The 46,299-nt window shown below is 41.7% G+C and carries 37 protein-coding genes and 4 tRNA genes (1 of these 41 cut by a window edge); 17 read left to right on the top strand and 24 right to left on the bottom strand.

Annotation, left to right across the window (positions count from 1 at the left end; genetic code table 11):
- The 5 genes from AC07YT_RS07855 to AC07YT_RS07835 all read right to left on the bottom strand — a co-directional run.
- A partial coding sequence (locus tag AC07YT_RS07855) for a hypothetical protein (RefSeq protein ID WP_494945258.1) occupies window positions 1-301 on the bottom strand: 301 nt, incomplete at its 3' end.
- Between the two features lie 1,222 nt (window positions 302-1,523).
- Window positions 1,524-2,930: a TolC family protein gene (locus AC07YT_RS07850; RefSeq protein WP_086545529.1), complete on the bottom strand. Its 1,407-nt coding sequence runs from the start codon at window positions 2,928-2,930 to the stop codon at window positions 1,524-1,526.
- Window positions 2,917-6,117, bottom strand: a complete 3,201-nt coding sequence (locus AC07YT_RS07845; protein WP_086545528.1) for an efflux RND transporter permease subunit — start codon at window positions 6,115-6,117, stop codon at window positions 2,917-2,919. Before AC07YT_RS07845 ends, AC07YT_RS07850 begins: the two co-directional genes overlap by 14 nt.
- Window positions 6,118-6,141: 24 nt before the next feature.
- Window positions 6,142-7,344, bottom strand: coding sequence for an efflux RND transporter periplasmic adaptor subunit (locus tag AC07YT_RS07840; protein ID WP_086545527.1), 1,203 nt, complete (start codon window positions 7,342-7,344; stop codon window positions 6,142-6,144).
- Between the two features lie 70 nt (window positions 7,345-7,414).
- The gene (locus AC07YT_RS07835) at window positions 7,415-8,020 is read right to left on the bottom strand and encodes a TetR/AcrR family transcriptional regulator (RefSeq protein WP_086545526.1); all 606 of its coding nucleotides are present in this window, start codon (window positions 8,018-8,020) and stop codon (window positions 7,415-7,417) included.
- 571 nt (window positions 8,021-8,591) lie between these two features.
- Between AC07YT_RS07835 and AC07YT_RS07830 the strand changes: the two genes are divergently transcribed.
- Window positions 8,592-9,035, top strand: coding sequence for a GNAT family N-acetyltransferase (locus AC07YT_RS07830; protein WP_086545525.1), 444 nt, complete (start codon window positions 8,592-8,594; stop codon window positions 9,033-9,035).
- A gap of 386 nt (window positions 9,036-9,421) precedes the next feature.
- Here AC07YT_RS07830 and trpA read toward each other — a convergent pair whose 3' ends face one another.
- The 4 genes from trpA to trpD form a co-directional block, all read right to left on the bottom strand.
- On the bottom strand, window positions 9,422-10,189 hold the full coding sequence (trpA, locus tag AC07YT_RS07825) for a tryptophan synthase subunit alpha (protein ID WP_086545524.1): 768 nt from the start codon (window positions 10,187-10,189) through the stop codon (window positions 9,422-9,424).
- Between the two features lie 106 nt (window positions 10,190-10,295).
- Window positions 10,296-11,477, bottom strand: coding sequence for a tryptophan synthase subunit beta (trpB, locus tag AC07YT_RS07820; RefSeq protein ID WP_086545523.1), 1,182 nt, complete (start codon window positions 11,475-11,477; stop codon window positions 10,296-10,298).
- Window positions 11,478-11,528: 51 nt separating this feature from the next.
- Complete coding sequence (locus AC07YT_RS07815; protein WP_494945257.1) at window positions 11,529-12,158, bottom strand: phosphoribosylanthranilate isomerase; 630 nt, start codon at window positions 12,156-12,158, stop codon at window positions 11,529-11,531.
- A complete protein-coding gene (gene trpD / locus AC07YT_RS07810; RefSeq protein ID WP_086549270.1) occupies window positions 12,152-13,141 on the bottom strand; it encodes an anthranilate phosphoribosyltransferase in 990 nt (329 codons plus the stop codon). Before trpD ends, AC07YT_RS07815 begins: the two co-directional genes overlap by 7 nt.
- A gap of 286 nt (window positions 13,142-13,427) precedes the next feature.
- Here trpD and AC07YT_RS07805 point away from each other — a divergent pair, with 286 nt between their 5' ends.
- Window positions 13,428-14,369, top strand: a complete 942-nt coding sequence (locus tag AC07YT_RS07805; RefSeq protein ID WP_086545521.1) for an ion channel — start codon at window positions 13,428-13,430, stop codon at window positions 14,367-14,369.
- 149 nt (window positions 14,370-14,518) lie between these two features.
- On the opposite strand, the gene AC07YT_RS07800 is transcribed toward AC07YT_RS07805, so the two are convergent.
- From AC07YT_RS07800 to recR, 4 genes are all read right to left on the bottom strand, one after another.
- Window positions 14,519-15,358 (bottom strand): alpha/beta hydrolase, encoded by an 840-nt coding sequence (locus tag AC07YT_RS07800; protein WP_086545520.1) that lies wholly within the window; start codon window positions 15,356-15,358, stop codon window positions 14,519-14,521.
- A 657-nt stretch (window positions 15,359-16,015) separates the two neighbouring features.
- Window positions 16,016-16,834 carry an SDR family oxidoreductase gene (locus tag AC07YT_RS07795; protein WP_086545518.1) on the bottom strand — a complete coding sequence of 273 codons (819 nt, stop codon included), beginning with the start codon at window positions 16,832-16,834 and terminating at the stop codon, window positions 16,016-16,018.
- A gap of 40 nt (window positions 16,835-16,874) precedes the next feature.
- Window positions 16,875-17,612: a PI-PLC domain-containing protein gene (locus AC07YT_RS07790; RefSeq protein WP_086545517.1), complete on the bottom strand. Its 738-nt coding sequence runs from the start codon at window positions 17,610-17,612 to the stop codon at window positions 16,875-16,877.
- Window positions 17,612-18,229 (bottom strand): recombination mediator RecR, encoded by a 618-nt coding sequence (gene recR / locus AC07YT_RS07785; RefSeq protein ID WP_086545516.1) that lies wholly within the window; start codon window positions 18,227-18,229, stop codon window positions 17,612-17,614. The genes AC07YT_RS07790 and recR overlap by 1 nt, the downstream gene beginning before the upstream one ends.
- A 458-nt stretch (window positions 18,230-18,687) precedes the next feature.
- Here recR and AC07YT_RS07780 point away from each other — a divergent pair, with 458 nt between their 5' ends.
- From AC07YT_RS07780 to AC07YT_RS07765, 4 genes are all read left to right on the top strand, one after another.
- Window positions 18,688-20,196 carry a sodium:solute symporter gene (locus AC07YT_RS07780; protein ID WP_086545515.1) on the top strand — a complete coding sequence of 503 codons (1,509 nt, stop codon included), beginning with the start codon at window positions 18,688-18,690 and terminating at the stop codon, window positions 20,194-20,196.
- 17 nt (window positions 20,197-20,213) lie between these two features.
- Window positions 20,214-20,921 (top strand): LOG family protein, encoded by a 708-nt coding sequence (locus AC07YT_RS07775; RefSeq protein WP_086545514.1) that lies wholly within the window; start codon window positions 20,214-20,216, stop codon window positions 20,919-20,921.
- Window positions 20,922-21,236: 315 nt separating this feature from the next.
- Window positions 21,237-21,737 carry a hypothetical protein gene (locus tag AC07YT_RS07770; RefSeq protein WP_086545513.1) on the top strand — a complete coding sequence of 167 codons (501 nt, stop codon included), beginning with the start codon at window positions 21,237-21,239 and terminating at the stop codon, window positions 21,735-21,737.
- Window positions 21,738-21,761: 24 nt separating this feature from the next.
- Window positions 21,762-22,256 carry a hypothetical protein gene (locus AC07YT_RS07765; protein ID WP_086545512.1) on the top strand — a complete coding sequence of 165 codons (495 nt, stop codon included), beginning with the start codon at window positions 21,762-21,764 and terminating at the stop codon, window positions 22,254-22,256.
- A 229-nt stretch (window positions 22,257-22,485) separates the two neighbouring features.
- Here AC07YT_RS07765 and arsC read toward each other — a convergent pair whose 3' ends face one another.
- The 3 genes from arsC to AC07YT_RS07750 all read right to left on the bottom strand — a co-directional run bounded on the left by arsC (window position 22,486) and on the right by AC07YT_RS07750 (window position 26,015).
- Entirely contained in the window at window positions 22,486-22,830 is a 345-nt protein-coding gene (gene arsC, locus AC07YT_RS07760; RefSeq protein WP_086545511.1) for an arsenate reductase (glutaredoxin), read from the bottom strand.
- A 10-nt stretch (window positions 22,831-22,840) separates the two neighbouring features.
- Window positions 22,841-23,431, bottom strand: coding sequence for a DUF502 domain-containing protein (locus tag AC07YT_RS07755; RefSeq protein WP_086545510.1), 591 nt, complete (start codon window positions 23,429-23,431; stop codon window positions 22,841-22,843).
- Window positions 23,432-23,555: 124 nt separating this feature from the next.
- On the bottom strand, window positions 23,556-26,015 hold the full coding sequence (locus AC07YT_RS07750) for a bifunctional UDP-N-acetylmuramoyl-tripeptide:D-alanyl-D-alanine ligase/alanine racemase (protein WP_086545509.1): 2,460 nt from the start codon (window positions 26,013-26,015) through the stop codon (window positions 23,556-23,558).
- Window positions 26,016-26,076: 61 nt separating this feature from the next.
- Between AC07YT_RS07750 and AC07YT_RS07745 the strand changes: the two genes are divergently transcribed.
- The 7 genes from AC07YT_RS07745 to AC07YT_RS07715 all read left to right on the top strand — a co-directional run bounded on the left by AC07YT_RS07745 (window position 26,077) and on the right by AC07YT_RS07715 (window position 33,829).
- On the top strand, window positions 26,077-26,565 hold the full coding sequence (locus AC07YT_RS07745; RefSeq protein ID WP_086545508.1) for a regulatory protein RecX: 489 nt from the start codon (window positions 26,077-26,079) through the stop codon (window positions 26,563-26,565).
- A 94-nt stretch (window positions 26,566-26,659) separates the two neighbouring features.
- Window positions 26,660-26,735: transfer RNA gene (locus AC07YT_RS07740), tRNA-Gly, on the top strand.
- 69 nt (window positions 26,736-26,804) lie between these two features.
- Window positions 26,805-26,888 (top strand) — tRNA-Leu (locus AC07YT_RS07735).
- 558 nt (window positions 26,889-27,446) lie between these two features.
- Window positions 27,447-28,262, top strand: a complete 816-nt coding sequence (locus AC07YT_RS07730; protein ID WP_086545507.1) for a hypothetical protein — start codon at window positions 27,447-27,449, stop codon at window positions 28,260-28,262.
- 44 nt (window positions 28,263-28,306) lie between these two features.
- On the top strand, window positions 28,307-29,734 hold the full coding sequence (locus AC07YT_RS07725) for a hypothetical protein (protein ID WP_086545506.1): 1,428 nt from the start codon (window positions 28,307-28,309) through the stop codon (window positions 29,732-29,734).
- Window positions 29,735-29,744: 10 nt separating this feature from the next.
- Entirely contained in the window at window positions 29,745-32,135 is a 2,391-nt protein-coding gene (locus tag AC07YT_RS07720) for a hypothetical protein (RefSeq protein WP_086545505.1), read from the top strand.
- Window positions 32,136-32,137: 2 nt separating this feature from the next.
- Window positions 32,138-33,829, top strand: coding sequence for a patatin-like phospholipase family protein (locus AC07YT_RS07715; protein ID WP_086545504.1), 1,692 nt, complete (start codon window positions 32,138-32,140; stop codon window positions 33,827-33,829).
- Window positions 33,830-33,851: 22 nt separating this feature from the next.
- Here the strand turns inward: AC07YT_RS07715 and AC07YT_RS07710 are convergent, their stop codons facing one another.
- The 4 genes from AC07YT_RS07710 to rhuM all read right to left on the bottom strand — a co-directional run bounded on the left by AC07YT_RS07710 (window position 33,852) and on the right by rhuM (window position 37,671).
- Window positions 33,852-34,916 carry a ComEC/Rec2 family competence protein gene (locus AC07YT_RS07710; RefSeq protein WP_086545503.1) on the bottom strand — a complete coding sequence of 355 codons (1,065 nt, stop codon included), beginning with the start codon at window positions 34,914-34,916 and terminating at the stop codon, window positions 33,852-33,854.
- 11 nt (window positions 34,917-34,927) lie between these two features.
- Window positions 34,928-36,193, bottom strand: a complete 1,266-nt coding sequence (locus tag AC07YT_RS07705) for a hypothetical protein (RefSeq protein WP_086545502.1) — start codon at window positions 36,191-36,193, stop codon at window positions 34,928-34,930.
- Window positions 36,193-37,293 carry a caspase family protein gene (locus AC07YT_RS07700; protein WP_086545501.1) on the bottom strand — a complete coding sequence of 367 codons (1,101 nt, stop codon included), beginning with the start codon at window positions 37,291-37,293 and terminating at the stop codon, window positions 36,193-36,195. The genes AC07YT_RS07705 and AC07YT_RS07700 overlap by 1 nt, the downstream gene beginning before the upstream one ends.
- A gap of 237 nt (window positions 37,294-37,530) precedes the next feature.
- Complete coding sequence (gene rhuM / locus AC07YT_RS07695) at window positions 37,531-37,671, bottom strand: RhuM family protein (RefSeq protein WP_494945260.1); 141 nt, start codon at window positions 37,669-37,671, stop codon at window positions 37,531-37,533.
- Window positions 37,672-38,044: 373 nt separating this feature from the next.
- Between rhuM and AC07YT_RS07690 the strand changes: the two genes are divergently transcribed.
- Both AC07YT_RS07690 and AC07YT_RS07685 read left to right on the top strand, forming a co-directional pair.
- Window positions 38,045-38,117, top strand: a tRNA-Gly gene (locus AC07YT_RS07690).
- 70 nt (window positions 38,118-38,187) lie between these two features.
- Window positions 38,188-38,271, top strand: a tRNA-Leu gene (locus AC07YT_RS07685).
- 1,484 nt (window positions 38,272-39,755) lie between these two features.
- On the opposite strand, the gene AC07YT_RS07680 is transcribed toward AC07YT_RS07685, so the two are convergent.
- Window positions 39,756-40,628 carry a LysR family transcriptional regulator gene (locus AC07YT_RS07680; RefSeq protein ID WP_086545500.1) on the bottom strand — a complete coding sequence of 291 codons (873 nt, stop codon included), beginning with the start codon at window positions 40,626-40,628 and terminating at the stop codon, window positions 39,756-39,758.
- Window positions 40,629-40,715: 87 nt separating this feature from the next.
- On the opposite strand from AC07YT_RS07680, the gene AC07YT_RS07675 reads away from it, so the two are divergent.
- On the top strand, window positions 40,716-41,681 hold the full coding sequence (locus tag AC07YT_RS07675) for an alpha/beta fold hydrolase (protein ID WP_086545499.1): 966 nt from the start codon (window positions 40,716-40,718) through the stop codon (window positions 41,679-41,681).
- Window positions 41,682-41,742: 61 nt separating this feature from the next.
- The gene (locus AC07YT_RS07670) at window positions 41,743-42,153 is read left to right on the top strand and encodes a nuclear transport factor 2 family protein (protein ID WP_086545498.1); all 411 of its coding nucleotides are present in this window, start codon (window positions 41,743-41,745) and stop codon (window positions 42,151-42,153) included.
- A gap of 57 nt (window positions 42,154-42,210) precedes the next feature.
- On the opposite strand, the gene AC07YT_RS07665 is transcribed toward AC07YT_RS07670, so the two are convergent.
- The 3 genes in view from AC07YT_RS07665 to AC07YT_RS07655 are tightly spaced (at most 6 nt apart) and all read right to left on the bottom strand, a layout consistent with a single transcriptional unit that may run on beyond the window.
- Window positions 42,211-43,392, bottom strand: coding sequence for an AGE family epimerase/isomerase (locus AC07YT_RS07665; protein WP_086545497.1), 1,182 nt, complete (start codon window positions 43,390-43,392; stop codon window positions 42,211-42,213).
- A gap of 6 nt (window positions 43,393-43,398) precedes the next feature.
- The gene (locus tag AC07YT_RS07660) at window positions 43,399-45,471 is read right to left on the bottom strand and encodes a GDSL-type esterase/lipase family protein (RefSeq protein WP_086545496.1); all 2,073 of its coding nucleotides are present in this window, start codon (window positions 45,469-45,471) and stop codon (window positions 43,399-43,401) included.
- 5 nt (window positions 45,472-45,476) lie between these two features.
- A protein-coding gene (locus tag AC07YT_RS07655; RefSeq protein WP_494945256.1) for an exo-alpha-sialidase crosses the window boundary here: on the bottom strand, window positions 45,477-46,299 show its 3' portion. It continues 731 nt past the right edge of the window; 823 of the gene's 1,554 nt are visible here — the last part of the coding sequence; the start codon falls outside the window, past its right edge — the gene reads right to left on this strand; it ends in the stop codon at window positions 45,477-45,479.

Genomic DNA, 46,299 nt, shown 5'->3' with positions numbered 1-46,299 from the left:
CTTTAAAAATCCTTACTGCGACTTTAAAACTCCTTACTGCGACTTTAAAACTCCTTACTGCAACTTTAAAACTGCCTACTGCGACTTCAAAACTACCTACTGCAACTTTAAAACTACCTACTGCGACTTTAAAACTTTCTACTGCAACTTCAAAACTCCTTACTGCAACTTCAAAACTCCTTACTGCAACTTCAAAACTCCTTACTGCGATTTCAAAACTTTTTTCTTTTTTTAACCACCAAGAACGCAAAGGAAAAAGCCGCAGAAGGCACAGCGCTGGGCGTAACATTCCATCATCCATTTTACATCTTCCATCATTTAACCCCTAATCCGCGCCTTTCCCTTAAATGGGATCGGACTTGAAAACAATTACCGCACCCTGCTATCCGGCCTCGGATATGATGGAAGGAGAAAACGTTAAAGCTTTTGTACCCCCTTTCAACCTACCACTGCCCCGAGGCAGCACGCCCTTTCCGACCTTTCGTCGGAACTTGTGCTGGCGACCAATAAAGCTTTGACGAATTTATCCGACATCAGATCCAAGCCTTTCAGTTATGCTTTTGTGTTAGTTGTTTTTAATGGCAAGCATGCTTTCGCTGCGCTCAGGTTTGTTTCTTTTGGGCCAAGCCAAAAGTAAGAGCCCCTTCGGCGGCGGTGAGCCGAGGCAAGACTGAGCGAAGGACAAACCACCCCCAGCCCCTCCTTGAAAATAAGGAGGGGAGCTCCCACCCATAGCTTTAAGATTCCCGCCTGCGCGGGAATGACGATCGTATTATAGCGAGCGTTTTAGCCCCCTATCCGCCTTCGGCACCTTTCCCCTGAAAGGGAAAGGACTAAAAGACAATTACAGCACCCTGCGATATGCTCCATGCGATCTGCGTCCTGCCATCCGGCCTTGGATATGATGGAAGGAGAAAACGTTAAAGCTTTTGCACCACCTTTCAACCGACCACTGCCCCGAGGCAGCACGCCCTTTCCGACCCTTCGTCGGAACTTGTGCTGGCGACCAATAAAGCTTTGACGAATTTATCCGACATCAGATCCAAGCCTTGATTTTTGGTTACCTTTTTATCAAGAAAAAGGTAAGAGCCTTCTCGGAGGCGGTGAGCCGAGGCAAGCTCGAGCCTGGGGCAAAGAATAGCACACGCATAAGATTAGCTTCACTGAGCACCTCGTGGTTCTCTCCTGCGCAAAATGACGACCGTGTTGTAGCTTATAACTACCCCCAGCCCCTCCTTGAAAATAAGGAGGGGAGCTCCCACCCATAGCTTTAAGGTTCTCACCTGCGCGGGAATGACGAACGATGTTTAGAATCCGGATAACGGAATAATTTTGATACAAATCGCAGATAACCCATAGTAGTAAGATTGCTTCGTCGTTCCTCCTCGCAATGACGGAATTGATGTTGCAATGACAGCTTTAAACAAAAAAGCACCAAGAACATCGCGCTCTTAGTGCCTAAATTTATACACAAGCCTATAAAATCTTAAAGATGTTATAGGCTCATATATAGGATTTACAAATTAATTCCAGCCACCCCCTAACGAACGATACAACCCAACAACAGCATTTAACTGCTCCGTTTTAATCGTCGTTAACTCCAGTTCGCTTTGTAATAAATTGCCTTGTGCGGTAATCACCTCTAAATAATTAGCCATACCACTTTTGAATAACAAACTTGCATTTTTCGAGGCCTGTTGTAAAGTCTGTGCCCTTTTCTCGGCGATACTATATTGAGTTTTTAACTTCTCTACTTTCGTTAACTCATCCGACACTTCACCAACCGCGTTCAATACCGACTGACGGAACTGGATCACTGATTTCTCACGGTCGATTTTAGCCAGTTCCAAAGAAGTTTTCAACTGACCTCTTTGAAAAATCGGTTGCGTAATCCCTGCCCCAACCAAACCGAATAAGGATGCCGGTACATTAAACCAGTTGCTCGCTTTAAAAGAGTTGATGCCTCCGCTAGCGGTAATCACCAGCGATGGGTATAAACTCGCTTTCGCCACCCCAACCTTTGCATTGGCAATGGTTAAAGCCAGTTCAGCACTTTTAATATCCGGTCTGCGGCTTAACATGGCAGAAGGAAAACCTGCGTTTAATTCCTGTGGAATACTCATTTTATCCAGACGGCTATCGCGGTTAATCGCTTTAGGCAAGGTACCAATCAATACACTTAGAGCATTCTCCTGTAAAGTTACATTCTGCTCCAAACGAGGGATCAGCTGTGCCGCCACCAATTGCTGTGCCTGTGCCTGCTGAATGGCCAGCGAAGTAACCTGACCAGCATCGAACTGTAAATTGATAATCCTTAATGTGCTGTCGTTAAGCTTTAAGTTCTTTTTGGCGATTTCCAGTTGTGCATCAAGCATTAACAGGTTGTAATAACCTTGTGCCACATTGGCAACCAAACGCGTTTGAACGGCTTTACGTGCCTCTTCTGTCTGCAAAAAACTGGCTAAAGCGCCAGCTTTTTGATTACGGATTTTACCCCAGATATCGGCTTCCCAAACCACACCCAGATTCGCATTGTAATCTTCGATGTGGCTCGAACCGGTAAACTGGTTCAGGCTTAAACCATTTAAACTGTTATCAGACGGACGGCTCGAACTCGCTGCCACCTGTAATTTCAATTCAGGCAAATAACCCAATTTCGATTGTTTAAACAATACTTCAGCGGCATCGATATTTTTCAATGCAATTTGCATATCGTAATTTTTAACCAATGCTGTATCAATTAAATTTTGAACAGTAAGGTCGTTGATAAAACTCTTCAAAGGCATACCGCCAACACTTGAAGAATCTTTAGGTAATGCGTTTCTGAACAAGCCTGGTGCCACATTGGGCAAGGCTGTATCTTTCGAAACCGAACATCCGCTCCAGATTAAAGCCAGGAGCAGGATGGTAAAAATATTAAACCGTTTCATAAACTACATGATTATTATTGACAGGTTCTCCATGATGGTGAACAACCTCATTTCTTGATTTTTTTGATATTTTTTCCTGTAAAGCCTGGAAGATGACAAAGAGTACCGGAATGATGAACAAACCTAAAATTACACCTGATACCATACCGCCTGCAGCACCAATACTGATGGAGTGGTTACCCTGTGCCGATGGCCCCGTGGCAATACTCATCGGGAATAAACCAAACACAAAGGCCAGTGAGGTCATAATGATCGGTCTGATCCTTAATCGCGCTGCTTCTATGGCCGCATTAACCAAACTCAGTCCAGCCTTTCGTCGCTGTACCGCAAACTCCACAATCAGGATGGCATTTTTAGCGAGCAATCCGATCAGCATGATCAGCGCTACCTGTACATAAATGTTATTTTCGATACCGGTTAAACCCAATACCACAAACACACCGAATACACCTGTAGGGATAGATAAGATTACCGCTAATGGCAGGATATAACTCTCATACTGTGCCGATAATAAGAAGTAAACAAACACCAAACATAACAGGAAGATCACCGTCGACTGTCCGCCTGAAGAAATTTCCTCACGGGTTTGTCCGGAGAATTCGTAAGCATAACCCGTTGGCAATTGTTCTCTGGCGGTTTCTTCAATCGCCTTGATCGCATCACCAGAACTGAAACCTGGTTTAGGGATCGCATTGACTTCGATCGAGTTAAACAGGTTATAACGTGAAGCCGTTTCCGAACCATATACACGGGTTAATTTAACCAGCGTACTGATGGGCACACTTTCTCCAGATTTGTTTTTCACAAACACACGGTCGATACTGGCCGGATCGGTCCTGTCGGCAACATCCGCCTGAACCACTACACGGTAGTATTTACCAAAGCGGTTAAAATCTGATGCCTGTGCCGTACCGAAATAAGTCTGCATCGTTTGTAAAATATCTTTTTTACTTACGCCCAGCTGATCGGCTTTTTCGTCGTTAACATCCAGTTGTAACTGCGGATAATCTGCTTTATAAGAAGTAAAAGCATAAGCAATAGCCGGTTTCGCCATTAACTTGGCGATAAAGTTATTCGCTACACCACTAAATTTATCCAGTCTGCCATTCGTTTTATCCTGTAACATCACGTTCATGGCTTCCACATTACTAAAGCCCGGAACCGTAGGAAAACTGAATACAAAGAAAGTACCGGCAGAGATAGCCGCCATTTTAGCCCTTACGATATTCTGGATCTCATCGATATTTTTAACCGCTCCCCTTTCGTCGTTTGGTTTTAACAATAAGAAAATCTGACCAGCTGATGGACTGTTGGAAGCCGTTAAAAAGTTATAACCGGCCAGCGACATTACAAATCGTGCTGATGGCATCGCCCTCAACTCAGCTTCAGCCTGTTTTAATATTTTATTCGTATTAGCCAGTGATGTTCCCGATGGACTGGCCACCGCGATCGCCACAAAACCCTGATCCTCTGTCGGAATAAAGCCTGTTTTGGTTCTGCCTACCAGAAAAATGGTAACCAAAACGATTAAAGCAAGCCCGCCCATACTGATCCATTTATTGCGGATCAACACCCTTAAGCCGCCAATATAACGGTTGGTCATATAATTGAAGCCACCGTTAAAACCTGCATAAAACTTTTCTACAAAACCTTTTTTAGGTGCGTGATGACCGCCTTCGGCATGTTTGTTCTTTAAGAATAAGGCTGCCAAAGCAGGACTTAAAGTTAAGGCGTTAACAGCCGATATAATGATGGCAATGGCCATGGTTAAGGCAAACTGTTTGTAAAAGATACCTGTTGAGCCGGTCATAAAACCAACCGGTAAAAATACGGCTGCCATCACCAGGGTAATCGATATAATGGCCCCGGTAATTTCGTTCATCGCTTCGGTAGTTGCCGCCCTCGGACTAAGCGAAGGATTTTCTTCCATTTTGGCATGCACCGCTTCGACGACCACAATCGCATCATCCACCACAATACCAATGGCGAGTACCAATGCAAACAGCGTTAAAAGGTTAACCGAGAAGCCGAACAGCTGCATGAAAAAGAAAGTACCGATAATCGCCACCGGAACGGCAATTGCTGGAATTAAAGTTGACCTGAAATCCTGAAGGAAGATAAATACAACGATAAATACCAGTAAAAAGGCTTCGATCAAAGTGTGTTCCACCTGATTGATGGATTCGTCAAGATCGGTTTTGGTACGGTAAAACTGATTGTGTTTAATACCTGCCGGGAAATCTTTTGAAAGTTTCGCTAACAGTTTATCAATGGCAATCTGGATTTCGTTGGCATTCGAGCCTGATAACTGGATTACACCAATGGTAATCCCATCATGTCCGTTTAAACGGTTTACACTACCATAACTGTATGCACCCAATTCAACACGGGCCACATCTTTTAAACGTAATATAGAACCATCTGCATTAGAGCGGATCGCGATATTCTGATATTCCTCTGGTTTGGTCAGCTTACCTTTATATTTAATGATGTATTCAAAAGCCTCACTACTTCTTTCTCCAAACCTGCCCGGAGCCGCTTCCAGGTTTTTGTCCTGAATGGCGGTGATCACTTCATTAGGTGTAATTTTATAAGTAGCCAATTGACTTGGGTTTAACCAAATCCGCATCGAATAATCTTTAATACCACCAAATACACTGGCCGAACCTACACCCGGGATACGTTTAAGTTCGGGAATGATATTGATTTGTGCATAGTTATTAACAAAAACCGCATCGTATTTTTTTGGATCTTCCGAGTAAACCCCGATTGCGCCAATAAAACTGTTTTGCTGTTTTGTGGTGGTGATACCATATTGTACTACCTCAGCAGGCAGTTGACTGGTGGCCTGTGAAACCCGGTTTTGCACATTAACTGCGGCCTGATCGGGGTTGGTACCTTGCTGAAAGTATACCGTGATCGCCAGGGTACCATCATTACTGGCGCTGGAGGTCATGTAGGTCATGTTCTCCACACCATTAATGGCTTCCTCCAATGATGGAGTTACCGAACGTAAAATCGTTTCGGCATTGGCCCCAGGGTATACCGCTGTTACCAATACCGACGGAGGTGCGATATTTGGAAAGCGCTCTAAGGGCAACTTGGTTAAGCCCAGTATACCAACTATTACCAATAAGATGGAAATAACAGTCGAAAGTACAGGCCTGTCTATAAATTTCTGAAACATGATTGCTTAAACTTTAGTGGTTTATTATTTTTTTGTTTTGGCAACAGCTACTTTATCTGCTGCTTTTTGAGGCTGGATCACCATACCCTCCTGTAATTTATCAACGCCGCTTAACACGATCTGGTCGCCAGCTTTTACCCCGTCTTTAACCAGGTAATTTTCGCCGGCTTTACCCACAATGGTAATGGCTTGTTTTTTCACCTTACTGCTGTCGCCTACGGTAAACACAAATACCTTATCCTGCATTTCTACCGTCGAAGACTGCGGTACCAGAATGGCATCATCGTGTTGTAAACCTAAACGGATTTTACCCGTATTACCTGAGCGAAGGATTCCGCTGGCATTAGGGAAACTGGCCCTTAACGTAATGGCACCGGTGTTTTTATCAAACTGACCGTCAATCATATCAATCTTACCTTTAATCGGATAAGCTGAGTTATCGGCCAATAAAAGTTCAACCGCTGGTAAATGTTTAATCCGGTCGGCAGGACTTTTACCCGGGTAGTTGGCATTGAAGTTATTGAAGTCGTTTTCAGCCAGAGCGAAATAAACATGCACTTCGTGGATATCTGATAATTGTGTTAACGCTACCTGATCAGTTGGAGAAACTAAACTTCCCTGTTTCTTCGGGATACGGCCGATGTAACCGCTCACTGTAGCCTTAACATTGGTATAACCTAAGTTAATCTGTGCCGAAGCCACACTGGCTTTAGCTTGTTCGGCATTTGCCTGAGCGATTTTATAAGCTGTTTTAGCCGTCTTCAACTGAAAATCAGAAACTACTTTATTCTGAACAAGAGGGGTTAACTTATCCACTTCCAACTGAGCGTTTAAGATGGCCGCTTCTGCTGCATGTAAACTTGCTTTAGCATTGTTTAACGCCTCGCGATAAGGGTTTTCATTGATTTTGAACAGGGTTTGTCCTGCCGTTACATAAGCACCTTCGTTAACCAGTACACTTTGTAAATAACCACTCACCTGCGGGCGAACGTCGATATCAACAGCACCCTGAATAGAGGCCGGATATTCGATATAGGTGGTTTCTGTACTCGAGTTAATCGCGCTTACAGGCAGTGCAGGTGGCGGTGGTGCAGCTGCTGATTGCTCCGGAGATGACTTACAGCTCACCAAAATTATAGATAGAAGAGAAATTGTTAACAATAACTTAATACTATTAAACTGTTTAACAGTGTTAAGTAAAGGGTACAAGCGATGTAGAGATTTCATATGATTAAATTTAATTGGAATTATAGTGTATAAATAATCTAACAGTGTTAAATTACTGTGTAAAAAAAAATTAACTGTTAATAGATAACGTAATGCCCTTGATGGCATCTTTTAAAATTTGCTGGTTTAACTCGTCGGTTGTTCTTCCGTTGGGGCGAACTAAATTGATGGAAATCAAGCCATGAATGATCGACCAATAGGTGTAATACTTCATGCAGATATCATTGTCTGAAACTGGTTTCTTCTCAAATAACGATTCGATTACATCGCCCAACATACTGCCTACGTTTTCGGCTTCAGGCATCGAATTTTTAACAGTACAACAAACCATATCTACACCGTACATCAACTGATAAAATTCTTTGTGGGCAAAGGCGAAGTTCCAGTAGGCAATCCACATGGCTTCCATTTTATCTTCCGGAGATTCGTGTTTATCCCTGGCTTCGCGGATATCTTTGGCCAACATTAAATACCCTCTTCTGGTGAGTTCCAGTAAGATGCCATCTTTGTTAGAAAAGTATTCGTAAATAATCGGTGCAGTATATTCAATCTGGTCGGCAATTTTACGCATACTTAATGCCTGCCAGCCCTCTGTTTGAACAATGTTCAAGGCAGCATCCAGAATTTTTGTTCTGGTTTCATCTTTTAAACGTAGAATTCTTTCTTTACTTCCCATGACTGGAATATTAGGTGTAAATAATCTAACACCGTTAAGCAAATGTAGAACCAATTCCAGAATTCACAATCATTCATTTGTCATATCGCGTTTTTCAGAAATAAATAGCGGTCTATTTGCGTTTAAACAAGCTTTTTTAATCATGATCATATATTGAAAGAATAGGATGACATTTTTTTCTCAACTGACAGGGCTGACATTTTTTTTATTTTGAAAAGCAACTGCCGCAGCCTTTTTGGCAGTGCAGGCAGTTAAAGAGAGCGAAGTCATATTTTTTTTGAAAAGCGGGTTCCGGTGTTTATCGGACCCGAAAGCCCCGCCATTCGCTGTAGCCCTCATGATCCCTATATAAAAATCATGAAGGGGCTGTCGCTGCTGTCAGGTTTATTAAACGTTAGTCCACGCCTGTTGGCAATAAACTTTGTGCCTGGCCCCGATTGAATGGATGCCACCGATATTTCATCGGGGGCAGAAAGGAAAGCGGGAACGCTGAAACTGATTAGAACTGCAATTGCGCTCCATTCTCTCACAGCATGATAAATAAATTCCAACCAATCATTATCTTAGTACAATGATATTCCGTGAAGCACGCCTAACTGACATACCAGCGATACAAATTGTCAGGCATGCGGTAAAAGAGAACACTTTGTCTGATCCGGCGCTGGTGACTGACAAAGATTGCGAAGAATTTATGACGCAGCGCGGCAAAGGATGGGTTTGCGAAGTGGATGGAGAACTGGTCGGTTTTTCCATTGTTGACCTGAAAGAACATAACATCTGGGCTTTATTTCTTCGTCCCGAATTTGAAGGTAAAGGCATTGGTAAAGAGCTGCACCGATTGATGATGGACTGGTATTTTAATCAAACTCAGGAAACGGTTTGGTTGGGTACCTCGCCCAATACCCGCGCGGAAGAATTTTATACCCGGCAAGGCTGGAAAAACGTTGGATTGGTCAACAAAGGTGAAGTGAAATTTGAAATGACTTATGCGGATTGGGTGAAACGAAGCGCTTAATAGTGAGTTTTATTGCCACGGAGGCACAGATTAACACGGAGATGTTTTATTAGTTTATTAATTACCAGATACAAAGTTATCTGCCTAAATAATAGCCGTCAAAAGACTAAACCATATAAGGTATATAAGTCGCATATAAGTGCTATACCTAATATGTTCTTACATTTCTTATGTGGTGAAAAACTATAATAAAAGTTTTAACCACTAAGACCTTGAGCGAAGCGGAAAGCTACACAGTAAAATAAGTTCAAGGCGACGACCCGATAGATTGACCGTCATCTCGACCGGAACGCAGTGAAGCGGAGAGATCTATCTAGTTAGATTTCTCCGCTACGGTCGAAATGACGAACCGACTGAATGTGCCTTTTTGTCTTTGTGGTAAAACACTAATCCTTAAACTTTTTCATGAAATTGCTCACACTTTCTGCTAAATTCCCATCAGCGATGGCTTTAACGAAAGCTGTACCGATAATAGCGCCATTCGCATACGAGCAGGCCTTATCAAAAGTTTGTTTATCGCTGATCCCGAAACCAATCATGGTTGGATTCTTCAGGTTCAGGTTTTTAATCCTGCTGAAATAGGCTTCAGTGGTATTGCCTACTTCGAGGTTTTTACCCGTAGTAGCCGATGATGATAACAAATAGATAAATCCATTGGTTAAGCCGTCAATTTTATGGATCCGTTCTTCAGCTGTTTGAGGGGTGATTAAAAACACATTGCTCAGGTTATGTTTTTCGAAGCAATCTTTATAAAACTCCTCGTATTCTACCATCGGCAGATCGGGAACAATACAACCATCTACGCCTACTTCGGCACAGGCTTCACAGAACTTTTCTACGCCAAACTGCAAAACAGGGTTCACATAACCCATTAACAAAACAGGAATAGTAACCTTTTTGCGTAAGTCTTTCAACTGTTCGAAAAGCAGCTGAAGCGTCATTCCCTGATCTAATGACTGTTTGCTACTCGCCTGAATTACCGGTCCATCGGCAACTGGATCTGAGTAAGGGAACCCTATCTCGAGCATATCGGCACCCGATTGCTCCAATGCCTCTGCAATTTGCAGCGTATCGCCAGTATTTGGATAACCAGCGGTATAATAAATTGATAATATATTTTTCTTCTCCTGGAAGAGTTGTTTAATTCGGTTCATGTTTTTAGCCTTGAAATGTGAGACGTGAGATGGGAGATGTGAGATGGGAGATTAAGTGCTTATCAGAAAGTCCATCGTCTCATGTCTCACATCTATTATCTCATATCTATAAGTTAAAATATTTAATATAAGTATCCAGATCCTTGTCGCCACGACCTGAAAGGCAAACCACTACGTTTTCGCCACCTTTAAATTCCATTTTTTCTAAGTAAGCCAGGGCGTGTGCACTTTCAATCGCCGGGATAATCCCTTCCAATTGGGTGCAAAGCAAACCTGCATCTAAACTTTCTTCATCGGTGATGGAAACATATTGTCCGCGACCGGTTTTAAACAAATGTGCATGCTGTGGACCAATCCCCGGGTAATCCAATCCGGCAGAAACCGAATGCGGTTCCACCACCTGCCCGTCTTCCGTTTGCATTAAAATACTTCTGCTGCCATGGAGCACACCTTCTTTACCCAGATAAGTAGTTGCTGCAGAAAACCCACTCGATACCCCTTTTCCCGCAGCTTCAACCGCAATGAGTTTCACATTTTCATCATCCATAAAATGGTAAAACATACCCATGGCGTTACTGCCACCACCTACGCAAGCCAAAACATAATCAGGCTGATCGCTTCCGGTTTGCTCCAATAGTTGTTTTTTGGTTTCTTCCGAGATAATCGATTGGAAAATCGCTACCATATCAGGGTAAGGATGCGGGCCAACCACCGAACCGATAATGTAATGCGTATCTACCGGATTGTTGATCCAATCGCGCATCGCCTCATTAGTGGCATCTTTTAAGGTTTTACTCCCTGAACTTGCGGGAACCACCTTGGCGCCCAGCATTTTCATACGGGCCACGTTCGGTGCCTGGCGCTCGATATCGACTTCACCCATGTAAATCACACACTCCAGGTTACGCAGCGCACATACCGTTGCCGTGGCTACACCATGCTGACCAGCGCCTGTTTCGGCGATAATTCTTTTTTTGCCCAGCTTCTCTGCCAGTAAAATCTGGCCGATGGTATTGTTGATCTTATGTGCACCGGTATGGTTTAAATCTTCTCTTTTTAAGAAAATATTGGCACCATATCTTTCCGAATACCTTTTGGCCAGATATAAAGGCGAAGGACGGCCAACATAATCTTTCAATAATTGATGAAATTCCTTTTGAAAATCGGCATCATCAATAATCTTTAAATAGTTTTGACGCAATTCTTCTACGTTTGGATAAAGCATTTCGGGGATGTACGCGCCACCAAAATCTCCATAATATCCTTTTTCGTTTACTTTGTATTTCATGTTTTTTTCTTTTCCTTCCCTTGGTTGAAACCAGGGGTTATGAATAACAACTTATTTATTCATTTCTTTTATAAATTCTTTAATCTTCTCTGCATCTTTTAAGCCTGGTTCAATTTCAAATCTGCTATTGATATCCAACGCATATAAACGTTCGTCGTTTATGTTTTTTATGGCCGGGGCATGTTCTAAATCAATTCCGCCACTTAAAAAGTAAGGTTTGGTATAAGTATATCGGTCTAAAACAGACCAATCGAATGTTTTTCCCGATCCACCATGTGCTTTGGTTTTGGTATCAAACAGGAAATAATCCACCACACCTAAATAAGTTTCCAGCTCAGAAAAATCGAAATCCTCATCTATTCCAAAGGCTTTGATTACTTGTAACGAGCCAAAGGCGGTTTTTAATGCTGCACAGTATTCAGGCGATTCGCTGCCATGTAACTGAACAGCTTTTAGCTTCAATGTGTTTACTTTATCCTTTACTTTTTCTAAGTCTTCATTTACAAAAACACCTACGGTTTTAATCTCAGATGGAATGTATTTGATTAATTCAGCAGAAACATCACTGATCAGTCTGGGCGATTTTTCATAAAAGATAAAACCCAGGTAATCTGGCTGCAATTCTGCAACCGCCGCAATATTGGCGGCTAAACGCATTCCACAAACTTTTAACTTTAACATGCCAATAGTTGTTTGAAACTGTTAAGTGCTTTTTTGCTCATTAACGATTCTTCCGCTTCATAAAAACAATCGGCAAAAGATTGTTGTGGTTTTATGGTTTTAATGGCCAATGCTGAATTACACAACACCACATTGTTCTGTACATCTGTAGCTTTACCATTTAAAACATCCATAAATATTTTGGCTGATGACTCTACGGTATCGCCACCTTTAATCGCATTCACCTCCACCTTATCAAAGCCCATATCCTGAAGAGTTAAAATCTGCTCCCCCTTATTCGAAAAGGTTTTCACATCGCAGGTTAGCGAAACTTCATCGTAACCCTCCAGAGCATGTACAATGGTATAACTTTTATCCGTATCCTGATATAAATAGGCGTATAAGCGTGCTAGTTCCAAGCTGAATACACCTACCATCTGGTATTTTGGCTGTCCGGGGTTAACCATTGGCCCTAGCATATTGAAAAATGTTTTTACGCCCAGTTCCTTACGAATTGGTGCCACAATTTTCATCGCCGGATTAAACAGTGGTGCATGTAAAAAACAGATCCCTGCAGCATCTAAATTACGCTTTAATGTATCCTCATTATTGGTGAACGTATAACCTAAATATTCCATTACGTTAGAAGAGCCACAGCCCGAAGAAACGCCATAATTACCGTGTTTGGCTACATGATGACCAGCACCTGCCACCACAAATGAAGACAGGGTGGAAATATTGAAAGTGTCTTTACCATCACCTCCGGTACCACAAAGATCAATCAAATCGTAACCCGATAAGTTTACCTTAACGCACATATCAAGCATCGCATCCCGAAAACCCTGTAACTCCTGTACCGTAATATTACGCATGGCATAAGCCGTAATAAAAGCAGCAATTTGTGAAGAATTAAATGCCCCTTCAGAAATGGAGATTAAAATGTTCTTTGCTTCTTCCCTGCTAAAACTTTTGTTCTCGAATAAATGGTTTAATATTTTTTTCATGTTTTGTATACTCATTTCCGTCATTCTGAACTTGATTCAGAATCTTTTAAATAGATGCTAAACTAAATCAGCATGACGACTTCAAAAAAATTGCATAAAAAAAGGATTGCTTTTTGGGCAATCCTCTTCGTTGTGTTTAAAATATTTTAAAATATATAACAATAGAATTTGCCTAACGAATTTCGTTATGCCACCACCAATTGTTATTTAAGTTTTTAATTATCATGTTTGTATAAAGCAAATATTGACATAGTTTTTTAATATTCCAAAATCTTTCTAAAAATATATGGCTTTCTTTAAAAGAAAAGTACAGTTTAATGATGATTTCGGTTTCGGATCCAATCCCGTTACCAAAAACCAGCGCATGCTTAACCCCGATGGTTCTGCAAATATCGAGCGTACCGGCCTGCCCTGGTTTAAGTTCGATGATACCTACACCCGACTGGTTACCATGAGCTGGCCGCGTTTTTTCTTTGTTATTCTTGTCGCCTACCTCATTGTGAATACCATATTCGCAGTATTATATAATGTGGTTGGAATCGAAAACCTGGAAGGTGCTAAAGGTTTAACACTCCGCGATCAGTTTTTTGATGCATTTTTCTTTTCTGCCCAAACCATTTCTACGGTAGGTTATGGTCACATTTCGCCACAGGGTTTTATCACGAGTATTTTGGCGGCATTCGAAAGTATGCTGGGCCTGCTGGCTTTTGCTTTAGCAACAGGTTTATTGTACGGCCGTTTCAGCCGACCTACATCTAAGGTAAGTTTTAGTAAAAAAATGGTGATTGCGCCTTATGAGAAAGGTCACGGCCTGATGTGCCGTTTGGTTAATTTAAGACGGAATCAGCTCATCGAGGTAGAGGTACAGATGGTAATGTCGTACAACGAAACGGTTGATGGCAAACAGGTGAGAAGATTTTATCCTTTGGCACTGGAGCGTGATAAAATCGGCATCCTGTCTTTAAACTGGACATTGGTACATCCCATTACAGAAGACAGTCCGTTTTACGAAAAATCGTTAACGGAGTTGCAACATGCAGAGGTAGAAATTTTTGTAATGCTTAAGGCTTTTGATGATACTTTTTCGCAACACATTCATACCAGAACCAGTTATCAGGATGAGGAAATCGAAATGGACGCTAAGTTTGAGAAAATGTATTACCATAACGAGGCGGGTAAAATGGTCATGGATTACAGTAAGCTGGATAAGGTTACGCGGACGGTGTAAAGATTTTTATTATTTGCCTCGCGATACCGTCATTTCGAGCGGAGTGCAACGCAGTCGAGAAATCTATTTAGATGGATCTCTCTCCCGAAAATTCGGGACTGTGCTCCAGTCGAGATGACGATACTTTTATTGAAAAAAGTTGACAACTTTTAGGATGATGTCTTTTGGATAAAATCCAAAATATCCTCATACAACTGATTTCCACCAAAAATCATCTGGCTAATCATCGGCACATGGCTTTTACCTTTAATCTCCTTTATTTCGACAGGAACATGGTTAGCTTTAAGCTTTTCGTATAACCTTGGTGTCTGCAATTTAATGGCACCATAAGTTTTGCTTCCATAAAAAAGTAAATGCGGGTTTTTAATATTCTTCACATAATCTAATGGCGAAGCTACTTTCCACACCGCAGGCTGATCGGTAAAGGTTCTGATGAAATCGAAATAAAAATGGTCTTTTTCGGCGGTGGTTAAATATTCGTTCATATCGAGCCCAAAAGGATCGTTCAGGATTACACCTTTAATCGGATTTTTAATTCCAGCTTTGTTAAAATATCTAGGATCAGCATTGATTAACTCGGCCAGATGTGCCCCCGCCGAATGCCCCATTATAAAAATTTTGTCTGCATTTGCTGTATAATCCGCAATATGCGTTTTAACCCATTTTACAGCCAAAGCGCAGTCATCGCCCATTTTTTCATATTGAACATTTGGCGCCAATGGGTAATTGATAATGACGGTAACTACACCTTTCCGCGCGAAATTCCTCCCCAACCACCAATAAGTCTCTTTCTTCCCACTACTCCATGAGCCGCCATGAATAAAAACCAGAACAGGTTTATTTTTGATGCTATCGTTTTTATAAAAAATATTCAGCGTATTGGCCTCATCAGCATTGCCCGCATAATTGATATTTTTTACTTTTTTAACCTGCGCAACAGAAAGTATCGTTTGAAACAAGAGCATCAATAGAACAAGGGGTTTATACATAAAAAAGGTTTATCATTTCAACAGTGAATAAACGAAATTGTTGTAGATGTGGATTTTCATAAGCTGCATCAGTTTTTTAGTACAAATTCCTAAAACGATCGTCATGCTGCCCGAAGATTCGGTACAAATTTTGATTTTCCCGCTCTATGCCGCGGGGGCATGGTACTTTGGGGCGCCAAAGTACCCAAAGCGCTTTGTCAATCCAGCAATGTGGCACCTCACCACCCACACTCATCAAAAAAACAGCGGCACTTTGTTTTGCTCGTTTCTGCTAAGTGAAAGTTTGAAGATTATTTTCACAAAACCACTACGTTTTAGGTTTGGCAGTGCCATTTGTGCTCTTCTGCAACTGTTTTTTCGATTCTTCGGCCACTTGGGATTGACAGCGTCCTTCTGTAAAATGTGTGCTTTATTAAAGTTGCTTAGCAAAATGCCTAGATTATTCTTAAATATATTTGTCCACACGGTTGGATTTCACATCTGGATTAGGGGCTATCTAGTTGAATGATGGTTGTTAAGGGTCTTCGACTCCGCTCCGACTGACAATTAGCCAGTTTGAATCTCCTATTTAACCTTCCACCCTAAACCCTAACCGCTACACGCTAACCCCATTTACCCCTACACCCTAAACCTTCCGCCTTTATACCCCTCAACCTCCTACCCTTTTATCAACGGATTTTTCTCTTTCGCAAACAGATCAAAAACCTTTTTATCTACAAAGGCTGGAAACAGTTTATTCATCCATACCGCCAATTTTCCTTGTCCGGTCATGATTAAGGTACGTTTACGTTTTTCAATACCATCGGCAATAATGCTGGCCACTTCTTCCGATGTCATCATTTTACCTTCATCCATGCTGGTTTCGCCATGTGCAGCACCATCTTTTGATAAGGCCGTTACACGGATATTCGAAGCCGTAAAACCCGGACAGGCCAAAAGTACATTTACACCTGTTTTAAGTAATTCAGTCCGCAAAGATTCCATAAAACCATTCATTGCAAATTTAGAGGCCGAATAACCCGTTCTGCCCGGCAAACCACGGAAACCTGCAATTGATGATACACCAACTACAGTACCTTTGGTTTTCAAAATCTCAGGCAAAGCATATTTGGTGCAGTAAACCGTTCCCCAAAAGTTCACATCCATCAGGTTTTTAAGCACTGATAAATCTAAATCGTTAAACAGTGCACGCATCGATAATCCAGCATTATTAACCAGCACATCAATCTTTTGAAACGAAACCAAAGCCTGTTTGATAATGAGTTCGCAATCGGTTTCTTTGCTTACATCAGCCTGGACAGCCACAGCCCTGATATTATATTTTTTCTCCAGATCGGCGGTAATTTCGCAAAGCGTTACATATTGGCGGGCAGCCAAAACCAAATTAGCGCCACGTTTTGCAAATTCTTCGGCACAAGCTTTTCCGATTCCGCTCGATGCGCCAGTAATGATGATTACTTTTTCTTTTAAATTCATTATAGTATCCTATAGCGAGCATCAAGATTGATCCCGCTTATTAGTTCGTTTTAAAATAGTTTGTTGCTTCGGTAACTTTGTCCGTATTGATGATATCTGCACCTAATTCATGTAATAACTTCCAGCAAGCCTGATTGTCTGGAGCGCCCCAGAAACGAAAGGGTTTACCCAATTGATGCGCATTGTTAATCAGTGCTGCCAATTTAGTTCTATCGGCTTCTGAAATCTCACCAACACCTTTCCATTTAGAATAAGTCGCAAAATTATCGCTGATCATCGCTATTTTCTTCAGGTCTTCCAGGCCGTAGCTAACATGTGGCAAGCCATCAAAAAATAAGTGGGAATATTTGTGAAATGTATTTGTAGCAGGTCGATTGCCACTAATCACCACAATGGTATTTCGCCCTTGTCGGCCAAAGTATTTCTGGTATTTTTTCAGATTTTTCCGTAACAAACGATATGTCGAATCCCAGTCACCTTTTACATCGATCATCAATTGGAAAGTATAATATTCCTTTTCAGCTGATAAGGATTTAATATGCTTTAAATATAATTGTTCTAATGTATGGCCAGCTTTAATTTCTTTTTTACTATGCGCCACCATTAACGAATCGCCAACGACAAAAACATCGGCCTCTATGGAAAAAGCCTTGTTTTGAATCGCTTCGTAAAAAGGTTTTTTGTGGGTATAATCGTTATGGGAATGAATCCTGACAGGTGTTTGATCAAACCAAGCCGCAAAAATAATTACAGATAATAATAAAAAGTGTTTTACCATTATTTCATCATTGCAGTTTCATAAGGCACACGGGTTACAATCGAACGGCCGAGCGTAATTTCATCGGTATATTCCAACTCGCCACCAAAAGCAATACCCCGTGCAATAGTCGTTACCGGAACATTAAATTCTTTTAATCTTTTGTACAGGTAAAACAATGTGGTATCGCCTTCCATATTCGGACTAAGGGCTAAAATCACTTCTTTAATCCCTCCTGCTGTCATTCTGCTTACTAATCCATCAATAAACAGATCGGAAGGCCCAACACCATCCATTGGAGAAATTAAGCCCCCCAAAACATGGTAAACGCCGAAATATTGACCGGTATTTTCAATCGCCATTACATCTCGCGTATCTTCTACTACACAAATGGTTTCTTTATCACGTTTTGGTGAAGTACAGATTTCACATACCACATAATCGGAAATGTTATGACAGGTGCTGCAATGTTTAATCTGCTGCTTAAGTTTTATAAAAGTATTGCCAAACTGGTTTACCTCCTCCTGCTCTTTGTTTAAAAGATGTAATACCAAACGTAAAGCTGTTTTCTGCCCTACACCAGGAAGTTTTGAGAATTCGTTTACCGCATCTTCGAGCAGCTTGGATGAAAAATTCATATTACAAAAATAGGTAAAATGGTTCATTGGTTCAATAGTTATTGGTTCATTAGTTCATTCGTTATTAGTTCATTGGTAACTGACAATTGCCAACTGGATACTCCTTCATTCGTTCATTAGTTCATTCGTCATAGTTCATTGGTAACTGACAATTGCCAACTGTATACTTATTCAGTAGTTCATTGGTTCAATTGTCATTAGTTCATTGGTAACTGACAATTGCAAACTGAATACTCCTTCATTAGTTCATTAGTTCAATTGCCATTGGTTCATTGGTAACTGAAAATTGCCAACTGGATACTTGTTCAGTCGTTCATTGGTAACTGACAATTGCCAACTGAAAACCGGATACTGGTTCATTGGTCATTTTACTCCGGACTCCGGACTTCCGACTTCGGACTCAAGAATATTGCTTGATTTGATAGTTTTCTTTACATTTATCACCTTAACACAAAACTATGTCTCCAACCATCCTCTTATGTTTCCTGATCGGTTATTTTTTACTGCTGATTATTATTTCATTCGTAACCTCAAAAAAATCTTCCGATAATTCCACTTTTTTTGTCGCTAACCGAAATTCTAAATGGTATTTAGTGGCCTTTGGCATGATCGGAACGGCACTTTCGGGTGTGACTTTTATTTCGGTACCCGGAGAGGTTGGCGCACCAAGCGGAAACCAGTTTCAATATTTTCAGTTTGTTCTGGGCAATGCTGTTGGTTTTATCATCATTGCCACAGTTTTGCTTCCATTGTACTACCGGATGAACCTAACATCCATTTATAGCTATATCGAAAAGAGATTAGGCCATTATAGCTACAAAACAGCAGCATCCATATTTTTATTGAGCCGCACCCTGGGATCGGCAACAAGATTATACCTCGTTGTGATTGTTTTACAGCGTTTTATATTCGATAATTATGGCGTTCCGTTTTGGTTAACCGTTTTAATTTCGCTGGCCCTGATCTGGTCGTACACCTTTAAAGGCGGATTAAAAACCATTATCATTACCGATACCCTGCAGACTTTTTTCCTGGTGCTTTCGGTTTTCCTGACCATTTATTTTATTTGCAGCAGCCTTGATTTCAATATTCCTCAGGCATTCGAAACGATAAAAAGCAGCAGTTATTCGAAAATATTCTTTTTAAACGATTTCCTGACGAATAAGTTCTATTTCAGTAAACAGTTTATCGGTGGTATTTTCGTTACCATTGCCATGACAGGTTTAGATCAGGATTTGATGCAGAAAAACCTGAGTATGGGCACCATTAAAGAGGCACAGAAAAACATGTTCACTTTTACAGGCGTATTCGTGATTTTGAATGTTTTCTTTTTAAGCGTGGGTGCCTTGTTATACATTTTCGCCGCGAAAAATGGCATCGATATTCCATTAGATCATATTAGCGGAAAACCGAGAACAGATTTATTATTCCCCGAAATCGCCTTAAATAACCTGGGCGCGGTACCTGCAATTATCTTTATGCTGGGCTTAACTGCAGCAACATTTGCCACCACCGACTCTGCCCTTACCGCTTTAACCACATCGTTCTGTGTCGACTTTTTAGGCATGGCCAAAGCAGAAAATGTAAATGCTAAAGATGCTGTAAAAAAACGCCATACCGTTCACGTGGCCTTTTCTATTTTGATGTTCCTAGTGATCATCGTGATCAATGCATTAAACAGTTCATCGGTAGTCAGCTTGATTTTTACCATCGCCTCTTACACCTACGGGCCGCTTTTAGGTTTATACAGTTTTGGATTATTTGTCAAAAAACGTGGTCTTCACGATAAATTAGTCCCAATAGTTTGCTTATTATCACCTTTTTTATGTTACTTGCTTGCCACGTACTCGACCACTTTACTTGGCGGTTACGTTTTTAGTGTTGAACTGATTTTGATTAACGGTTTAATCACATTTATAGGCTTGTTGGTCATTAGCAAAAAGACTGATGCGCAAACCAAATTTTAATATTTAGCATTACTTATATGACGAGTGAAGAAAAAATTAGAAGTGCTTTCGAAAACAAAGACTGGCAGGAAATTAAAGTAACAGATTCCTGGCAAATTTTTAAAATCATGGCCGAATTTGTAGACGGCTTTGAAAAACTAGCTAAAATTGGTCCATGTGTTACCATTTACGGTTCGGCGCGTACAGCCCAAACACACCGGTATTATCAGTTAGCAGAGCAGTGTGGCAAATTATTAACCGACAGAGGTTATGGTGTAATTACAGGCGGTGGTCCGGGTATTATGGAGGCGGGTAATAAGGGTGCACACACCAATGGCGGCAAATCGGTAGGTTTAAACATTGAGTTACCATTTGAGCAGTTCCACAATAAATATATCGATCATAATAAATTACTGGAGTTTGATTATTTCTTTGTGCGCAAGGTAATGTTCATGAAATATAGTCAGGGTTTTGTGGTTTTACCAGGTGGATTTGGTACCATGGATGAGCTATTTGAAGCCTTAACCCTGATCCAAACAGGTAAAATCGCCCGTTTCCCGATTGTATTGGTTGGTATCGATTATTGGGGCGGATTAATTGACTGGATTAAAGGTACTATGCTTCAAAAAGAACATAACATCCACGAAGAAGATTTGAATCTTTTCAGATTGGTAGATACCGCTGAAGAAGCCGCAGAACATATTTTCCGTTTCTATGATAAATATGTACTTAAACCGAATTTTTAGACTGGTTCATTAGTTCATTGGTTCATTAGTCATTGGTTTATTAGTAGGGTTAACTGCTTAATTGTTTAAATCGGTTAACTGAAAACTGCAAATTGTAAACTGCTTAATCGGTTAACTGAAGATTGCAAATTGTAAACTGCTTAATCGGTTAACTGAAAACTGCAAATTGTAAACTGTTTAATCGGTTACTGAAAATTGCAAATTGTAAACTGCAAATTGTAAACTGCCAACTAAAAAAGTGCTTATCAACAATAAGCACTTTTTTTATTTGTAACAACTCACGAAAACTGCCATCTAAAGTAAAACGTATCTAAGATGTCGAAATTTATCAGCTGGAAAAACAATTGGCTTAGTGGAAACTTTCAACTCTTTGCAGATGGTGTACAGAAAGGCGTAATCACTTTTGCAACATGGAAAAGCGATGCAGAAAGCATGTTCGAAGATAAAAACTACTTCTTTTCGAACGAGGGCTTTTGGCAATCGCGCACGCAGGTAATCGACAGAAAAACAAATGAAACGGTAGCCATGATTACTTACGACACCTGGAAATCAAAAGCGGTAATCAGCTTAAAGTCAGGTGAGCAGTACGAATGGAAATCGACAAATTTATGGCGTTCGAAGTGGACGGTAAGCAATTACAAAGATGAGCACATTATGTATAGCGCCAGCAGCAGCAGCGGTGCATTATCATCTGATACCGACAATGAATTATTAATGATAGCAGGCTTATTTATTAAGCAGATTTATAACAAACAGGCAATTGTCCTTATTGCATGCTTCATGCCGATCATTACGATATCAACACTTCGTGATTAGTAACTTATTAAATCCTTTTGTGAGATGGAACAGGTATTAAATTGGAGAAAAGGTTTATTTGATAGCAATTATCAGGTATATAACAATGCACAATTAAAATTTGCGTTAAATTTTAGTTCGTGGAAAAATTCGGCAATAGCCACTACTCAAACCGGTATTTACTTATTAAAAAGTGAAGGGTTCTCTAAACCTGAAACTAAATTACTGAACAACCAGAATGAGGTTTTAGCTATAATTACCTACGATTGGCTTCGTTTTAAAGCAAAAATTTTATTTGCCTCCGGCGATACTTTTGACTGGAGCTTTCAAAACAGTTGGTTAAGTCGCTGGTCGTTAAATAACCATCAGGATAAACAGATCCTGTTTAATGCTTCAACCGGAAATGGTTTGGTACATACCAATGTAGATGATGATATGCTTATTTTATGCGGGCTTTTTATCAGGGAATATTATTCGAGGCTTTTGGTTGGTTTTATTATTTTTATGTTCATTCTGTTTAGCTTTAAGAATATTTTTTAGACTAATCTAGTCTTAGCGTCTAATTTAGTCTTAGCGTCTCGCTAAGACATTAGAAAACACTAAACAACATTACAGCATTATTTTATGTCGTAGCGAGACGCAAGGACTAGTGTCATTTTTCGTCCATTTCCAAACGCAATCGTCATGCTGAATTTATTTCAGCATCTACCTTGCAATATAGACCCTGAAATAAATTCAGGGTGACGTACCTCGAGAGCGACTTCTTAGGTTAATCCAAAATCTCTTTTATCTTTTCCGTTGGTCTGGCGATAACCGCCTGCTCTCCTGAGATAATAATTGGTCGTTCAATTAAAATAGGATGCGCGACCATAACATCAATCCATTCTTCATCGGTTAAAGTTTTTCCTTTATAATTTTCAGTAAAAACCTTTTCCCCTTTACGGATCAGTTCCAGTGGTTTTATGCCCAGTTTACGAATAATTTCTTCCAGTTCACTTTTACCGGGTGGGGTTTCCAAATAATAAATCACCTCAAAAGCCTTTCCACTGTTTTCTAATTCGGCCAAAGCACAACGGCTTTTGGTGCATCGGTTATTATGGTATATCGTGATCATTTAGAAATGTTTAAAGTCCGCTTACGCCGCCACTTACCACCAGTTTCATGGCATCTGCTGCTGTCATATGCAAATCGGTTACCTTATCTCTTCTTACAATGCAAAGCTGACCTGCAAAAGAATAAGAAAGTGGAAAATATACGGCAACTTCATCCGGCAGATTGAGTTTATGGAGATCGTTTTGCGTTAAAAATCCGATTTTTTTTAAGCCTCCCTCCACTTCTACCAGCACCGGGTGGTTAAATTTCTTCTCATCGCCAACAAAAGCCTCTGTTAAATCTTTTATAGATGAATAGATAAAATTAAGTAAGGGTAGCCGCTGCATAATCCGCTGAAACCAATTGTACATGGGTTCGGTTACCAAATTGGTTACAAAGATACCAGCAAGTAAAATGATCGTTAAAACCGTCAATAAACCTAAACCAGGGATATTCCGGCTTTCGCCTGTATTTGGATTTACGCCTAAAATATTGTTTACATTTAACCAGCTATCAACAGTTGTAACCGCCCAAACCACAATAAAAATACTCACGGCAATGGGTACAACAATTAATAAACCTTTAATCAAATAGTTTAAAATAGCTTTCCCGACTTTATTCATGGTGCAAACTTAGGAAAAATATGGCTAAATGGTTAGGATTGTTATATTGTTTAATGGCTAGATTATTACCAATCTTTTAGCTTTGAGCCCAACAATATATCAATTAAACAATTTAGCACTTTTCTTACTCATAGAAATAAACCCTTTTAACCCTTTGCGAGATATTGGTTAAAATTTCATATGGAATGGTACCGATATCTCTCGCCAGCTGCATAATGGTGTGCGCTTTATTGAAAACAATAGCTTCATCACCAGGTTTAACATCAATACCTGTAATATCCAACATGGTCATATCCATGCAGATCGAGCCAATGGTGGGCACCAGATGGCCATTGATAAGCATTTTACCCACTCCGTTGCCAAAATATCGGGTGTATCCGTCTGCATAGCCTATTTTTACCGTCGCTATTTTCCCTCCATTTGGCATTACACCCTTCCTGCTATAACCCACAGTTTCGCCCGGAGCCAGCGTCTTCACCTGGGTAACCGTAGTCTTAAGTGTCATTACGGTCTGTAAACCCCGGTTATTAGCCAAAGCAGAATCAAAACCATACAAACCTATCCCCAGGCGTACCATATCCATTTGCCCTTCGGGCCAACGCGAAATGCCTGAAGTATTGGAGATATGAAGCAGCGGTTTATAACTTAAAGCTTCAAGCAGCTGATCCGCGATGATTTTAAACCTTTCAATCTGTTGTTGTGTAAATCCATCATGTTCTGCAGCATCACTTGCCACCAGGTGAGAAAAAACACTTTGAACTTTGACCTTCGCTGAATCTTTAAGCAGATTAGACAAGGTATCAATTTCAGGCTGATCAAAGCCCAAACGATGCATTCCACTATCTATTTTAATGTGGATCGGATAATCGAAATCATAATCAGACAGTGCATTTAAAAAACTATTCAGGATTTCGATACTATAAATTTCGGGCTCGAGTTTATGTTTAATGATGGCTTCGAAAGCAGATTCCTCAGGACTCATCACCATAATGGGCAACGTAATGCCCGCTTTACGCAAGGCAATACCTTCATCGGCATAAGCTACTGCCAGATAATCTACCTTATGAAACTGCAATAAATTGGCAATTTCGAAACTTCCGCTACCATACGAAAAGGCCTTAACCATGGCCATCATTTTAACGCCTGGTTTGATTTTAGAACGGTAAAATTGCAGATTACTCACCATGGCATTCAGATCGATTTCTAAAACCGTATCGTGTATTTTCTGGGTAAGGAGTTTACTGATCCGGCCAAACTCGTAGCGCCTGGCCCCTTTTACCAATATGGTTTCGTGGTTAAACTGTAAACCAGGGAAAGCATCAATAAAAGCATTCGTATCGTCGAAAAACTGCGTCTCAAATTTAAAAAGATCAGCATACTTCGAAATATGAGTCCCAATTCCAATCAGTCGGTTTACTTTCTTCTGCAAAAGCAATTCGGCTATTTCTGTATATAAATCCAGGTCATCTCTCCCCGTTTCAAATAGTTCGGAAAGGATAACGGTTTTCTTTGCATGCTGATTCTGCTGATTTAAAAAATCGAGGGCAATGGCTAAGGAAGAAATATCGGCGCTGTAAGAATCGTCAATAATAGAACATTGATTGATACCATTTTTCAGTTCCAAACGCATGCTCACATGGCTCAGTTTTTCCAAACGTAAATCGGCTTGCTCCGGCGTATAATCCAATGCCAGTAAGGTTGCCCAGCAGATCATTCCATTTTCTATCGAAGCTTTATCTTTAAAAGGCAAAATGCATTCAATTTCTCTGTCTTGATAAATGGCCCGTAAATAACAGTTTCCTTCAATGGGTTCAACCGCAATAATCTGAAGATCTGCCGCTTGTTTACTGCTCCAGCTGAATTGTTTTTTACCAGGAAGTTCTTTTGCACTGATTTCGGTTACATATTCGGGCGAATAAATAAACAGTTCAGATGCTGCAAAAAGTTTCAGCTTCTCGGTTAGTTTTTCCTTTTTGGAGCTGAATCCTTCGGCATGTGCTTCACCAATATTGGTTAGTATTCCGATTTCAGGGTGGATAATTTCAGCTAAACGTTGCATTTCGTTAACCGCAGAAATACCAGCTTCAAAAATGCCTAGGGTATGATCGGACTCGATCTGCCATACTGAAAGCGGAACGCCTATCTGTGAATTATAACTTTTCGGACTTTTAACGATATTAAAGTCGGTTGCTAAAAGTTGATATAACCATTCTTTAACAATCGTTTTTCCATTACTCCCCGTGATACCAATTGTTTTTAGGTCAAATTGATTCCGGTGTTCAATTGCAAGCTTTTGAAGCGCCGCCAAAGCATCGTCTACCAGTAAAAAATTGCAGTCGGGATATTCGTTAATGTATTTCGCTTCGGTAATGACAAAATTTCTGATTTCCTTTGTGTAGGCATCTTTAATAAATTCATGTCCGTCACGGTGCTGAGAAAGGGCAAAAAACACAGAATTTTCAGACACCAAAACCGAACGGCTATCGATCACCAGATATTGAATAATCACCTGTTCATCAACTAATTTGGCATCGGCATTTAAAATTTCGGCTATTTTGGCAATGGTGTATATTGGATTTTGCATGCTTTATATTTCAGAAAAATACGGTAATCGCTATTATTTTTACGAATTTCAGTAAATAATTATGAAAAGCGGTAAACAAGAGGCAGTATTATTAGATAAAAAACAAGCGCTGGTAAAAGCGGAGCATTTTTGTGTTTACCAGGAGCGTTCGCAAAAGGAAGTACGGTATAAACTGGTAGAATGGGGAATGCGTGGAGATGAATTGGAAGAGATTTTAAGCGAACTGATTTTGAATAATTTTTTGAATGAAGAAAGGTTTGCTAAAAGTTATGCTTCGGGCAAATTTAACATCAAACATTGGGGGCGTGTAAAAATTAAACAGGGTTTGAAATTAAAGGGTGTGCCCGATAAAATTTTGCAAAAGGCAATTTACAGCATCGATGATGATGATTATTTACAGACCATCGAAAAATTAGCTTCAAAAAAAGCAGCAAGTTTGAATGAAAATGATCCGTTTAAAAGAAAAAACAAGCTGATGAGCTACCTTCAGGCAAAAGGTTTTGAAACTGATTTAATTTTACTTGTACTGAAAGCCAGCAATTTAAATTAAATATTAAATTTTTAACAAGAAATCTCTTGACAGAAATATAAATCTGCCTATATTTGCATCACCAAAACGAAACAACAACATCAGTTTTGTTCATGCGAAAGTAGCTCAGTTGGTAGAGCACGACCTTGCCAAGGTCGGGGTCGCGAGTTCGAATCTCGTCTTTCGCTCCAAAATGCCTTCCTACCAGAAGGCATTTATTTTAAAGTTAACCAAGCCGATGGAGATCGGTAGCGGCTAATGCTCGGGTGGTGGAACTGGTAGACACGCAGGACTTAAAATCCTGTGCTTTCAAAGGCGTGCGGGTTCGATTCCCGCCCCGAGTACACAAAAAAAATCGAACGAAAACCTTTTAGAAATGAAAGGTTTTTTTGTTTATAGGATTATTTAGGATCAATACCAGAAGTTGTGGAGGAAGGTAAAAACAAATAGCTTTTGGCCTTGATCCATTTATTGCCGAAGTTGCCATTCAGGATTTTCCTATCCTTGAACAAAAGTTCCATCCAAGTCCAGCTTGATTATACCGATAAATAAGTATTGTAACCGGGTGATTCCGTCCTGCAGGCAATCCTGATTTTATAGGGCGCTGAAATTGGATTTATCTGCCGTTTGAAAGCCCTTCATCAGCCCTGTTGTTTCAATTCCAATCTGTGCCCGGAACAATACCCAAACAAAAACCAACGAAAATGTCAGCAGGCAAATACAAACCGGACCAAAAGGCGAATACACAAACCCGAATCAACTGAACATCCTACTAAGAATCAGCGATATAACATCAAAATACCCAATAGTAAGTATTGGTATGTCTGCTAAATTTCTATAGATTTAGTTAACCAAACCAACATTCGGAACATTTCGAAAAACTAAACTATTCATCCACCATTATGAACAATGCACTCAAAAAAGAGCGCGTTTTCTTTCCATGCAGTTGGAGGGAAACGATCTTTTGGAACTCCTGTGCGCAGCAAAACGCAGGGACCCGAAATAAAAAAAGAACAACCTATGTTCTGATTATCCTGCTGTTGATAAACAGCGGTGCCATTGCACAATCATCAAGCCCCCTATTCTCCGCATTCAAGCAGGGCATTGTAAAAACCCAGGAAAAAAAAGCTGGAAATTGCGCCTCGGTAGCAATTATCAAAGCTGCCATCGGCACCTATGGTACCGGAAAAGTTTTTCAGCAGCATCTGAGGGAGAACGGGATAGCGGTCATCCTCAGGGACGGCACCCTGCTAAGCCTAACGCTAGCTGAACTGGAAATGGCCAGCGCTGCCAGCGCGTTCCTTCCCGGTGACACGGCACAAAAGGAACTCAAGGAAATCTTCAACTATGCCCAGCTCTGCTTCGCAGTACTCGTGAAGCGTTATCAGGGACTGACGGAGCCAGCCACTGGCAGCTATAGTGAGGCTTTAGCAGATATCAATGGCGGCTATAGGACCGAAGAAATCTATAAACTTCTGGGCTTAAAAGTCCTTCCTTTGGATGAAAACCCTTCTTACCAAACTTTAAGCACTCATGCTAACCTATTGATATGGAATACTGCCCACGCGGTATACTATAGTAAGGGATATTATGATGAATCCGGAAACCGTTTCCCCACCGCATTGGAAATCGATCAGCTGAGGAAAAGACATGCAAGCTTTTGGGGAACGCTTATCAACGGATCTAAGCCCCGCGGAGGATATTCCTTATTGGATTAGCAAAAAAAAAGCAGTTAAATTTTCTTTAACCAAACCTAAACAAAATGGAAAATAATATTCTGGACTGCCTGATCTCGATTGCGATCATTCTCTTCCTCCTGAGCGTGATCGTGGAAAAGGTCACCCAGCTCATACGCAAATACTCGCCTTTCATCAGGCCGGGAAACTTGCTATACAAAACTTTTGCTACTCGGATCTGGCGGAACGTCAACAGGAAATCAAATGACCGGGGCCCCGAACAGAAAAAAAAGATCGAACGCGAGGTCACTTCATTAAGCCTGATCATCGGAATCCTGATTGCAGGGATTTTTCATATCGACCTGTTCGAAATGCTTAAGCAACCGGATCCAAGGATGGTCATATTCTGGGACCCACTTCCGACCTTCAGCACTCTGCTCGACTTCCGCCTGTTGGCCTCCATTGGCTTGACCGGATTCTTTCTCACCTTTGGATCCAAGTTCTTCCACGATCTTTTGGATATGCTTTATCAGGTGAAGAACATCAAGCGGAAACTTGCAGATGAGAACACCTTCAATGCGGAAGACATCGAACAGTTTGATGAGTATGTCTCCAAGCGGTATGGATCCATTATTCAGGATGCCATCAGCCAGAATCTTTCCGCGCTCAGCCCGAAAGGAACCATGGCCCCTCCGATGCACGGCAAGATGATGGAAAAAGGAAAGCTGGTGGACTGTATCGATATTAGGGTAATTACCCGAACCAGCCCGATCCTTCCCTCAAAAGTAGAAGTGAAGCTGGAAAAGGGGCAGGTGATTTTGGTTCCTGTCAACCTGGTCCCTGTTCAGGGAAATCCGCCTACGGTGCAGAGCCAACAGGGTGACCCGGTAGGCCTAGGAAGCAATTCAACTCTTGATGGAACCATCTGCTGCCAGGTAAAAAGGAATTCGGACGATAAACTGGGTCTGCTTACCTGTAGCCATGTGCTGGAAGGGGGCAACTCAACGAATCATTTTGGCAACATCAGTCCCTCCATTAGCGGTGTTGTAGATAAAACCAAAAATGGAAAATTCTTTTGGGCGATCTGCAACAGTAAACTGGATGCGGCGCTGATCAACATTCCAAACGACAATTTTTCCTACATCCACCCCACCAAAAATGCCAGACCGGTTAGCAGCGCAGACATCAAGGTCACCAAGGTCAGGGTCATCCGTCAAAAGGGAAGGATCCCCAAGAATGGAACGATCATTAATGCAAATGTACCCATGCCCATTGAAATCAAATATAGTGATGGGAATTTTGGGGTAATCAACCTCATGCTGCTCTCGGACATAAGTACCAAAAACGGGGTCACCAGTTATAGCTCGCTAAGCTTTCCCGGCGACTCCGGTGCATGCGTATACGATGAACACGATCACCCTATAGGGATGGTAATCGCTGCAGACAGCAATTTTACCTACGCCCTCCCTCTTGTTGAAATCCTGAAAGAAGCAGATTCGGTCATCCAATTATAACCCAAACAACATGAAAAAAAAATATTTTTACCTCGCTTTCCTTTTTCTCCTACTCTGCAGCCACCTGTCCAGCGCACAGGATCTGAACATTAATGTTACCAAGCTCCAGGATACCCAGTCTGTAGCAGCCAAGTTCGCCCAGGGCATCAAAATCATCTTTCAGGGTGAAAAGGCTTCCAAAGCACCGCCCATCACCATTTTAAGCGATCAGGGTGTTGAGCAAAAACCCGTGATCGAAAAAAGCGGCACCGACTATATTCTCAAAATCAGCTATAGCAACACCACCCGGATGCTGGAAACGATGTTAGCAGATGACCAAAAACTCAGCCTGAGCGGGAGTCAGGGCATCGGCATATATTATATGCGCAAATTTATCAGAATCAAAAACAATGACAATAGGGAAGAACCGCCCCAGAACAAAAATACCAATGTTTATAACTCGGCACTCCAGGATGCGTTAACATTATCTGACCTATTCAAAAAGGGCGATAATGGGATTTATATTTTATTGGCCAAGCTTAAGCATACCGATGAGAAAGACCCCAAGGAGCTGGCGAAATTATATGGGGACAATGCTTTTATGAAGAAATTCTTCGAAGAGCTTAATGCCAAGAGCATGAAAGAAACTGCTGCAGGAATTAACTCAGGTGGCATCGCCCAATTCGGCGCCAAGGCTCTTGGCTGGGACGTTACTAGTGCAACAGACGGCATGGCCAAATTCCTGGTCGAGCGGAGCAAGCAGGAACTCAGTATCGCCTTCTTCAGACGGTTTAAGGAACTTATCAACAAACCCGAATACCGGGATGCACAGATCCTTTTTCCGCGCACCATGGAAACTTTAAATGTGATCGATCGGGACATCTATATGTTCGAGAACTACATCTCGACCTTGAGGGAAAGCTTTAAGGAGGATCTCTCATTGCTGCTTGACAGGATGCCAAAGGTTATTAAAGAAGGCAGGTTCAGTGTTTATTTCACTGACCATCCCGACCTCAAATATTCTGCGCTGATCGGCCTGTTTATCGCCATGGAGCTCACCGAAGGAAATCATCCGGCCGACATCATCCGTGATCTTCCCACTGATTACATCGATAAGATCAACAACACCGACCTTAAGTCCAGCATCAAACTTGTCCAGATTATCTCCGAGTCCCTAAGATCTCCCGATGAAGGAAAATATTGGGAGACAAAAGAGAAATTAAAGCTGCTAGCTAGCTCCGAAAACAACTTTCTTGTCGCCAGACTTTACCTTGGACTACTTTATGAACAGGTTAGCGAAATCTCCTTTGGTGGGGAGAAGCTAACCGCTGCATTGAACAAACTTGCACCACAGGCCGAAAAGGTTCAAGAAGCGATCGCGCTCATCAAACAGATCGGTGAAAAGTGCAGTTCCATTGAAAGTGCTCTGGCTGAGCTCAAGGAAAAAAAGAACGAACAGCCCCGGATCGAGCTTTACCACCGGATCTTCCTCTCCTCGACCGAGATCATCGAAATACTCTCAAACAATGAGAAACTGGCGGCACTTGGCATCACCAATCCCCTAGCTGTAAAGATTCCCGAATACCTGGCCTATACCAAGAATGCAGCAAACCTGGCGCTTAACCTCAATCGCAACAATTATGGTTCTGCAGTGGTTGATATCTTCAACCTTTATTCCCAGTATACTGGTCAACGGGACAAATCCTCAAATGAGCTCCAGACTCCGAATGGTGAAATCTATGTGACCAAACCCCAAACAGCAAACCTGGATGACCAAAAAACCAAAGAGGCAGCCGAAAAGGCCAGCGAAAAAGCCAATGAAGAATCTTCAAAAACAGCAACTTTTATCAAAAAATACGGGAATTTCATGGCTAATGTGGTGAACGCTTCCAGCTCGTCAGACATTTCCGCTGCGATCAAGGCAGTCGCCCTCCCTGTAGGCAGTGCTTCGATGAAAAGACAGAACAGTTTCAGTATTTCCTTAAATGCGTATGTAGGTCCTTACGTGGGGTCAGAAAAAATCCATGGTCTTGACAACAGCTACAAACTAAATACTGCTGGATTGACCGCTCCGATCGGAATTGCCATCAATAAGTCCTTTGGTTTTAATAAAAAGGCTGGTTGGTCGGCAAGCTTATTTTTATCCATCGTTGATATTGGGGCGCCGGTCGCCTTTAGGTTTAAGGATGATGAGACCGAGCAGATCCCAACTATCAAGCTAGGCGATATCATTTCTCCTGGAGCTTTTATTTCACTGGGGATTCCAAAGGTTCCCATTTCATTCAATATCGGTTACCAGACCGGACCGCTCCTGCGCAAGCTCTCGGATACAGTTGCCGAAAAAGCAGATACCCGTTATTCCAGGATCAGTGCCGCATTTGTGTTGGACATCCCATTATTAAATTTTCTTAAAAGCAGATAAGCATGGAAAGCAACCAAAAACTAATCAACCCACTTGACAAGATTGCCCTTAGCCTCTCGGGCGGAGGCTACCGTGCTGCTTCGTTCCATCTGGGAACAATGGCCTATCTTAACCGGCTTATTTATGATAAAAATCCTCTTCTACAGAATCTTCGGATGATCTCTACGGTTTCGGGAGGAACGATAACCGGGGTAGTATATGTACTCATGCGGAAACAGAAAGTAAGTTTTGAAAAGATCTATGAGCTACTGCTGCAACAACTGGAAAGCCTTGATCTGGTGCGGACCGGGATTACACAACTCAATCCGGACGCGGTCTGGAAAAACCCCGGAAAGACGAAGAACCTGATCAATGCCTTCGCCGAGCAGTATAAGAAACATTTTACCGGGAATGCAGTAATGGCGGAGCTTCAAATCCTTCCCGACAAACTCGAACAGGTCGTTTTCAACTCGACCGAGTTCAGCAATGCCATCAACTTTCGCTTCAAGAACATTAGCCTAAGTCTAACTTCTTATGCTGGAAACTTTTACAACCGGATCTACGGACCGGAGCTGGATGAAGTCAGCATGGCCGACATCATCGCGGCTTCGTCCTGTTTCCCGGGCGGATTCGAGCCTATGCTCTGGCCAGACGATTTTATCCACGACCAAAGCCCGAACCTGAGCGCATTAAAAGCGAGCAACCTTGTAAAACAGCAGCCACCAATGGGGGTAATGGATGGTGGCATTTTTGACAACCAGGGAATCGACAGCATCCTTTCTTACAGTAAAGATCCATATTTTGACCTGATTATCATCTCAGATGTTGCCTCTCCCGACATGCAGGCATTCAAACCATTTATTCCAGGGCCAAAGGAGGGCATCAAGGCATATACCTATAGCCAACTCAAGACCACGGCGCAGCGGATCGATCAGCGGATCAATACTATCTTATCACTCTGCCTACTGCTCTTCCCGTCCCTGCCGCTTTTCTGGCACTATGAGCACAACATTGCCACTGGCATTTTTTTAGGACTGAGCGGAGTTACTATGACGCTGATGATTTCCAAAAACTATCTTTTAAGGCAGTTCCAAAAGGGAAGATCATGGTTAGCTGCAAAACTTCTGGCCCTGATCCCAAAATTCTATCAGGAAAAGCTTTCGGCACTCGATATTGACCAGCTTTCGCTCCACCGGCTCGAGCCACTGATCATGGACAGGGCAAACTCCCTGATCACCCTACTGATCGAGGTATTTCTCAAAATTGTGCGTAGGCTGAACTACAATACCCTTTATGAGGACGAGCGCTATAAGTTTAAGCGGATAGACAACCGCATCAAAGAACTGACCGAAGCGGATTTCAAGAAACGCCAAAAGGGAGATTACGATACCCTGATCGGCAAGAACATTAAAAAAGTAGCAGAGGAGGCTGCCACATGCGGGACATCCCTCTGGTTCACCGATACGCAGGTACTTGACCAGACCTTGAGAAAGCTCATTGCATCGGGTGAGTTCACCATGTGCTTCAACATGAAGATCTACCTGGAAAAGATTATGACGGATAGTTGCAGTGGCTATGCCGAAATGGATACCACCAATAAGACACTCATCGATGAAGTCTATGCGCAGTGCATAGCAGATTTTGATCGTTTCAGGAAAGATCCCTACTTTATGTATGATGAGATGGCCGCAAAGCCGGCCGTCGCAAAGCGCTAAAGAAATGTTGGGGACTTGCCGATCAGAGCGAGATCTCCAACATTCCTTTCTTTCCATAAGTGGTGGAGTAACCGTGCATAAAGCAAAGGTCAGCATCCTCCCAGATCGAATTATGTTTGGTGCGGTAATTAAAATAAAGTTTTACATCGGCTGAAGAACGCTTGATGATCCTGGCAATGGTCTCCTGATGGGGATGGCCATAGATAGAACCATTGGTGGAGATCACAAAATGGTTGCAGTCTAAAAGTTCAAGAAGCTCCGGACTGGTATTTCCGCGACTCGCATGGTGGGAGATTTTGCAGAGATCCACCGCAAATCTGCCTTCGGGCTGAAGCCTTTTCAGGCTCTGATAAATCTGGCCTGGCTGCGCATCGCCCAGTAATAGGATTTTTCTGCCTTCAAACTCAAGCAGAAAAGCGAGGCTGCTGGCATTGGCCTCAGCACGGTCCTCTTCAAACTTCATTGCATTGAGCGCATCTACATTGATGGCTCCATAAGCTTGCTCATCACCCCTCTTCGGTTCCGCCTTTTCAGAACCAAATCCCGACTCAAGTTTCAGCTTCAACAGTTCAGCCTCCCATAACGGTTTGAGATCAAAAAGGTGCTGAAGAGAAGGGGAAAGCAGGGTAATTTTGAGCCCACCACGCAGTTCAAAAGCTGGAAGAGGTCCCTCCTCGGGTACAAAAAGCGCAGCTCCGCCAACAATATCGTTCCATTTCAGATTGTGCCGAAGTAGATCTCCGGTCATCAGCTCGCCCTGTCTGGAACCATAAGCTTCTTCACCCGGTCTTTCCGGAGAAAGGTGGTGATAGCCGTTGAACCAAAAATCCCCAACTTCAAAACCGAGCGCATCTGCTTCCAGGATTCGCTGAACCCCTTCAATGTGGTCCTTATCAATATGGGTAACAGCCATTATCTCTAGTCGGTTATGCCCATCTGGCAATCCATTAAGAAAGGAAAGGATTTCTGATCGCGTCCCTCCTGTACCCCCGTCGATCAGAATATATTTGAGGTTTCCGGCATCACCATAACCTATCAGGATCGAATCACCATATCTGGCCGGAAAAAATCTAATGGTTAAACTCATTTCAGTATTTGTTATTGATCAAATAATCTATCCAAAAATCCACGGTCATTTCGGTCAGTCAATGGGATTTCTTCTCCATTAATCTTACGCCCGGGGTTAATTACAGTGGTATTCTTTTGGCTCCAGTCGATCTTTCCGACGTAAGTATCCACCATCTCCAGCGCAGCTGCAATTTCTCGATCCCGTCCCTTGGCAAGGGTATGGAGCTGTTTTAAGCCATCGAATAATAGGCGGACGCCTTCTGTGTATAAAGGAATTCCCCGTTGCTGCGCTTCAAGCAGCCTCTCCCTCACCCTTAATTCATCACCAGGTTCATTCACACCATCATTGATCATCTGCCATGCGTGGATAATGCATCCATCAGGCATCCATCCAAACCAATTGGCCAGATTATTGGCCCAATTATGCATCCGCTCATAGTCCCTGATCTTGAGTAAAAAGTAACCGCCGATCGCCGCTGCCGCTGCATCGCGACGCTTCTCCTGAAACAACATCTCTGCTGCCACTGCCCCATCAAAAAATGACTCTGCCTGGATCATACTGCCATTGCTCATCAGATTCAAGAGTGATTCTGCAATAGAGTTTTCGGACATCAGTTTAATCTCGATGGGAATTGACTTCTCTTCAATCGGATTAAGCCTGATCTGTACGGACATATGCTGATTGAACGGACAGCAAAGCAGGATCGGTTCATAGCGGTTGGACTCGAGGAGCAACAAAGTGGTTTTACCGCTAAAAAAATCATGATTCAAAGGTCCATCCCTTAGCTCAGAATCGCTGAAGGTGATGATGGTCTCGGGAAGAAAATTACCCGCATGAAGGTAAAGACGCTTGAGCTGGAACTGAACACTTCGGTCTATTTCATACTTGAAGATGCTTCCAGATTTATCATTATCCAGATCAATTCCTCCCGAAGTTCCTGAAGGTGCATGCATTTCCAGATTGCTTTCTTCGGAAAGTATAAAATCCATCTCCTGGGGACCGGAGAAAGCTTTGTCTTTTTCCACGAGGTCCTCAAGATCAAAGTCTACTGATTTATCGCCTCCCTCACGAACATCTACAACCTTACTATACTGCTCACCGGTTGAAAAAGAAAGTTTTACCACGTAAAGCGCGGGATCAACATCGAGATAGTTAAAACTGTTTCCGGTAATCCATTTGGACTGCACCCGGTTAAGATTTTCATCCAGGAGCTCAACCTGTTTTGCCGTTTTAAGTGCAAAATCATTTTTAGAGGATACATCTCCAAAAATCCTGATCTTATTATTTCCTGCCATTACAGTTCGACTTTAACGTTAAAAATCTGCCTGATTCCGGGTGCGACCACCTTTTTGAAATCCGTTTTGTTCTGGTAATGTGGAACGGTAAAATTGACGGACATCTGATAGATCCCTGCTGGAATCTTTACCTTCCAGGGCGCAACTTCCGGGGCCCGACTCTGGCTTCCAGCTGCCCCCATATAAGTGAAACTTGCCAACGGCACTGCATCGGCCGGAATACAGTCCAGTTCAAGTTCGGCATCGGGATGCTTGGGCAGCTTAATGAAATTCCCTGGCTTATTGATCGTTGCGGTACAACGCTGGGCTGATGAATCCTTTCGCTGCGCAAGGGAGAGCCAATTGTTGATATTCGGCGGAAAATCTGCCGTTGAGATGATACATTCCGCACCGTTTTCCGCGCCAAAGCCTCTCAATCCACTTAAGATAGCTTCGAGAAAATAACTTGTTCCGCCCTTGATCCCGAATGCCTGCTCATTTGCAGCAGATCCGAGGACAGTCAGGTTATGGATGCACTCAGACTGAAGATTATCAATCACATCCACATTGGGCACTACGATCGTATTTCTCATCACATCGGCAGTTACGGACCGGCAGGCATCCACGAAAAAAAGCTGGGTCTTTGCCCTACAGGCATGAAAGGCCATTCGGGTAGCACTAAAGGGAATACATGAATTCCAGGGATTTGCAGGAAACCTTCCAAAATCTGACAGGACAAGGTATTGCTCCTGCGGCATCCCAAAGCCATGTCCGGCATAGTAGAATACCGCTACATTATCCTCATGGGAACTGCAGCGCTCTTTCCATTCCCAATATGCTCTTTCCACATTCGCCCTGGTTGCCTCTTCTACCCCATCGGTCAAAAGCTCAACACTACCAAGGGGTGAGATCCACGAACTGCTTGTTTGAAGCGCCATTACCTCATCATAAAAGGCATGTGCCGAAATCACGGTAGAATCCAACTGTCCAAGTCCCTTGGCCAAGGCAAAGGTCTGTACCTTTTCCTCGTCACCCCCTGTAAGGTATGGATAATGGCCAACCCCGATAATCATTACATGAGTCTGGGGGCCGGGCTTGATATCTTTAAATCTAATTGCCATAGTTTTTGAAGCTAGCACCTAAAGACATAGCTAAATCGGCAGTCCCTGTTATGAAGAGGCATAACCATGGTAACCACCATCCGATCTCGAGCCCCAGAATTTAGATACACTAAAATAGCGATTTTATTTATAAACCACAAAGAAATAGACGATTACCATTCTAAAAACGCTAAATGATCTTTCAATCCTGATCTCACTCTCTGCAATCATTAACACTTTATTTGTCCAGATATGAAATTATATACCCCTTATAGAATTGACACAATATCCTACCGATATGATTAAATCAAGACTAGAATACATTAAATCCCTATTTACCTTTCTTTCTCCTTCTTCTCTAACTGTTCGGAAATTCCGAACAGTTGATTCTTTATCCAGTTCCTAGGATTGAAAAATATGTTTAATATGTTCGCTAAGTTTGCCTCGCTACGCTGAAAAAGTCCAACAATCTGGATCTAGGTAAGCCAAATTGTTTCATTTTCAAGCCTTACGACTATTTTTGTTTCACCATCTTTAGTGTGATAAACAAGAATTTGATCTGTTTTCATGGTATTAGATTATACAATATAGAATAACCGTGCTATTATTTAGAATCCACCAATAAGAAAATCATTTCATAGCAAACCTTATTTTTATCCCTTTGATTTTGAAGCACTAAGCATTTTATTCAAAAAATTTATTTTATTTTTTTGATTTGGAAAGTTTAATTTCTATATTTGCAACCCCAAAGGAATACAACAAGTATTCATTTGCGAAAGTAGCTCAGTTGGTAGAGCACGACCTTGCCAAGGTCGGGGTCGCGAGTTCGAATCTCGTCTTTCGCTCTAAATGCCTTCCTCACAGAAGGCATTTATTTTAAAGTTAACCTACCGAAGGATTTCGGAACAGGCTAATGCTCGGGTGGTGGAACTGGTAGACACGCAGGACTTAAAATCCTGTGCTTTCAAAGGCGTGCGGGTTCGATTCCCGCCCCGAGTACACAAAAAAATCGAACGAAAACCTTTCAGAAATGAAAGGTTTTTTTGTTTACAGTCATTTCTTATAGACCGAAAGGCTAATGGTTGATAGTGGAACTGGTGGACGCGTCCCGACCTAAGTCGGGATGCTTTCAAAGGCCTGCGGGTTCGATTCCCGCCCCGAGTACACAAAAAAAATCGAACAAAAACCTTTCAGAAATGAAAGGTTTTTTTGTTTATAGTCATTTCTTATAGACCGAAAGGCTAATGGTTGATAGTGGAACTGATGGACGCGTCCCGACCTAAGTCGGGATGCTTTCAAAGGCGTGCGGATTCGATTCCCGTCCCGAGTACTGGACGGGACTAACGTCCCAAGGTTAGTAGGCTTCTCAAATTTGAGAAGCCCATTTTCATTTATACCCAATGTGTTACTTAAAAATATTGAATCAATAGCGTATGTTCTAAACTTCCCTTCACAATACTGCATATTTCAATGAAACTGGTCAATCCATTTCGGGCCAAACTGTACGCGAATTTGATTGCCGGGCGGCTGTCTAAAATGTCCCTTTCCCTCTGAACAAAAACAGGCCTCGACCTCAAATTTCCTTCTTCCTGGAGCAACCAGATTCATCTAATTCAGGTTCACATCCAACCTATCCCCTAAGGTCAACAACGGCTCTTTAATTGAAAACCATAGAGGAATTACACCTAAAAGACGCGCCACAGCATCCAAACCCCACCAGACAGATCGAAGATTGCATCTAGTAGTAATTAACGCCTGAGCCTTTTATTTAGCCTGAACTTATAAAATTAAATGGAATTGCCAAGAGAAGAAATTCTGATCCAAAGATCAGCACCGTCAGTTTGGTCCGAAACAGCTCGTCAGTTTGCAGCGAAATAGAGTGTCAGCATAAATGCGAAACGCGTGTACACTTTTGCCGAAATACGCAGTAGCCGGTATGGCTACCTTTACAACAAAGGAAATAGAGGAATCAATCTCGTTGTTGGAAAAAATGGAAGGATTTCTGAAGGACATGATTGATAAAAATGTTTACACTATTTAGCGCTTTATTTACCTGAATCCCGTAAAACAATTTTACCTAAAATTGAACCTCTATCTGGTCAAGCGCGAACTTGAATTAAGAGCTTTTATGCAAAGTCGTAAAAATGGAACAGGACTATATGGTGCTCGATTTCCGGAGTTTTATTATCAGACGAATTCTTATTTGCCGCATGAAATTGGAATAGGAATTTGTATCTTTGGGTTGATAAGGATTGTAGTACTTTGAGATCATTTTTTAAGTAATGCAGGCTTTGAATAGTAAGTAATTTAAGATCCTGTCTATTGGCCCGAGCGCGTCATTCGTGCGTTCTAGCCTTTCAGAATAAAACATATCTGTATATCAAGGGGTTAAGACCACAGTTCGATTCCCGCCCCGAGTACACAAAAAAAATCGAACAAAAAAAGCCATCAGCAATGATGGCTTTTTTTGTTTAACAACTAATTCAATTCTTGTTACCTTCCTCAAAAAGGCTAATAAATCCTTGCAAAGCGGGTGTAAGTGGTAAATCTTTACGATAAACAAAAAGGGTAGTCATTAATCCAAGTTCGCGCGGAAGGGCAAAAGTTTTGATATTTTTACCACGATAAAAGCTGGAGATAATTTCTTTAGGCAAAAAACTAAAGCCAATACCTGATTCAATAAAATTAACTACACCTTCTATCGAATTCATAACCGTTTTATGATATTGATCAATCCCCTTGCTTACCAGCCACGATTCGAGCCTGGCCCTAAATACACAGCCCTGATCGAACACTATCGTTTTTACCGGTTTCTTATTCAATAAATCGTCAAGCGTTTTGCAGTCGCCCGGCGCAACCACAACAATTTCTTCTTCTTTGATTTTGATCTGATGCAATTCCTGAACATCTATTGGAGCTGGCACAAATGCCGCATCGAGCCTATAATTTATTACATCATTTAAAAGGGTCGGGCGCATGGCCGATTTAAATTCTAGCTCAACAAAAGGAAATTTAGCCGCAAGTTCGTTAACCAGCTCCGGTCCCTTAATCGTCATCATCGTCTCCAAAAAGCCAATTTTGATCTGCCCTCTAACCAAATCACTTTTACCAATAGCCCTCTTTGCTTCGCTAATGATGTGGTTAAGCTGCTTGCTGTACTGCATCAATGTTTCACCTGCAGCTGTTAGCGCTACCTTTCTCGATGTTCTGGTAAACAATGGCGTGCCGAATTCTTCTTCCAGATTTTTGATACGGGCAGTAACGTTCGACTGTACTGTAAACATGGCTTCAGCAGCCCTGGTAAAACTACCATGATGGGCAACTGCTTCGAACAAATTTAAATCATTGGTATTCATAAATCACAAATTATGATAATTAACATCTTAATAAATCATTTTTAATAATCAAATATCGTTGATAGTTTTTTTGAAAAGAAACAAAAAATGAAAAAATTAATTTGGTCAGCATTAATAATGGCTGTTGTATTTGGAAAATCAAACCTCATGGCACAATCTATTTCAACAACAAGCAAATCTGCTTCAGAAACAGCAAATGTTCATTATCGCCGCGTAAGTATAAATGGTTTGAATGTATTTTATCGGGAAGCAGGTCCGCTGGGCGCCCCAACGGTGTTATTACTTCACGGTTTCCCCAGCTCATCGCATATGTTTCGTAATCTCATCCCCATCCTGAGCAAAAAGTATCATGTTATTGCACCCGATCTGCCAGGTTTTGGTTATAGCGATCTACCTGAGCGCACTACATTTGATTACACTTTCGATAATCTGGCTAAAACCATGCAGACGTTTGTAGATGAATTAAAACTTAAACGATTCGCCATATATGTTTTTGATTATGGTGCACCGACCGGATATCGTCTCGCACTGGCAAATCCCGAAAAAATTACGGGCATCATTTCACAAAACGGCAATGCCTATGTAGAAGGGCTTAGTGAAGGCTGGAACCCGATCCGACGTTACTGGGAAAACGACACTCAAGCAAACAGAGCGGCATTAAGAGACTTTCTAACCCTTGAAGCAACTCAATCACAATATTTGACAGGGGTGAATGATCCTTCGGTTATTGCACCGGAATCTTACACATTAGATCAGTATTTTCTCGATCGTCCGGGTGTGGCCGAAATTCAGCTTGATCTTTTTAAGGATTATAAAAATAATGTGGCCTTATATCCTAAATTTCAGGAATATTTTAGAACATACAAGCCAAAAATACTAGCTGTTTGGGGCAATAAAGATCCTTTCTTTTTACCTGCTGGTGCAGAAGCCTATAAAAAAGACCAACCCGATGCAAAGGTGAAATTTTACAATACCGGCCATTTCGCTTTAGAATCGCATGTTGTTGAAATTGGAGATGAAATCCTTAAATTTCTGGCAACTTTACCTAAATAAGCAGAAAAGCAAACATAAATAAATTGGATTTAAGTGTTATCTATCAAAAAATTTTAGAACAATGGAACAAAAACCACCGCTACCACCATTTACCCATGAAACTGCAGTACAGAAAGTACAAATGGCCGAAGATGCCTGGAACTCACGCGATCCCGGGCGGGTATGTATGGCCTACACCATCAATACAGAATGGCGCAACCGAAGCGAATTTATTAATGGTCGTGAAGAGGTAAAAGCCTTTTTATCGGGCAAATGGGAAAAGGAACTGGATTATAAGCTCAGAAAAGAATTATGGTCGTTCACCGAAAACCGCATAGCAGTAAGATTTGAATACGAATGGCATAACGAGGCTGGCCAGTGGTACCGCAGCTATGGCAATGAGTTATGGGAGTTTGACGAAAATGGCTTAATGCAGAAACGTTATGCCAGTATAAATGATATGCAAATTGCTGAACAGGATCGACACTTGTAAAAATTGAAGTTTGAATCAACACAAAAGCCGTCAGCAATGATGGCTTTTGTGTTTTATTTAGTAACCCATTCCCTGCAATAACTGTGCACAATACCATTCCTGTCTTGGCAAATGAAATGGCCCTTTAAACAGGTTGCCTTTCGCTGTCTGCGCTACCGTACCATCGCGATGCAGGTAACCAAACCATTCTCCATGTTCCTGATCATGAAATTTATCGTAAGCGTAATCATGAACCATTTTATGCCAGCGCGCATATTTTTCATCACCGGTTAAGGTATAAGCCAATAATGTGGCAATAATCGTTTCGTTTTGTGGCCACCAGAATTTCATATCCTGCCAATACTCCTGAACAGGTTTGTTGTACACATCTTTAAAGTATAAAATCCCACCATATTCTTTGTCCCAGCCACGCGCCCACATATAATCGAGCATTTTACAGCCTAATTTAATTAATTCGGGATCGTTATTGCGGTATTTTGCTTCGTGTAAGATAAACCAGGCGCCTTCTATGGCATGACCAGGATTTAATGTTCTTCCATCGATATGATCGATTATGGAGCCATCTGGTGCGACCTGTTCCATCACACACTGGATATCATCTTTCACAAAATCGTTTTTGATTTCTTCAATCCAGGTTGAAATCCATTCATCACAACGCGGATCGCCAACGGTTTCCCTCAACTGCTGGGCGGTATTCATCATAATCATGGGTACACCTATCCCTTTTACCGGACGCGTTCCTGTAAATTTTGCAGGCAATAATCCTGGTGTTGTGGCGTATTCGATACATTTCCCAAACAGATATCTTGCTTTTTCAGCTGCAGCTTCATCACCGCTGGCTTTTGCATAGGCTGCATTGGCAATCACCGCAAAAGTTTCAGAGAAATAATAGCGTCTTTTGCGAATCGGCTGCCCCTCACGGGTTACATGAAAAAACATCTGTCCGTCGCTATCAAAACAATGGTTATTTAAAAAATCTATTCCGGATTTTGCGCCATCAAGCCACGCTTGTTTAGGTTCAATGGTATTACAAAGGGTAGATAACAACCATGCGGCGCGCCCCTGAATCCATACCGCTTTATCATCATCGATTAAACTTCCGTCACGATCGCGCATAAACAGATAACCGCCGTGTTCCTGATCAAACGATCTTGGAAACCAAAAAGGAACGGTATTATTTAACAACTGGTTTTTATAAAATGCAGCAAGTTTTTGCAGTGCTTGGGTCGTATAACTCATGTAGATTTAATTGATGGAAATGGAAAATGTGGAAGCTGGTAGTTTGGCTTCGTTAATTAAATTAGCCCTGGTAAAAGGTTGCCAGGCATATAAAACCTGCTTGATTTTCAGTTGAGCAGGAACAATTAAATGTACCTGGTTATTAATGATAGTCGCTCTGATGGGAAGGTGATTTCCCTTTTCATCCGCTACTTCAAAACCTTTTAAAACCGGCCCATTGCCCAACATCAGCCTTTTGGCATGGCTAAAGTTGATCATGATGGTATTTCCCTTACGTACAGCTTTCACTGCAACAGGGCCAATAGCTGAAATATTTTGATGGTAAGTATTTTTTAAGGCGAGTAAAGCCAGGCGTTCGCCTATCTCTTTTTTATGTGTAGGATGAACATTAAGCGAATCGCCCAGATCAGAGCTCACGGCCATACCTGAATTGGGAATAACAGCCTGCAGTTTTCGTTGTGCATCCCTAAAAAAGGGCCAGGAAGGACGATCGATAGAAGACAGCTGAACACTATAAAAAGGAAAGTTACCATTCCATTTTTCACGCCAGCTTTTAACCAATAATGGAAATTCGTGATTATAAAGCTCAATATTATGTGCATTGCTCTCTCCCTGGTACCAAATCACACCTTTTATTGGAAAGCCGATTAAATTAGAAATCCCGGCTTCATAATTATAGGCTGGTTCGTAAGGGTGCCGTTGTTTCGGGATCAATGCATTTTTGAGGTTTACATTTGCCCTGCCCCTTACCCAATCCTGGATAAAATCCGATTTCCGCCAGTTAGCCAACAAATCAACCAGCAAATTATCATGTTCTAATGTTTTTCGATCCATCCACGATTCGAGCGTTGAACCGCCAACGGCCATTTGAATGAGCCCAATTGGGATTTGCGTATTTGAGACAACTTTTTCTCCAAAATAATAAGCAACGGCTGAAAAACTACCGACATTATTTTCATCGGGTTTAGCCCAGGTTCCAGCGAAATAATTGAGTTCATTTACCTGCTTTAATGTTTTTTCATCCCAGGCAATGTTATCTGTTTCGGCCAGTAGATTATACTTCAATAATCTAACCGGGAGATTTTTGTTTAGCCGGCTTAAGGTAGCCTGAGCGGTAGCCGATGATTTTAACGGAAAGGCCATATTCGATTGCCCCGAACACAACCATACATCGCCAATCATCACATCTTTTAACCAAACAGCATGTTGATTTGACTTAACTTTAAGCAGGTATGGCCCACCAAATTTCATCGGTTTAAAAAACACTTTCCATTGGCCATTTCGATCGGTTATTGTTCGCCGGGTAATGTGGTTAAACTGGACTTCAATCCAATCACCAGCATTGGCTGTTCCATAAACCGGGATCGGCCGGTCGCGCTGCAAAACCATATGGTCAGCAAATAGTGTATTTAATTTAAAGCCTCCAAAATTTCCGGTAATATGTGCATATACCGTTTTTGCAATAATACCAGCGCCATTAATATCAGGATGGAGATTATCGGCAAAAAGCTCCGGGCGGTTATTTAAAGCATTATTGAGGTCGATCAGTTCAAATTGATTTGCCTTTGCAACCCCTTCAATTTTATCCTGAGCCTGCCCATACCAATCGCGTGTTCCCGACTTAAATCTTGGATGACCGCTAAAAATCGGGCTTAGTTTGCAGCAATAAATTTTAAGCTTTGGGTTTCCTTTTTTCAAGCTATCGATCAGCCATTGGTAATCAGCTTGAAAATCGCCTTTATAATTTGGCCAGTTACGGGGATCGGTATCATTTAAACCGAGATGAATAATGACAATATCCGCCTGAAAGTTTAGTGCATCATTAAATTCTTTGGTTTTAAAATAAGGATTATGGCCTTTTTTCAACAAGGTAGCTCCGCTATGGCCGAAATTACCGACCAGATATTGATCGCCCAAAAGCTGCTGCAATTGCGCCGGATAAGATTCTTGTTTTGGATTAGGCAATAAATAACCCGCCGTTACGGAATTCCCGACACAGGCAACCTTTACTTTTTGCGCATAAATATTGCCGCTGATCAAAAAGATCAGTCCTGTTATTAACCCGAAAAAAGCTTTCATAAGGTCTATTTTACGATTTCACTCACCGGAATACGCACAAAGTATAAATCTTTTAAGCCTTCGTAGAAAAAGCCAATGGTCTGGTCATCAATCTTCGTTAATGAGGAATAACCATAAAACTTTCGATCATCTACCAAGAGTTCATTTTTCTTATTCCAGCTTTCCCCCAAATCTAAACTTGCTTTTATGGTTAAATTGTAACGGTTGGCTTGCGTATTATCGTTCCCAAAAAATACCACTTCTTTTTCCTTACCTTTTACCATCACCATGGCTTTAATGAAACTGGCCATGCAAACCGGATCAGGCAATGCATTGTACGAAGTATGGTGTTCTACCCAGGTTTTACCCATATCAGCCGTTGTGGCTACACTTCTAAAGCTGCCGCGGTTATCGCGCATATTCAGCATTAAAATACCTGGTGTGGTTTCTATAATCTGGCTTTCGGTGGTGTTTGGCTTAGGGCCGTCTTCTGTTTTCCAGCTTAAGCCATGATCTGCACTATATAACAGTGTAGAATGTGGCATGGCATTTTCATCCCAATACTGCGCAGCAAAAACCAGTTTACCATCGGCCATAGCGATACCACTACCCGGACCGTTAAAAAACAGATTCCAGGCCGGATCTTTAACATTTTTGGTGATGCTTTTCGGTGCCGACCAGGTTAATCCATCATCATCACTACTCACCAATACCAACTGTCCGGTAACATCTTCTGACAAGCCTGGTTTTGATCCGGCTATTGATCTGTTTCCTTTACTCCACAATGCGGCTACCCATATTTTTTTGGTAACGGGATCAAAAAGAACCGCGGGATCGCCTACCCCATTA

Source organism: Pedobacter sp. GW460-11-11-14-TSB4, from assembly GCF_059423705.1.
This window is presented reverse-complemented; position numbering and strand designations above follow the sequence as displayed.

Excerpts from the sequence above, each read along its gene's own strand:
- AC07YT_RS07840 (WP_086545527.1), bottom strand. The coding sequence starts at position 7,344 with ATGAAATCTCTACATCGCTTGTACCCTTTACTTAACACTGTTAAACAG.
- AC07YT_RS07660 (WP_086545496.1), bottom strand. The coding sequence starts at position 45,471 with ATGAAAGCTTTTTTCGGGTTAATAACAGGACTGATCTTTTTGATCAGC.
- AC07YT_RS07765 (WP_086545512.1), top strand. The coding sequence starts at position 21,762 with ATGGAACAGGTATTAAATTGGAGAAAAGGTTTATTTGATAGCAATTAT.
- AC07YT_RS07665 (WP_086545497.1), bottom strand. The coding sequence starts at position 43,392 with ATGAGTTATACGACCCAAGCACTGCAAAAACTTGCTGCATTTTATAAA.
- trpB (WP_086545523.1), bottom strand. The coding sequence starts at position 11,477 with ATGAAATACAAAGTAAACGAAAAAGGATATTATGGAGATTTTGGTGGC.
- AC07YT_RS07715 (WP_086545504.1), top strand. The coding sequence starts at position 32,138 with ATGGAAAGCAACCAAAAACTAATCAACCCACTTGACAAGATTGCCCTT.
- AC07YT_RS07720 (WP_086545505.1), top strand. The coding sequence starts at position 29,745 with ATGAAAAAAAAATATTTTTACCTCGCTTTCCTTTTTCTCCTACTCTGC.
- AC07YT_RS07835 (WP_086545526.1), bottom strand. The coding sequence starts at position 8,020 with ATGGGAAGTAAAGAAAGAATTCTACGTTTAAAAGATGAAACCAGAACA.
- AC07YT_RS07675 (WP_086545499.1), top strand. The coding sequence starts at position 40,716 with ATGAAAAAATTAATTTGGTCAGCATTAATAATGGCTGTTGTATTTGGA.
- AC07YT_RS07670 (WP_086545498.1), top strand. The coding sequence starts at position 41,743 with ATGGAACAAAAACCACCGCTACCACCATTTACCCATGAAACTGCAGTA.
- AC07YT_RS07850 (WP_086545529.1), bottom strand. The coding sequence starts at position 2,930 with ATGAAACGGTTTAATATTTTTACCATCCTGCTCCTGGCTTTAATCTGG.
- AC07YT_RS07780 (WP_086545515.1), top strand. The coding sequence starts at position 18,688 with ATGTCTCCAACCATCCTCTTATGTTTCCTGATCGGTTATTTTTTACTG.
- AC07YT_RS07745 (WP_086545508.1), top strand. The coding sequence starts at position 26,077 with ATGAAAAGCGGTAAACAAGAGGCAGTATTATTAGATAAAAAACAAGCG.
- trpA (WP_086545524.1), bottom strand. The coding sequence starts at position 10,189 with ATGAACCGAATTAAACAACTCTTCCAGGAGAAGAAAAATATATTATCA.
- AC07YT_RS07705 (WP_086545502.1), bottom strand. The coding sequence starts at position 36,193 with ATGGCAGGAAATAATAAGATCAGGATTTTTGGAGATGTATCCTCTAAA.
- AC07YT_RS07710 (WP_086545503.1), bottom strand. The coding sequence starts at position 34,916 with ATGAGTTTAACCATTAGATTTTTTCCGGCCAGATATGGTGATTCGATC.
- AC07YT_RS07700 (WP_086545501.1), bottom strand. The coding sequence starts at position 37,293 with ATGGCAATTAGATTTAAAGATATCAAGCCCGGCCCCCAGACTCATGTA.
- AC07YT_RS07790 (WP_086545517.1), bottom strand. The coding sequence starts at position 17,612 with ATGGTAAAACACTTTTTATTATTATCTGTAATTATTTTTGCGGCTTGG.
- AC07YT_RS07800 (WP_086545520.1), bottom strand. The coding sequence starts at position 15,358 with ATGTATAAACCCCTTGTTCTATTGATGCTCTTGTTTCAAACGATACTT.
- arsC (WP_086545511.1), bottom strand. The coding sequence starts at position 22,830 with ATGATCACGATATACCATAATAACCGATGCACCAAAAGCCGTTGTGCT.
- AC07YT_RS07750 (WP_086545509.1), bottom strand. The coding sequence starts at position 26,015 with ATGCAAAATCCAATATACACCATTGCCAAAATAGCCGAAATTTTAAAT.
- AC07YT_RS07755 (WP_086545510.1), bottom strand. The coding sequence starts at position 23,431 with ATGAATAAAGTCGGGAAAGCTATTTTAAACTATTTGATTAAAGGTTTA.
- AC07YT_RS07815 (WP_494945257.1), bottom strand. The coding sequence starts at position 12,158 with ATGTTAAAGTTAAAAGTTTGTGGAATGCGTTTAGCCGCCAATATTGCG.
- AC07YT_RS07680 (WP_086545500.1), bottom strand. The coding sequence starts at position 40,628 with ATGAATACCAATGATTTAAATTTGTTCGAAGCAGTTGCCCATCATGGT.
- AC07YT_RS07730 (WP_086545507.1), top strand. The coding sequence starts at position 27,447 with ATGAACAATGCACTCAAAAAAGAGCGCGTTTTCTTTCCATGCAGTTGG.
- AC07YT_RS07845 (WP_086545528.1), bottom strand. The coding sequence starts at position 6,117 with ATGTTTCAGAAATTTATAGACAGGCCTGTACTTTCGACTGTTATTTCC.
- AC07YT_RS07795 (WP_086545518.1), bottom strand. The coding sequence starts at position 16,834 with ATGAATTTAAAAGAAAAAGTAATCATCATTACTGGCGCATCGAGCGGA.
- AC07YT_RS07805 (WP_086545521.1), top strand. The coding sequence starts at position 13,428 with ATGGCTTTCTTTAAAAGAAAAGTACAGTTTAATGATGATTTCGGTTTC.
- trpD (WP_086549270.1), bottom strand. The coding sequence starts at position 13,141 with ATGAAAAAAATATTAAACCATTTATTCGAGAACAAAAGTTTTAGCAGG.
- AC07YT_RS07725 (WP_086545506.1), top strand. The coding sequence starts at position 28,307 with ATGGAAAATAATATTCTGGACTGCCTGATCTCGATTGCGATCATTCTC.
- recR (WP_086545516.1), bottom strand. The coding sequence starts at position 18,229 with ATGAATTTTTCATCCAAGCTGCTCGAAGATGCGGTAAACGAATTCTCA.
- AC07YT_RS07775 (WP_086545514.1), top strand. The coding sequence starts at position 20,214 with ATGACGAGTGAAGAAAAAATTAGAAGTGCTTTCGAAAACAAAGACTGG.
- AC07YT_RS07830 (WP_086545525.1), top strand. The coding sequence starts at position 8,592 with ATGATATTCCGTGAAGCACGCCTAACTGACATACCAGCGATACAAATT.
- AC07YT_RS07770 (WP_086545513.1), top strand. The coding sequence starts at position 21,237 with ATGTCGAAATTTATCAGCTGGAAAAACAATTGGCTTAGTGGAAACTTT.